The sequence below is a fragment of the Actinokineospora globicatena genome, from assembly GCF_024171945.1.
GTDB lineage: Bacteria > Actinomycetota > Actinomycetes > Mycobacteriales > Pseudonocardiaceae > Actinokineospora > Actinokineospora globicatena.
Genome location: NZ_JAMTCR010000005.1, coordinates 689075 through 746084 on the forward strand (window position 1 = coordinate 689075; position 57010 = coordinate 746084).

A 57010-nucleotide genomic window follows, 5' to 3' on the forward strand; every position below is an offset into this window, starting at 1 on the left:
CCGCACCGCCGCTGCTGTGGTCCGATCTCACCCGGGACCTCGCCGACACCGACGGCCGCGTCCGCCGCGGTGGACCCGCCGCTCTCGCCGTCGACGGCCCGGGGCTGCCCGTCGCGACCTTCCCCGGTGCCACCGTCACCCTGACCGCGGGCGGCGCCGGGTTCGTCGGCGACGGCAACCGGGTGGTCGCGGGCGTCGACCTGGCCGCCAACACCCGGATCACCGCGCCGGAGCCGGTCCGCCTCGCGTTCAGCACCGGCCGCGTCGACTTCCGCGTGATGGCCGTGCTCGCCGAGATCAGCGCCCAGACCCCGATCACCATCGCCGACGTGACCAACCCGGAGCCCGAGTACAGCTCCGAACTGCCGCTGCGCACCGTCGTGCTGTCCGCTGTGGACGGCCGCCCGGTGACCGACCCCGCCGTCGCCGCGGAACTCCGCGCCTGGTTCTCCGCCCAACTGCCGCCCTACGCCCCCGACGACTTCCGCAGCACCGACGAGGGGTTCGCCGTGTCCTGGCGCCTCTCCGGTGACCCCGTGCCGAACTGACCGAAGGACCCGTCATGCGCCCCACCCTGATCTTCCTCGTAGCGGCGATCCTGACCGCGCTCGGCGTGACGCCCGCGCACGCCGCTAGCGGTACCTACCTCCGGTTGGCCCACCTGTCGCCGGACACCCCATCGGTCGACGTCACGGTCACGAACTTCGCCAGACCGGACTGGTCGGTGAAGCTCGACGGTGTCGGCTACGGCGCTGTCTCGGGCTACCAGCGGGTGGAGCCGGGGACCTACACGATCGCGATGCGCGCTGCCGGTGCCGACCCCAAGTCCCCGCCGGTCATCTCCGCCACCCTGCAGGCCACCGAGGGCCGCGCGTACACCGTGGCCGGGCTGGGCAAGTTCACCTCGCTCGCGCTGAAAGTGCTCGACGACGACATCTCGCTCCCGCCGCGCGGCCAGGCCCGGATGCGGGTGGTCAACGCGGCCCCCAAGACCGGGGAACTCGACATCCGCCGCGCGGGCGTGCCCGTGATCGAGCGCGCTGTCTTCGGCCAGGCGACCACCTACAGCCTCATTCCCTCTGGCGCCAACGTCCTGCAGGTCGTTCCGAAGGACACGGCGCCTACGGACCTACCGGTGACTCTTGACCCGGGCGGCGTCTACACGGTCCTAGTGCTGGAGAAGAACGGCACGCTCACCACCGAGGTCACCGCTGACGCCAAGGGCGCCGAGGTAGTCCCAACTGGTGGCGTTGAGACCGGTGAGGGCGGCACGAGTCCCACGGTGCTGCTCACTCTTGGCTTCCTGGTCGTCGCCGGCGCTGCTGGGGCGTTGTTCACGATGTTGGTGCGGCGCCGCGGATGATCACCCGGGTCGCGGTCGGCGCGCTGGGGGCGATCGTCGTGCTGTTCTGCTTCGCCGTCACCGGCGCGGCGGAACACCCCCACGCGTTGCCTAGCCCTCCGGCCGCGCCCCCCGCGCCAGTCTGGTCGGTAGCGACAACGACCGCCGTTGCGGCTACCGACCCCAGACCAGTCCGACTGCGCATTCCGGCGATAGGCGTCGACACGCCTCTTATCGACATCGGCACCGACAACACGGGCGAACTCATCCCACCTGTCGCTGCTGACGTCGCCGGGTGGTTCACCGCCGGACCGGTACCGGGCGCCGTCGGCCCTGCCCTGCTCGCGGGGCACGTCGACTCCCACGCCGGACCCGGGGTGTTCTTCCGGCTGGTGGACCTGCGGCCCGGTGACCGGGTCGAGGTCGACCGCGCGGACGGAACCCGGGTCGCCTTCGCCGTCGCGGCCACCACGCGCGCGCCGAAGACCGCCTTCCCCACCGACCTCGCCTACGCCCCGGTTCCCGGCCCTGAGCTGCGCCTGGTCACCTGCGGCGGCGCCTTCGACCGCGCCGCGCGCAGCTACCGCGACAACATCATCGTCGAGGCCTACCAGACCCTCGGGTGAGCACCTCGTCACTCCACGTGCGACACACTCGGCAAGAAAGTCCGCCATCCGGGTGAACCATTGCGCAGTCCGCACCGAATACAGCGAAACGCGCGCCCGCTGTGCGCCGATCTCGCAAGTGGACTCTCCGCAGGGGGTGCCGGATGGACTGGCCGCAGGACCGCCGGATCGGACCCGGACGGCGCAGCACCGACCAGGTGCGCCCGTTCGGCGCGGACGACGACGTCCTGCACGACATCGGGCACGAACTGGCCACCCTCGCCCTGCTCGCCGAGTCGGTGCGCGGTGCCGCCGAGCTCGCGGAGCCGACCAGGACCCGGGTCGCGCTGATCGAGTCCCAGGTGGCCAGGCTCGTCGACCTGGTGCGCGGGACGCCGGTGGCCAGCTCGGTGGACGTGCGTGCGCTGCTCGAGCAAGTCGTCGCGGTCGCCGCAGCGGCGGGCGCGCCGGTCGAGCTGGAGCCGGGCGGGCCGGTCAGTGCCGAACTCGACGCGGCCGTGCTCTGGCGGGTGGTGTCCAACCTGGTCGCCAACGCCGTCCGCGCCGGTGGCGAGGTCCGGGTCGCGGTCGTCGGGACCGACCCGCTGGTGGTCGAGGTCGCCGACAGCGGCCCCGGGTTCGGCTCGGGTCCACCGGGGCGGGCCGGTCGCGGTCTGGGCATTGTGGACGCTCTGGTGCGCTCCGTCGGCGGAGTCGTCCGGATCACCCCGCGGCTACCGGTGGGTACGCGCATCCGGGTGGCCTTCGGCGTCGTTGAGCCACCCGAGGGCACCCCGGAGGCGACATGACGGACCTGCTGCTGTGCGACGACCACACGGTCTTCGCCGACGCGCTGAGCACAGTGCTCACCCAGCACGGCTTCACCGTGCGCGGGGTGGCCGCCACCGTCGCGGGCGCCGTCGCCGCTCTCCGCGGTCTCAAGCCCGACCTGTGCCTGCTCGACCGAACGCTCGCCGACGGTGACGGGGTCGCCGCGCTCGGTGAGCTCATCAAGGCCAGCCCGCACACCAAGATCCTTGTCCTCACCGCCGACGAGAACCCCGACACCGTCACCCGCGCGTTAGAGGCGGGCGCGGCCGGTTACCTGCACAAGACCGGCAGCGTCACCGCCCTCGCCCAGGCGCTGCGGCGCGCGCTCAACGGCGAGGTCGTAGTGGAGTTGCCCAACCGCGTCGGCAGGACGCAGTCATCGGAGGTCGGTGACGCCCACCGGCTCGCCGCGCACCTCACCCCGCGCGAGCGCCAGTGCCTCGCGCTGCTGGTCGAGGGCGCCAGCACGGTCGCCATGCAGCGCCGGATGGGGATCTCGTCGACCACCGTGCGCACCCACATCCAGGCCCTGCTCACCAAGCTCGGGGTGCACTCGCGGCTGGAGGCGGCCTCGTTCGCCGTCCGCAACCGGCTGCTGGTCGACCCGCCGCACCGGGCGACCGGCACCTGACCCCGGCAGGCTGGTCCGACTGTTCGAAACGCGCCGACGGGGTCACTATGGAGGCATGCGGACGACCCTCGACGGTGCCCTGATCGCTGGTCTCGTCGCCACCCTCGCCGAGACCGCGCCGGAGGCGTCCCCCGTGGACAGCCGCGCCGTCGCCAGGCAACCCGCGCACACCTGCCTGGTCCCGGTGCAAGACGCGACCGACGACCTCCCGACCCGCTGGGGTGCCTTGGCGGCCGCCGCGCTGGCCGAGCACGCCCCCGACCCGGCCGCGCTGGCCGGGATCGTCGGCCTGCCGCCCGCGTTGGCCACGACCGTGTACGAACGGGTGCGCGGCAAGCTGGCCAGCGACCCGGTCGAGGACGTCCGGATCGACCTGACCCGCCGCGAGCACGACACCGGCGACACCGACGTGGCCAGGGCGGCCGACCTGCTCGGCCGCTGGTGCCTGGCCGAGTCCGGCCTGCGGATCCGCTCGTTCGCCACCGCCGAGTCCTTCCGCCGCTCGGTCCGGTCACTCGACCTGGCGATCACCGCCCTGGGCAGGCCCGTCACGCTGACCCTGCCCGAGGTCACCTGGGCCGAGCAGGTCCGGGTGATGGTGGGCCTGCTGGAGGTCCTGGAGCGCAGGCTCGGCCTGCCCGACGGGGCGTTGCGGTTCGAGATCGGCATCGACACCGCGCGCGCCGTGATCGACCACGGTGGCCGCTGCGCCGTCCCCGAGCTGATCGCGGCGGGCCAGGGCCGGGTGTCCGGACTGGTGTTCGGCGCCGACACCTACGCCGCTACCTGCGGACTGACCGACGCCGAGCCCGACCACCCGGTCTGCGACCTCGCGCGGCACGCGATCCTCATCGGCGCGGCCGGTAGCGGTGTCCGGCTCTGCGACAGCCCGACGACCCTCTTGCCGGTAGGGGACGCCGTAGTCGAAGGCTGGCGACGGCACTACAAGCAGGTGCGGCGGTCCTTGGTCCTAGGGTTCCCGCAGGGCGTTGACGTCCACCCCGCGCAGCTCGTGTCCCGCTATGCCGCCGTCTTCGCTCACCGGCTGGAGACTCACAACGCGGAGAGCCTCGCCAACCTCTCCTCTGGCAGCTGACGGGGACAAGAGACGCACTTAGGCGCGTCGGCCGCTTCGTAGATCAAGCAACAAGAGCCGCGGCGGACGTAGTCGCGCCCGTTGACGTTGACGAATCGCGGCGTCGGTAGCTCCGGTATGTCCTCCGCGAGCGACAGCGCTACCTCCGTCGCACCCCCCGACCACAACACCCGGTTCGCCAACGAATCCGTCGCTATCGCCCACAGCGTGCGGACCTTCGCCCCGGTCGCCTCGGCCACCGCCTCGATCGCCGACTCGAACATCGCGCCCACGGCGACACCGGGGGAGGGGCACAGGGAGTCCGAGGTGGCCCCGAGGATCCGCCCGTCCTCGTGCAGGTGCAGGGTCACCGCCGCCGGGTCCAACGCCAGGCCGGTGACCACCAGCGACTCGATCGTCGGCGCGGGCAGCATCATGCTCGCCGAGTACCACCAGAGCACCCCCAGCGTGGGCAGGTCCCCGAACCGGTACATCCGCCCAGCCGCGCGGACCTGCTCGGCGACCCACCCGACATCCGCCGTTAGCGCCACCGGCGTCGGCTTAAGCCCAGAGGTGCTGGAACCCACGTGATAGGGCAACCGCGTGGCCACCGCGACGTAGACCTCTATTACCCCGCTCATCGCTGACCAGGTTACAACCGCGATTCCGTAGCGGTCCGTTCACTACTCGTGAGGGAAACCTGGCCGTAACACCGACGAGTACGTAGTTCACCCGCGCGAAACGCGCGGAGTCCTCCCGCGAAACAGCGGGCCCTGATGCTTCCCGGCAATCAACGGTTCACGGGAGGACGATGTGAACGCAGGAGACACAGCCTGGGTCCTGGTCAGCGCCGCGCTCGTCATGCTCATGACCCCCGGCCTCGCCTTCTTCTACGGCGGCATGGTGCGGGCCAAGAGCGTGCTCAACATGCTGATGATGAGCTTCATCGCGTTGGCGGTGGTGACGGTGCTGTGGGTCCTCTACGGCTACAGCCTCACCTTCGGCAACGACCTGGGAGGCGGCCTGCTCGGCGGGTTCGACTTCACCGGCCTCAAGGGTGTCGTCGGCACCCTGGTGGGCACCGCGCCCGCCGACGCGAACGCCCCCTGGGTCGACGGCCACCAGATCCCCCACCTGGTCTTCGTCGTCTTCCAGTTGATGTTCGCCATCATCACCGCGGCGCTGATCTCCGGCGCCATCGCCGACCGGGCCAGGTTCTGGGCCTGGACGCTGTTCGTCGCGGTGTGGGTGACCATCGTGTACTTCCCGGTCGCGCACTGGGTGTTCAACTTCAACGGCTTCACCGGCGTCGACTTCGTCGGCGGCTGGATCGCCACCAAGCTCGGCGCGCTCGACTTCGCGGGCGGCACGGCGGTCCACATCAACGCGGGCGCCGCGGGCCTGGCCCTGGCCATCGTGCTCGGCAAGCGCAAGGGCTGGCCGCGCGAACCCATGCGGCCGCACAACCTCCCGTTCGTCCTGCTCGGCGCGGGCCTGCTCTGGTTCGGCTGGTACGGCTTCAACGCCGGGTCCGCCCTCGGCGCCGGTGACCTGGCGGGCGTCGCGTTCATCACGACCACCGCCGCCACCGCCGCGGCCGTCCTCGGCTGGCTGGTGGTCGAGCAGTTCCGCGACGGCAAGCCGACCACCCTGGGCGCGGCCTCCGGCGCGGTGGCCGGGCTGGTCGCGATCACCCCGGCTTGCGGGTTCGTCACCCCGATCGGGGCGTTGGCGATCGGGCTCGTAGCCGGGGTCCTGTGTGCCCTCGCGGTCAGCCTCAAGTACCGGTTCGGGTTCGACGACTCCCTGGACGTGGTCGGGATTCACCTGGTCGGTGGGCTCGTCGGCACCCTGCTCATCGGTCTGTTCGCCACCACCGGGGTGAACCCGGCGGGCAAGGACGGTCTGTTCTACGGTGGCGGCCTCGACCTGCTCGGCAAGCAGGCCATCGCCGCGGTCGCGGTGCTCGGCTACTCCTTCGTGCTCACCCTGGCCATCGGGTTCCTGATCCAGAAGACCATCGGCTTCCGGGTCTCCACCGAGGCCGAGCGGGCGGGCATCGACGAGGCCGAGCACGCCGAGAGCGGCTACGAGTTCTCCAGCCTGCGCGGCGGCGGTTCCTCGCTGGGCAGGACGGCGGACGCGTTGGCGGGCAAGGTCGGCTCCAGCACGGTACCCACGAGCGCGGGCAAGGAAGGCGCAGGACGATGAAGCTGGTCACCGCGATCATCAAGCCGTTCACCCTGGACGAGGTGAAGGCGGCCCTCGAGCAGCTCGGCGTGCTCGGCATGACCGTCAGCGAGGTGCAGGGCTACGGCAGGCAGAAGGGGCACACCGAGGTCTACCGGGGCGCCGAGTACTCCGTGGACTTCGTGCCCAAGGTGCGCGTCGAGGTGCTCACCGACGACGCCACCAGCGACAAGGTCGTCGCGGCCGTCGTCGAGGCCGCCCGCACCGGCAAGATCGGCGACGGCAAGGTCTGGGTGACCCCGGTGGAGACCGTGGTCCGCGTGCGCACCGGCGAGCGCGGGACGGACGCGATCTAGCGGATGGCACTGGGCCTCCCACCCATCCCGACGGCGGCGGACCTGGTCCTCGCCCGCGACCGGCTCCTCGCCGCCGCGGCCCCCAGGTCCGCCGCCGGGCACCGGCTCACGCCTGCCGCGCTGCGCGAGGCGCTGGCCGACCTGCACGAGTTCTGGCTCGCCGGGCACGCCGGGCGGGCCGGGATCGGTGGCAGGGGCGGCGGCGTCGCCCTGTTCGCGGTCGGCGGTCTCGGCAGGCGCGAGCCGGTGCCCTACTCCGACCTCGACCTGGTCCTCGTCCACGATGGACGGAGCTCTGTGGACGCTCTGGCCGAGCGGCTGTGGTATCCGCTGTGGAACTCCGGCATCGGTCTCGACCACTCGGTCCGCACCGTGGGCCAGGCACTGGAAGTCGCCTCAGGGGACCTGCGGACCGCGCTCGGCCTGCTCGACGCCCGACACCTCGCGGGCGACGTGGAGATCACCGCGCGGTTGGCCTCATCCGCGCGCGACCGGTGGCGCGCGGGTGCGCGTAAGAGGCTCGGCGAGCTGGTTGAGTCTGTCCGGACGCGGTGGTCCCGGGCAGGCGAGGTAGCGCACTGGGTGGAACCGGACCTCAAGCACGGGCGCGGCGGTCTGCGTGACATCGACATCTTGCGTGCGCTCTCACTCGCGCAACTCGTCGACCGCCCCGACGCGGATGTCACCGCCGCGCACGCGTTGCTGTTGGACACTCGAACCGAGCTACGCCGTATCGCTAAGCGTCCCCGTGACGTCCTACGACCTCAAGACGGCGATGAGGTCGCCACTGCTCTTGGCCTAGCCGACCGGTTCGCGCTCGCTAGGGCACTGTCCGGCGCCGGTCGGGCGGTCGCCTACGCACTCGACGTCGCGCTCCGGTCTGTTGGCGCTGACTCGACCCCGCGCCGCGTCTTCGGCGTCTTGCTCCGCGCCCCGAACCGGACTCCGTTGGCCGAGGGAGTGGTTCTGCACGGCACCGAGGTCGCGCTCGCCAGGGACGCTGATCCCGGCCGCGACGCCGGTCTCCTGCTGCGGGTCGCCGCCGCGTCGGGCCGCACGGGGCATCCCATCGCCCCCGCCGCACTGGCGCGCCTCGGGGAGACGGCGCCGGAGCCGCGCGCGCCGTGGCCCGCCGACGTCCGCCAAGACCTGGTGGCGCTGCTCGGCGCGGGGGAGGGACTGACCGACGTCGTCGAGGCCCTGGACCGCGCGGGGCTGTGGGCGCGGCTGTTCCCCGAGTGGGGCGCGGTCCGCGACCTGCCGCCGCGCGATGCCGCGCACGTGTGGACCGTCGACCGGCACCTGGTGCGCACCACGGTCAACGCGGCCCGCCTGGTGACGTCGGTGTCGCGGCCGGACCTGCTGCTGCTCGGCGCGCTGCTGCACGACATCGGCAAGGGCCGCGACCAGGACCACTCGGTCGTCGGCGCCGCGCTGGCCGCGCAGGTGGCCACCCGCCTCGGCCTGCCCGGGCCGGACGTGCGGACCGTCGCCGCGGTGGTCCGCCACCACCTGCTGCTCCCGCACACCGCCACCCGCCGCGACATCGACGACGAGACCACGATCCGCCGGGTCGTCGACACCCTCGGCGGCGACCCGGTGCTGCTGGAGCTGCTGCACGCCCTCGCCGAGGCCGACTCCCTGGCCACCGGCCCCGGCGTGTGGACCGAGTGGAAGGCCCGGCTCGTCACCAACCTGGTCACCCACTGCCGCACCGCGATGGCGGGCGGCCCACTGCCCCAACCGGTTCCCCTGGACGACGCCCAGCGCGCCCTGGCCGAATCGGTCGCCGCCACCGGTGCGCCCGGTGTCCTTTTCGAACTCACCGGCCAGTCGACCGCGGAGTCCGCCACGGTCACCCTCGCCACCGCGGACCGCCCCGGCGTCCTGTCCCGGGCAGCGGGAGTCCTGGCGCTCAACTCCCTGCAGGTCCACGCCGCCACCGTCGCCACCCACGCGGGCATCGCCGTCGGCGTGTTCGCGGTGACCCCCAGGTTCGGCTCCCTGCCCAACCCCACCCTGCTGCGCGAGCAGTTCACCCGCGCCATCAGCGGCTCCCTCCCCCTCGCCGAACACCTCGCAGCCAAGGAACGCGACTACGGCGGCCGCGCCCCCGACGCCCCAGCCCCCCGAGTCCTCTGGTTCGACCACGAAGCAGGCGGCCCCGACCCCCGAGCGGTCGTCCTGGAACTGCGCGCCCCCGACCGCATCGGCCTCCTCCACAGCGTCGCCACCGCCCTCGAATCCCAAGGCGTCGACGTCCGCTGGACCAGAGCCACCACCCTGGGCACCGCCGCCGTAGACGCCTTCGGCTTCACCCCACCCCCCACCCCCGACTGGCGCCCCCAAATCGAATCCCAAGTCCTCACCGCCGCCCGCTAACCCCCGTTCCAGTCCTGTGCTCACCGAACGGGCTGGCCGCCGAACCGCGCATGGGATGCGGAGCTGAGTAGTCCTACCCAGTGGTGCTGCGTGCCCTCACGCTGTGCCGGGGCCTTCGAGTGCGGCGAGACTGCTCTTCGTCACGTCAGGACAGTGGGGTCGATGCCGGGGAGGGTGTCAACCCACCCCCACCTGGCGGGGCACTCCCCCGGGAGGGGCCCGTTCGAGGGGTCGGGCCCCATTCCCGGGGGTTTTCGCGTGTGAGGACACTGTCGGCGGTGCGCGGGTCAGGTGTGCTGGGGGTCCTCCGGAGGGCGCGGGGCGTTGGCTAAGTCTGGGGCGGGGGTTGGCTCGTCACCGACGGGCCGGTCCGTGACGGTTGGCGTGTGACTGCCGTTGGGTAAGGCCGGGACGGTCACCGGGGTGTCGAGCCGGTCCGGTGCCGTTCGGATGGCGATGAGGGCGAGGGCCCATGCCGCGACGGCCACCAGGACCGAGCCCCAGACCACCGTGTCCAGCAGGCTTGGTCCGCCGATCTCGATCGCGCTTCCCAGGGCCACCTGGGTCGCGGCTACCCCGGTCAGGGCTACCCCGGCGGTGACGGCGGCGCTTGGGCGGGGGACCGTGGTCAGTGCTGCCGACAGCGCTAGTGCCAGTAGGGCGAAGGCGCTCCACAGGACCCACGGTGAGGACTCGTCGATCGTGCCCGCCGCGCCCCAGGTGTCGGTCGGTGTCAACGGCGCCAACCCGCGCAGCGTCTCTCGCGACTCACTACGCCCGTAGGTACCCCCGAGCACCGACAGCAAGGTGAAACCGGCTGCGCCCAGCACCACCGCCAGCACGGCCTGCCCGTGCGCCAACGCACCCCGGAGGACCAGCACCAGCCCGACCACCCCCGCGACCACCAACGGCAGCCACACGACGAGGGCTGGAGCCGCGTCTCCCGCGTGTAAGTCCATTCCGTACCCCGAGGGCAGCTGCGTCCACCAGATCGTGAACGCCACCTGCCCCACCAACAGGTACGCGGCCGCAGCGACGACCCCTGGCCGACGGTGCGCGCGCACCAGCACCCACACGGCCGCGACAGCCACTCCGAGCCCCACGCAGGCCGCCATCCCCATCGACGACGTCCCGGACAGCGGGTTCATCAAGAAGATCTGGCTGGCCGGTTCGGTCAACGACAACCCGACCAGCACCACACCCGCCAGTACCGCGCCAGGGACTCCCGGCAGCCGCATGGCGAGCACCACGACGCAGGCGTACACGACGAGCGTGAAGCTGCCCCGCGCCCAGTACGGCCAAGCCACAAGGGGCAGCGCCTGCGTGGTGAACGCGACCGCCGCGGTACCCGCGACCGCCGCCAACGCGCCCCGAGTCGTGCCGCCGCCGGGGCGCAACCACCCCGCTGCTCGGCTCGCCGCCCGCAACACCGGTGGCAACAAGATCCCGGCCACCGCGACGACCACGACCACCACAGGCACCGAGGCCAACACGACATCGATCCCGTCGCTCACGGGCTGCGAGTACAGCACCAGCGGCGGTGCCGCGACCGCGCCGCCCACCACCAGACCACCGGCCGCGTCCCGCCGGAGGACCGCGATCACGCCGAACACCGTGGCCACCGCGAGGCCCGCGACGATCGCGGTCGCTTGCACCCCGACCGGCAACACCCGTGCCAGCCCGCTAGACCCGCTGACGAAGCCAAGGGGCATCAGCCCGGTGCCGACCGTCGCCGTCGCGGCAATGCCGCCCGCCGTGATCCCCACCGTGCTCCACGAGGAGTCCGGCGCCACCCGCACCACGACGACCAGCGCGACCAACGCCATCCCGAGCGTCGTCAGCACCAAGGCCGGCTGATCGACCCCGGACACGGCCAACACCGCCACGACCGCCGTGGGGACCACGATCCCGACCCCGACACCGGCCGCCCGCGTCCCCCGCGCCGCGAAGCCGAGCAAGAACACCAGCACTGGCAAGAACGTCATCACCACGACCGCCGTCGGGGACGGCGGAGCCGCCGAGCTGAACCGCCTCGGCGTCGTACTCGCGACCAAGAGCGGCCCGAGCAGGTACGCGCCGAGCAGGACCACCGACGCCCCGACCCCGCGCGCGACGTGCGCACCGGCGACGTCCGCGATCCGCTCCGAGCCGAACACGACGAGACCGATCACGATCACCACCGCGAGCTCCAGGTACCTGAGCCCGGTCGGCACCGCCGCGAACACGCTCACGCACGCGAGCCCGAGCAACACCCCCGCCGCGACCACCGCCCCTGCCGCGAACCGACTCCGTCCCCCCACGACGTCGAGCACACCGTCCCCCTACCTCTGGTTGATCTTCGTTCCCCTTGGTGGACGGCAAGCTAACACCGGGTCCGAGTGCTCCGCGCGGAGTTGTCCACAGGCCACCCGAAGGTCAGATCCAGGACGTCCGGGCGGCACCACCCCCGGGACGACTACCCTCGTCCTGTGGCCGTGCCGAGCACGGCCGACCGACCCGACGCGCAAGGCTGGAGTGCCGCACCCGTGTTCGACACCCTCTCCGACCGGCTCACCGCCGTCCTGCAGAACCTGCGGGGCAAGGGGCGGCTGAGCGAAACCGACATCGACACCACCGCGCGCGAGATCCGCATCGCGCTGCTGGAGGCCGATGTCGCGCTGCCCGTGGTGCGCTCCTTCATCGCCAAGGTCAAGGACCGCGCCAAGGGCGCGGAGGTCTCCGGGGCGCTGAATCCGGCCCAGCAGGTCATCAAGATCGTCAACGAGGAGCTCGTCGCCATCCTCGGCGGTGAGACCCGGCGGCTGAACCTGGCCAAGACCCCGCCCACGGTGATCATGCTCGCCGGTCTGCAGGGCGCCGGTAAGACGACGCTGGCGGGCAAGCTGGCGCGCTACCTCAAGAACCAGGGCCACGCGCCGCTGCTGGTGGCCTGCGACCTGCAGCGCCCCAACGCGGTCACCCAGCTGCAGGTCGTCGCCGAGCGCGCCGGGGTCGCGGTGTTCGCCCCCGAGCCGGGCAACGGCGTCGGCGACCCGGTCGACGTGGCCACCCGCGGTGTCGAGGAGGCCCGCCGCAGCCAGCACGACATCGTCGTGGTGGACACCGCCGGTCGCCTCGGCGTCGACGAGGAGCTGATGCGGCAGGCGGCCGACATCAAGGCCGCGGTCGCCGCCGACGAGGTCCTCTTCGTCGTCGACGCCATGATCGGCCAGGACGCGGTGTCCACCGCCGAGGCCTTCCGCGACGGCGTCGGGTTCACCGGTGTCGTGCTGACCAAGCTCGACGGCGACGCCCGCGGTGGTGCCGCGCTCTCGGTCCGCGAGGTCACCGGCGCCCCGATCATGTTCGCCTCCAACGGCGAGAAGCTCGAGGACTTCGACGCCTTCCACCCCGACCGGATGGCCTCGCGCATCCTGGGCATGGGCGACGTGCTCACCCTCATCGAGCAGGCCGAGCAGCACTTCGACCAGGAGCAGGCGGAGAAGGCCGCCGCCAAGATCGGCACCGGCGAGCTGACCCTGGAGGACTTCCTCGAGCAGATGCTGGCGGTCCGCAAGATGGGCCCGATCGCCAACCTGCTCGGCATGCTGCCCGGCGCGGGCCAGATGAAGGACGCGCTGGCCCAGGTCGACGAGAAGCACATCGACCGGCTGCAGGCGATCATCCGCGGCATGACCCCGGCCGAGCGCCAGGACCCCAAGATGATCAACGCCTCGCGCAGGCTGCGCATCGCCAACGGCTCCGGGGTGCAGGTCCGCGACGTCAACGACCTGGTCAACCGGTTCTTCGAGGCCAAGAAGGTCATGCAGCAGATGGCGGGCCGCTTCGGCATGCCGGGCGGGCGGGCCAACCAGCGCAAGCAGAAGGGCAAGAAGGGGAAGAAGGGCAAGGGCCCGACGCCGCCGCGCAACCGCGGTGGGCTGCCCGGTGGCTTCCCCGACGTGTCCGGGATGCCGCCCGGCCTCAACCAGCTCCCGCCCGGCCTCGGTGGCCTCGACGGGCTGCCCCCGGGCTTCGACCCCTCGCGGCTGAAGTTCCCCAAGAAGCCGTGACCGCGCTGCACCTGCGCGGGGTCGTCCTCCCCGGCCACGACGAGCGCGACCTGTGGGTGGTCAACGGGCGGATCCGGACCAACCCGGTACCGGGAGCGGAGACCGTCGTTGACGGGGGCTACCTGCTGCCCGGGCTCGTTGACGCTCACTGCCACATCGGCATCGGTCCCGAAGGGCCGGTGGATCTCGATACCGCTGCCGATCAGGCCTTGGTGGACCGCGACGCGGGTGCCCTGCTGCTGCGTGACTGCGGTGCGCCTATCGACACCAGTCCGCTGCAAACGCGGTTGGACCTACCGAGGATCGTGCGCGCCGGTAGGCATATCTCCCGCCCTAAGCGCTACATCCCGCATCTTGGTGCCGACGTCGGTGACCCTGAGCAGTTGCCCGCCGCGGTAGCCGAACAGGCCGCTAACGGCGACGGCTGGGTCAAGCTCGTGGGTGACTGGATCGACCGCGACCGCGGCGACCTCGCCCCGCTGTGGTCCGACGACATCCTCGTCGAGGCCATCGCCGTCGCCCACGCGGCAGGCGCCAGGGTCACCGCGCACGTCTTCGGCGAAGAGGCGCTGCCGGGCCTGGTCAACGCCGGGATCGACTGCATCGAGCACGGCACCGGGCTCACCGAGGACGTCATCGCCGAGATGGCCAGGCGGGGCACCGCGCTGGTGCCCACGCTGATCAACATCGAGAACTTCCCCGGCATCGCGGCGAAGGCGACCAAGTACCCCGCCTACGCCAGCCACATGGTCGACCTGCACGCCCGCGCGGGCGCCATGGTCGCCGCCGCGGTCGAGGCCGGAGTGCCCGTCTACGCGGGCACGGACGCGGGTGGCGGTATCGCCCACGGACGGGTCGTCGACGAGATCGTCGCGCTGCACCGGGCCGGGATGTCCGCCGAGGACGCCATCGCGGCGGGCTCGTGGGGCGCGCGCGCCTGGCTGGGCTGGTCTGCTCTGGACGAGGGGTCCGCGGCCGATCTGCTCGCCTTCGACGCGGACCCGCGCAAGGATCTGGATGTGCTCCGAAGCCCGAAGAGGATCATCCTGAGAGGCAGGGTCGTCGGGTGATCCGGCCAGGCGGGCCGGACCACCCCGACTAGTCTCTGCGAACCGCAGGAATCGGACGTACTGACGGGGGACCGCGATGGCACCACCTCCGCCCGGTGACCCAACCGCCGCACCCGCGGCGGAGTCGCCACCTGTACCCGCCGCCGAACCGGCCCGCGACCACAAGTGGGGCTTCGGCGCGTTCTTGTTCGTCTTCGCCGTGTTCGTGATGTCAGCCGTCACCATCAACGCGGTGATCGGCCTGGCCGGACCGGACTCGACCGACTCGGTCGCGGTGATCCTGATCGGCACGATGGTGCCGACGGCGCTGGCGACCGTGGCCACCCTGCTCGTCACCTGGATCCGCGGCAACGGGCCCAAGATCGACCTGCGGCTGTCCTACAACCGCGACGACCTGCGCGTCGGCCTGAAGTTCGGCCTCATCGGCCTGGTGTGCACCACCGTCGCCGCGGCGATCTGGACCCGCGTGGTCGGCGAGGAGAACGCCACCTCGTCGCTGGGCACGCTGGTGGACAACCAGACCATGCCGGTCGTGGCCGCCGTGGCGCTGTTCCTCTACGTGTGGCTGGTCGGCCCGTTCATGGAGGAGATCATCTACCGCGGTCTGCTGTGGGGCGCGCTCGAACGCCTGCAGTGGGGCCGATGGGCGGTGTTCGGGCTGACCACGGTCATCTTCGCGGTCAGCCACCTCGAACCGCTGCGCACTTCGCTGCTGCTGGTCATCGGGGTGCCGATCGGCCTCGCCCGGCTCTTCAGCGGCCGCCTCGGCGCCAGCGTGGTCGCCCACCAGGTCAACAACTTCACCCCCGCGCTCGCCGTGCTCCTCATCAGCCTCGGCGTGATGCACTCGTGACGGCGCTCGACCTCAACAGCGACCTGGGCGAGGGCTTCGGCGTCTGGCGTCTCGGCGACGACGACGCGCTGCTCGACGTGGTCACCTCCGCCAACGTCGCCTGCGGGTTCCACGCCGGTGACGCGCCCACCATGCGCGCGGTCTGCACCGCCGCGGCGGCCAGGGGAGTGGCGGTCGGCGCCCAGGTGTCCTACCGCGACCTGGCCGGGTTCGGCCGCCGGTTCATCGACGTCGAACCGGAGCGTCTCGCAGACGAGGTGCTGTACCAGATCGGGGCCCTGGAGGCGTTCGCCAGAGCGGCTGGCACCCGCGTCTCTTACGTCAAACCGCACGGCGCCCTCTACAACGCCACCGTGCACCACGACGCTCAAGCCAAAGCCGTGGTGGACGGCGTTCGCGCATTCGGTGACCTGCCCGTGCTAGGTCTACCTGGATCGCGCCTTCTCGCTGCCGCGGGCTCCGCAGGCGTTGAGGAGGCCTTCGCTGACCGGGGCTACACCCCCGAAGGGACCCTCGTCCCCCGCGGGACCCCAGAGGCGTTGCTCACTGACACCGCCGCCGTTGTCGATCGTGCTCTCCGGCTAGCGCAAGCGGGGGAGATCGTGGCCATCGACGGCACGGTGTTGGCCCTACCTGCGCGCTCGTTGTGCCTGCACGGCGACACCCCCGGCGCAGTCGACCACGCGCGCGCGGTCCGCCAAGCCCTAGTCGGAGCCGGGGTCGAACTCACCCCGTTCGCGCTCTAGACCCCCGCGAGTTCTCGTTCCGATACCACGTCTGGCAGAATTGGCGGCTGTCCGTCGTGGCCGGACCCTCTCACCGTGCCGTGACACCCGAAACCTTCGGGCGCGTTCCCGCCCCCACACGGGACCGCCGCGCCCGGCACCGCATTACGAGAGCTTTGAGGAGCACCCCTACCCGTGGCCGTCAAGATCAAGCTGCAGCGCCTCGGAAAGATCCGCGCGCCGTACTACCGCATCATCGTCTCCGACGCCCGCACCCGCCGTGACGGCAAGGCGATCGAGACGATCGGCCGGTACAGCCCCAAGGAGGAGCCGAGCCTCATCGAGGTCGACTCCGAGCGGGCCCAGTACTGGCTGGGTGTCGGCGCCACGCCGACCGACCCGGTGAAGCACCTGCTGCAGGTCACCGGTGACTGGCAGAAGTTCAAGGGCCTGCCGGGCGCCGAGGGCACCCTGCGGGTCAAGGAGCCCAAGACCAGCAAGCAGGAGCTGTTCGAGGCCGCGCTGAAGGCCGCTGGCGAGGAGCCCAGCACCGACGCGACGACCCCGAGGAAGAAGTCCGCGCCGCGCAAGGTCGAGGACACCCCCGCCGAGGCGGAGGCCGCGGCCGAGTGAGTGCCCTCGCGGACGCCCTCGAGCACCTGGTGCGCGGCATCGTCGACAACCCGGACGACGTCCAGGTCGAGCTGGTCACCACCCGGCGCGGCCGCACCCTCGAGGTGCACGTCAACCCCGAGGACCTTGGCAAGGTGATCGGCCGGGGCGGCCGCACCGCGACCGCCCTGCGGACCGTGATGGCCGGTGTGGGCGGTCGCGGGATCCGGGTGGACGTGGTGGACACCGACCACTGACGGTGTCGACCATGGGACAACCCGACCTGGTCGTCGTCGGCCGGGTGGCCAAGGCGCACGGCATCCTCGGCGAGCTTGCCGTGGACGTGCGCACGGACACCCCGCAGGTCCGGTTCGCCCTCGGGGCGACCCTGACCGCGCGGCCGCGCGACGGCGCCCAGCACACGCTGACGGTGTCAGCCGCCCGGCACCACGCCGGGCGGCTGCTCGTCCGCTTCACCGAGGTCCCCGACCGCGACGCCGCCGAGGCGCTGCGGGGGGCGCTGCTGCTGGCCAGCCTGGCCGACCTGCCGCCCATCGAGGACCCGGACGAGTTCTACGACCACCAGCTCGAGGGCCTGCGCGCCGAGCTCATGGACGGCACCCTGGTGGGCACCGTCCGCGAGATCGCCCACGGCGCGGGCGGCGAGACGCTGGTCATCGACCGCGACGGCACCGAGGTGCTGGTCCCGTTCGTGCGCCAGATCGTGCCGACCGTCGACGTGGCGGGCGGCCGGGTCGTGCTCGACCCGCCGGAAGGCCTGATCGAGTAGTGCGCGTCGACGTCGTCACGATCTTCCCTGAGTACCTGGAGCCGCTGCGCGCGGCGCTGCTCGGGCGCGCCATCGAGCGCGGGCTGTTCAGCCTGGCCGTCCACGACCTGCGCAAGTGGACCCACGACGTGCACAAGGCGGTCGACGACAGCCCGTACGGCGGCGGTCCCGGCATGGTCATGAAGCCCCAGGTCTGGGGCGAGGCGCTCGACGAGGTCTGCGCGGGGTCCACCCCGCGGCTGGTCGTCCCGACACCGGCGGGACGGCCGTTCACCCAGGCCATGGCGCACGAGTACGCCGCCGAGGAGCACCTGGTGTTCGCCTGCGGCCGCTACGAGGGCATCGACCAGCGGGTCGTCGACGAGGCAGGCACCAGGATGCGCGTCGACGAGGTGTCCATCGGCGACTACGTGCTCGTCGGCGGCGAGGTCGCGGTCATGGTCGTGGTCGAGGCGGTGGCCAGGCTGCTGCCCGGGGTGCTGGGCAACCCGGTCTCCGCCCAGCAGGACTCCTTCTCCGACGGCCTGCTCGAGGGCCCCAGCTACACCCGGCCCGAGGTGTGGCGCGACCGCGCCGTGCCGGACGTGCTGCGCTCGGGCAACCACGCCGCGATCGCCAGGTGGCGGCGCGACCGGTCGCTGGAGCGCACCGTCGAGCGCAGGCCGGACCTGCTGGCCGCGCTCCCCCCGGCGAACCTGGACAAACACGATCGGGCGCTGCTCGACACCCTGCGTGCGGGGGCCGATTTCGGGTCCGGCGACCCGGTCTGACATACTTTCCGGGTTGACGCGCCCCCGGCGCGGCTCACAAGCCCACCCGAGCCAGGCAGTTCGGCACGACGCCGCCCTGGCCGGGACGTACGAGCATCGTGACGAAGACGAGGACGGACTACCGATGAACACCCTGGATGCCCTGGACGCCAAGTCGCTGCGTTCCGACATCCCGGACTTCCGCCCGGGTGACACGCTCAAGGTCCACGTTCGCGTCATCGAGGGCACTCGCTCGCGCGTCCAGGTCTTCCAGGGCGTGGTCATCCGGCGCCACGGCGGCGGGATCCGGGAGACCTTCACCGTCCGCAAGGTCTCCTTCGGTGTCGGGGTCGAGCGCACCTTCCCGGTGCACACCCCCAACATCGCCGAGATCGAGGTGGCCCGCCGCGGTGACGTCCGCCGCGCGAAGCTGTACTACCTGCGTGAGCTGCGCGGCAAGGCCGCGAAGATCAAGGAGAAGCGGGAGCCGCAGACCGCTTCCTGACGCGGTCAGCACACCCGCTCACGTACGCTCGTCTGCGTGGTCGACCGCCCTCCTCACCGTGTGCCACCGGACGCCGTGGCAGAGTCGGAGCACTCCCGTCGGGAGGCGGTCGACCGTACCCGTGAGCCTGAGCGCGCCCCTGGCGCTGACCAGGGCATCCAGCACACGGAGCCGATCAGCAAGCGCGGCGCGAACGGGCACCGGGTCAACGGCGCGCCGGTGGCCAAGCCACCGGTGAACGGCACCCCGGTCAACGGGGCCAAGGTCAACGGCAAGCCGGTGCCCGCGCGGGAGAACCGCACGGAGCCGATCCGCCGCAAGCCGCCGGTGCCCGAGGTCCCCGACCTGCCCGAGGTGGCCCCCGCCGACCCGGAGTTCTGGTTCGGCTCGCCGCTGCCCGACGAGGCTCCGGCGCGTCCCCCGTTGCCCCCCGTGGTCGAACACCGGGGTCCTCAGTCGTCCGGGTACACCCGTCCGGGGGGTAGTCCGCCGCCACCCCGCGTTGGTCCGGTGCCGCCGGGCCCGGGCGAGCATCATGCGGGGATGGTGCCGACCGACGACACCGACGAGACGATCCCGGTTTCGCGGAACACCCACTCCCCGACGCGGACCGATCCGCCCCCGACCCGCCTTCCCGGTGGCTCTAGGTCCGATCTGCCCGTTGTCGGCCCCCAACGCCGTCCCGACTCGCCGTCGCGGACAGACCTACCTGTCGCTGGTCACAACTCGCGGCAGGACCTTCCCGCTGCCGGGCCCCAGCGGTCGTCGCGATCTGACCTCCCTGTCGTGCCCGATGTCGTCTCGGTGCCTCCTCCGCGTACCGACGCCCCTGCCGGACCGTCCGTGCAGCTCTCGGAACTGGTAGAGCCACCGGACTGGGAAGTGCAAGAGGCCGAGGAGTCTGCCAAGGCCAAGCCTGCGGCAGATGTACCTGACGTCGACCTGACCGCGCTCATCCCGCGCGTTCGTGCTCGTGCGCAAGAGATCCCGGTCAAGGGCTCTAGGCGCAGGAGGGTGAAGACAGAGGAACGCCCCAAGGGTGGACGGCACCGCCGTCCCCCGCGTAGGCAGCCGTTGTGGCGCGAGATCCTCACCCTGGTCGCGGTCGCGTTGCTGCTGACGTTCCTCATCCAGCACTTCATCGGCCGCGTCTACTCGATCCCCTCGGGGTCCATGGAGCAGACGCTGCACGGGTGCCCCGGGTGCAGCGGCGACCGCGTGTTCGTGGACAAGGTCGTCTACGTGTTCCGCGATCCGACGCCCGGTGACGTCGTCGTGTTCAAGGGCCCCAACACGTGGACCGAGCACGACGCCGACATGGAGGACAGCGGCAACGCCGTCACCCGCGCCCTGCGCTACGCCGGGTCGTTCATCGGCATCGCCCCACCGGACGAACGCGACTTCGTCAAACGGGTCATCGCCGTCGGCGGGCAGACCGTCGAGTGCTGCGACGAGCAGAACCGCGTGCTGGTGGACGGCAAGCCGCTCGACGAGCCCTACATCTACTGGGAGAACGGCAACCCCAACTCGCAGAAGGACTTCGCGAGGGTTACCGTGCCCGAGGGCACGCTGTGGGTGATGGGCGACAACCGCAACAACTCCAGCGACTCGCGCTTCCAGGGGGGCGGCGGCGTGCGCGGGGTGGTCCCGTTGGGCAAGGTCATCGGCAAGGCCCGCTACATCGTGCTGCCGCCCTCGCGCTGGCGCGGGATCGGCGACCACAACCCGCAGGCGGGCCCGGAACTGTCCGCCGCCGGGTGGCACCAGGGGGTTCCGCTCGGGGTCGGCCTCGCCGCGGCCTGGCCGCTGCTGTGGCTGGGTCGCCGCGTGAAGGACGCACTCACACCAAGGAAGGCTGAGTAGCTTGTCGGACGCACACGGTGTCGTGCCAGGGGACGGACGCGGCACCGAGGACCTCGACGTCGTGGAACCGGACGCCAGGTCCGAATCCGCCACACCACGGGCGACACCGGACAGCCAGACACCCGACAGCCAGACACCTGACAGCGGGGCACCGGGGCACGAGACCGGGGCGGTGGCGACCGACACCGAGCGGCCACCGAAGAAGAAGCGCCCGTTCTGGGTGGAGCTGCCGATCCTGATCGGTGTGGCGCTGGTGTTGACGATCGTCATCCAGTCGTTCATCGCGCGGGTGTTTGTGATCCCGTCGGAGTCGATGGAGCAGACCCTGCACGGCTGCAACGGCTGCGAGGGCGACCGGATCCTGGTCGACCGCGTCGTCTACTACTTCCGGGACCCCGAACCGGGTGACGTGGTGGTGTTCAAGCGGCCCGACACCTGGGACGCGGACGGGCCGGTCACCCGGTCGGGGAACGCGTTCGTGGCGTGGATGCAGGACTTCGGGTCCCAGTTCGGGCTCGCCGAGCCGAGCAACGAGGACGTGGTGAAGCGGGTCATCGCCGTCGGCGGCCAGACCGTGGAGTGCTGCGACGCCCAGCAGCACGTGCTGGTGGACGGCAGGCCGCTCGACGAGCCGTACATCAACCGCAGCTACGGCGACGAGGACCAGCGCAAGTTCGACAAGATCACCATCCCGGCCGGGATGCTGTGGGTCATGGGGGACAACCGCAACGCGTCGGCCGACTCGCGCATCCAGGGCGGCGGTGGCTCCAACGGGTTCGTGCCGGTGGACAACGTCATTGGCAAAGCGCGCTACATCATCTTGCCGCCGTCGCGGTGGCGCGGCGTTGGCGACCACAACCCCCAAGCGCTGTCCGCCCCGGCGTGGCAGTCAGGACTACCTGCGGGGATTGGGATCGCGGCGGCGTGGCCCACGCTGTGGCTCGGTAGGCGTCTGCGTTCGGTGCTGGTGCGCGGAACCGACAAGAGCGCCGGATAGGCTGCCACGGTGTCCGACGGACCCACGACGCCGAACGGCGACCAGAGCCCCGACGAGGTCCCCGAGGACGAGCGTCCGAGCGGAAAGCCCCAGCGGGAACGGAAGAAACGCCCGTTCTGGATCGAACTGCCGATCCTGATCGGCGTGGCGCTGGTGTTGACGATCATCATCCAGTCGTTCATCGCGCGGGTGTTCGTGATCCCGTCGGAGTCGATGGAACAGACGCTGCACGGCTGCCCGGGCTGTTACGGCGACCGCGTCGTTGTCGACAAACTCGTCTATACCTTCGGCGAGCCCGAGCCAGGTGAGGTCGTCGTCTTCGGCAGGCCTGACACGTGGAACCGGTCGGAGTTCGTGACCGCCCGCTCCGACAACGGTTTCGTGCGGTGGCTGCAAGGCGTGGGAGCGAAGTTCGGCTTCGCGGCGCCGGACGAGGACGACGTGGTGAAGCGCGTTATCGCTGTCGGCGGCCAGACCGTCGAGTGCTGCGATGACGCTAACCACGTCCTCGTGGACGGTAAGCCTCTCGACGAGCCTTACATCTACTGGGATCCCGAGCGGAACCAGCAACAGGACGAGTTCAAGCCGGTGACGGTGCCCGCGGGCAAGCTGTTCGTCATGGGGGACAACCGCGGCAACTCCGCCGACTCGCGCGTTCAGGGTGGTGGCGGTCAGAACGGGCTGGTGCCCGTGGACAATGTCATCGGCAAGGTGCGCGCGATCATCCTGCCGCCGTCGCGGTGGCAGGGCGTTGGTGACCACAACCCCCAAGCGCTGTCCGCTCCGGCGTGGCAGGCAGGACTACCCGCGGGAGTGGGTGTCGCCGCCGCTTGGCCGACGTTGTGGCTGATCAGGCGATCGCGGGCGCTCTTACCGCAACGGAAGGGGAAAGGGTGACGGGGGTGCTGGACGGTGCGCTGCGGCCACCGCGCGCGGTGCTGCGCCGTGACACCGGCACCTGGGGGTTGCAGACCGCGCTGCACCGGCGCGGGCTCGGCCCGGTCGCCGGCGTCGACGAGGCCGGTCGGGGCGCTTGCGCCGGACCGCTGGTCATCGCCTCCTGCGTCCTGCGCCCTGGTGACGCTGCCCGGCTCGACGGGCTCACCGACTCCAAGCTGATGACCGCCGCGGCTCGCGACCGGATGTTCGACCTGGTCCGCGCCCGCGCCGTCGACTACGCCATCGTGGTCGTGCCCACCGCCGAGGTCGACCAGACCGGCGTGCACTTCGCCAACATCGAGGGCATGCGCCGCGCGGTGGCCCAGCTCGCCACCCACCCGGGCTACGTCCTCGTCGACGGGTTCCGGGTGCCCGGGCTCACCGCGCCGAGCATGCCGGTGCTCAAGGGCGACCAGGCCGCGGCGTGCGTCGCGGCCGCGTCCGTGCTGGCCAAGGTCACCAGGGACCGGATCATGGCCGAGCTGCACGAGGAGCTGCCGCGCTACGCGTTCGACGTGCACAAGGGGTACTGCACGGGCCTGCACACGCGCGCGTTGCGCGAGCACGGGCCGAGCCACGAGCACCGCTGGTCCTACGCGAACGTCGCCGCGGCGGGGGTCGCGCACGGCTTGCGCGCGCCACACCGGGTGGCGCTGAGTGTGGCCGCGACCGCCGTGGTCCAGAATGGTGGACCCCCGCAGTAGCGGGCGGTACAGGTCACGACCAGGAGGGGCGCGCGGCAGATGAGCGCGGAGGATCTCGAGAAGTACGAGACCGAGATGGAGCTGCAGCTCTACCGGGAGTACCGCGACATCGTGGGGCAGTTCGCCTACGTGGTCGAGACCGAACGGCGGTTCTACCTGGCCAACGGCGTCGATGTGCAGGTCCGCGACGCCGACGGCGAGGTCTACTTCGAGGTGCGCATGTCCGACGCCTGGGTGTGGGACATGTACCGGCCAGCCCGGTTCGTCAAGAACGTCCGGGTGATCACCTTCAAGGACGTCAACGTCGAGGAACTGGACAAGCCGGACCTGCGCCTGCCCGAGGACGGCCCGTTCGGCAGCTGAGCCCACCCCGGTGACCAGGACCTGGTCACCGGGGTGAGTTGTCCACAACCCCCCGAGTTGTCCACCGCCGCGAACCACCCCTGGCCGCGCCGGGCCCGCGGGCCGCACCGTCGTGGTGGGCACGGCGACCGCCGTGCCGCACCCCCGCGACGGGAGCGGTCATGGCACGACACCTGCGACTCGGCAGCCGCGGCGAGGACATCGCCGCCCACCACCTCCAGCGCCAGGGCCTGCGCGTCCTGGCCCGCAACTGGCGCTGCGACCTCGGCGAACTCGACCTCATCTGCGCCACCCCGACCCACCTGGTCGTCTGCGAGGTCAAGACCCGCACCAGCACCCGCCACGGCACCCCCACCGAGGCGGTGACCGCCACCAAGGCCCACCGCATCCGCACCCTCACCCACCGCTGGCGCCTGGACACCGGCCACCCCCCGACCCCCACCCGCTACGACGTCATCGCCGTCCTCATCCCGCCCCACGGCACCCCCACCCTCCACCACCACCGCGGGATCCTCTGATGGTGCTCGCCCGTGTGTGGTCGGTGGCGCTGTCCGGTGTCGACGGGATCCCGGTGGAGATCGAGGCGGACATCGGTGGTGGGCGCCCTCGGACCCAGATCGTCGGGTTGCCCGATGCCGCGTTGAACGAGGCCAAGGACCGGGTTCGGGCGGCCGTTCGCAACAGCGGACTGGAGTGGCCCGATCAGTTGGTGACCTTCGCTCTGTCTCCGGCTGACCTCCCCAAAGGTGGCTCCGGCTATGACCTGGCACTCGCGCTCGCCATGCTCGTCGCGGACAACAAGCTGCCTGGCGAGGCCATCGCCAGCACGGTCCTGCTTGGCGAACTCGCACTGGATGGGCGACTACGTCCTGTCCGAGGCGTTCTGCCCTGTCTGCTGGCCGCCCGCCGCGCGGGACTGAGCCGGGTCGTCGTCCCCGTTCCTGTCCTCGCTGAGGCCTCCTTGGTCACCGGGCTGGAGGTCCTGGGTGCCAACACCCTCGCGGAAGTGGTGGCGTGGACTCGGGGCGACCAGGTCACGCTCCAGTCTCCAAGCCCGCTCGTCGCGCCGCCAACCAACGATCAGCCTGATCTGGCCGATGTCGTCGGCCAGCCGGAGGGGCGATGGGCGCTGGAGGTCGCGGCCGCCGGTGGTCACCACGTGCTGCTCGCGGGTCCACCGGGCACCGGCAAGACCATGCTGGCCCGCCGCTTGCCTGGCTTGCTGCCTGAGTTGACGCCGGATCAAGCTCTTGAGGTAACCGCGATCCATTCGGTGGCGGGTTCGCTTGCAGCCGATTCCCCACTAGTCGCAGCACCCCCGTTCTTCGCGCCGCACCACACCGCGTCTATTGCGGCACTCGTTGGTGGCGGCTCAGGACTTGCGAAACCGGGCGGAATTAGCAAGGCGCATTTCGGTGTGCTCCTTCTTGACGAGGCTGCCGAGTTCGCGGCTGATCGGCTTGAGGCGTTGCGGACGGCGCTTGAGGAGGGGGAGATCCGGCTCGCCCGGCGGGACGGGATTGTCGCTTATCCGGCGAGGTTCCAGCTCGTGTTGGCGACGAACCTGTGCCCGTGCGCCCCGCCGCGGGATCTGGATTGCGTCTGCCCGCCGCAGGTGCGCAGGCGCTACATCGCGAAGTTGTCGGGGCCGCTGCTCGACCGCGTGGACATCCGGGTTCGGATGCGGCCGATCACGGCGATGTCGTTGAGTCTCGACTCGGCGCCGGAGGACACCGCCACTGTGCGGGCCAGGGTGGTCGAGGCGCGGTGCAGAGCCGCCCAGCGGTGGTCCGAGCACGGTTGGCGGACCAACGCGGAAGTACCCGGACCGACGCTGCGCCGCGAGTTCGCGTTACCGAGGGAAGTCACCGCGCTCCTGGACCGCTCGCTGTCCACGGGCGCGATCACCGCGCGCGGCGCGGACCGGTGCCTCCGGGTCTCCTGGACGCTCGCTGATCTCGCGGGTGAGCCTGCACCGACCCGTGACCACGTCGTCGCGGCGTTGAACTTCCGCGAACGCAAAGTCGCCTGATTCCACCATTCCCTGATTTCGATCAACCACTTGTATGAGGAGTACTCCCATGAGTTGTGTCTTGTCGCCATCGTTCCCCGTTGTCGGCGAATGGCGTGTGGTGTCGACGCGGTCCGGCGCCATCCGGCTTGCCCTGGTGCTTCCGCGGCGCCGAGCGGTGCGGGGGAGGGGCCGTGGATGACATCCGGTTGGCCCGCGCGTACCTGTCCCGCGTCGCGGAGCCGCCAGCCGTCGCCTTGGCCGCGTTCGTCGACGAGGTCGGACCGGTTCGGGCCGCCGAGTTGGTGCGCGCGGGCGACGTGCCGGACGCCGTTCGGGACGAGACGTCGGCGCGGGCGGGCCAGGACCTCGTCGCCGAAGACCTCGCCACGGCGGAGCGAGTCGGCATGCGGCTGGTGATCCCCGAGGACGAGGAATGGCCGGCTTGGCCGTTGCTGTCGTTGGCCAACGCCCACGGGCGCGGGTTGCGGTGGGCCGCGCCACCGTTGGCGCTGTGGGTCCGAGGGGCGGCGAAGCTCGACGAGGCGATGCAACGGTCGGTCGCGATCGTCGGCGCGCGGGCAGCAACACCGTACGGCGAGCAGACGGCGGCCGAGTTCGCCTACGACCTCGCTGGGCAGTCGGTCACCGTGGTCTCCGGGGCCGCCTTCGGCATCGACGGCGCCGCCCACCGCGGTGCGCTCGCCACCGACGGCAAGACGGTCGCCGTGCTCGCGTGCGGCGCCGACGTCAGCTATCCGGCCGCCCACACGACGCTGCTCGGCCGGATAGCCAGGGACGGCGCCATCGTCAGCGAGTACCCACCGGGCACCACACCGGCCAAGTACCGGTTCCTGGTCCGCAACCGGCTCATCGCGGCCCTGGCCGTCGGCACGGTCGTCGTCGAGGCGGGGCGCCGCAGCGGTGCCCGCAACACCGCCAGCTCTGCCGCCGCCCTGGGCAAGCCGGTCCTGGCGATCCCCGGACCGGTCAGCTCGCCGATGTCGCAGGGCTGCCACGACCTGATCCGGGCAGGCACAGCCACCGTCGCTACCTCCGTGGCCGACATCCTCGAGGCCATCGGCGCGATCGGCGACCTCGCCGAATCGGACGCCTCGCCATCCCGGCCCACCGACGGCCTCGGACCGCAGGCGATCCAGCTCCACGACGCCCTCCACCGCCGGACGCCGCACTCACCGGAGCACCTGTCCCACCAGTCCGGCGTGCCGCTCGACCGCGTCCGCGCGCTCCTGCCTGAGCTGGAACTCACCGGCTTGGCGGCCGAGACCGAGGAGGGGTGGGTGAGCGCCACTGCATAACGCACCCGTCGGCCCACCTGGCTCGACGTCTCGCCGGACGTGCTGCCAGTCGTGGGGGGCCGGATCCGCTCAACGCCCACGACGGCCGCAGGGTCCACGGCAGCCGGGTTCCGCACCTGCTCGGGCAGCGGTAGTTGATGTTCGTGGCCCACCGGGGTGTGGCGATGCTTGACCCGGTCGGGTCCGTGCCTCAGCGTGGCGGGGGTGTCGCGCGCTCCTCGTCGAAGTACTCGGGTGGACCTGCTCGCGATCCGGGACCGGCTGCCCGAGCCGGTGCGGGTCGCGCTGGTGGCGTACGAGCGGCACCTGACCCACGAGCGGGGGCATTCCCCCCACACGGTCCGCGCCTATCTGGGGGACGCCGTCTCCCTGTTGGGCTACCTGGCCGGAATCAGCCCCGCCGACGCCTCACGATCGGGTGAATTCAATCCACCGTCGGGCGATGACCGCGCGGTCGGGGGGTCGGCGGAACCTGAGGTCAGCGGGGGTGGTGGAGACGCGACCACAGCAAGTCGCATTCTGCAACTCGCGCCCGAGGTGGGAAACGACGACTCCGTTCCGTACGACCATGGTCACCGTGGCGACACAAACCCGACCGCTGACCCCCCCACCGGGGAATCAGACCGCGACCTCCACGCGTTGGACCACGACGTGGCCGTGACGCGGACGACCGCCCCTCCCAGCCCCGACGGCACCCACCCCGGTGTCGCGGGTTTGGATGACGTCGAGGTGGGGTTGCCTGGGTTGCGGGCTTGGTTGGCCGCTCAGCGCGAGGCGGGGGTTGGGCGGACGACGTTGGCTCGGCGGGCGGCGGGGGCTCGGGGGTTCACCGCTTGGGCGCATCGGGAGGGGTATCTGGCGGCGGACGCGGGGGCTCGGTTGGTGGCGCCGCGGCGGCAGCGGAAGTTGCCCTCGGTGTTGCGGCAGGACCAGGCGGACGAGGTGATGTCGGCCTCAGCGGCGGGGGCGCGGGAGCTTGATCCCGTCGCGTTGCGTGACCACGCGGTGGTCGAGTTGCTCTACGCGACCGGGGTGCGGGTGTCCGAGCTCTGCGGACTGGACGTGACCGACCTTGACCTGGGTGGCCGGGTGGCCCGGGTGTTCGGCAAGGGGGGCCGCGAACGGGTGGTCCCGTTCGGGGTACCCGCCGCCGCGGCGGTGGCGACCTGGCTCGACCAGGGCCGTCCGTCCCTTGTCCGAGCGGATTCCCCCCGGGCACTGTTGCTGGGAACTCGTGGCGGACGCCTCCACCCGAGTGCCGTACGGCGTATCGTGCAGGGTGTGACGACCGCCGTTCCGGGTGCCGATGGCCTCAGTCCGCACGGCCTTCGTCACTCAGCGGCGACACACCTGCTCGAAGGAGGTGCTGACCTTCGTAGCGTCCAGGAGTTACTCGGTCACGCTACGCTCTCAACGACGCAGCTCTACACCCACGTGACCGTCGAACGGCTGAAGGCGATCCATGACCGTACCCACCCCCGTTCCCGATGACCGCGGGAATGGCGCCCGGGCATCGGCGCGGCCATCGCGGGCAGGCGGGTCCGCTGGACCGGCGGACCAGGTGAGCGCCCCCGCCGCCCCGTACGGAGCGGGCCAGCCCACCGGGGTGCTGCCCGGCGACCACCGCACCGCCGACGACGTCGAGGCGGGCATCGTCGCGCTCTGGCGCCGCTTCGGCGTGGCCCGCGAGCAACTCCTGCGCGACCGGCTGGTGCTGCACTACGCCCCGCTGGTCAAGTACGTCGCCGGTCGGGTCGGCACCGGCCTGCCCGCGCACGTCGACGTCTCCGACCTCATCCAGTCCGGCATCTTCGGCTTGGTCGACGCGATCGAGAAGTTCGAGCCCGAGCGCGGCCTCAAGTTCGAGACCTACGCCATGCAGCGCATCCGCGGCGCCATCCTCGACGACCTGCGCGCCCAGGACTGGGTGCCCAGGACCGTGCGCGGCCGGGCCCGCGAGGTCGAGCGCGGCATCGAGCGGCTCGGCGCCAAGCTGCAGCGCACCCCGAACGACTCCGAGCTCGCCGACGAGCTCGGCCTCAGCGTCGGCGAGCTGCGCGACGTCTACGCGCAGCTCCAGCTGACCAGCGTCGTCGCGCTCGACGAACTGGCCGCCGCTGGGCGCGGCATCAACTCCCTCGCCGACGTGCTGGAGGACGAGGCCGCCGAGGACCCGGTCGCGCTGCTCGTCGACCAGGACAACCGCCGCCAGCTCGCCGAGGCCATCGGCCTGCTCGTCGAACGCGACCGGGTGGTGGTGACCCTCTACTACTTCGAGAACCTCACCCTGGCTGAGATCGGCCGCGTCCTCGGCGTCACCGAGTCCCGGGTCTGCCAGCTGCACACCAGGGCCGTGCTCCGGCTCCGCGCCAAGCTCATGGAAACCGCCGACGCCTGACCCGTCGATCGCCTCCCGATGTCTGACCTCCTCTCGCATCGATACCGATGAAGCTCATCAACCGACTGTGCTCCAGCCGTCCGGGACGGGGAGCAGCCGGACCCGGGGCCGGTGCAGGGCGACCAGCGGGTCCAGGTACTCCTTGCCCCGCCGCAAGCCCCAGTGCAGGCAGGCGGCCGCCGCGCACCCGGGGTTGCCCGCCGCGAGCCGCCCGATCGGCTCGCCCCGGCGCACCCACGCCCCGGTCACCACCTCGGGCGTCACCGGCTCGTAGGTCGTCCGCAGCCCGCCGCGGTGCTGGACCGACACCACCTCCCGGCCGACGACCACCCCCGCGAACGCCACCACGCCGTCGGCCGCCGCGAGCACCGGCTCACCGACGGCGCCGGGTAAGTCGACACCCCGGTGACCAGGCCCGTACGGGTGCGCGGGTGCCGTGAACGGCCGCGACACCGCGCGCGGCGGCATGAGCGGCGACGAGAACACCGCGGGCGGGTGCACGGCAGGCGCCGCGACGACCTCGCCGGTCCACACACACGACAGCAGCAGCCAGCAGACCGCCAGGAGCCCGAGTTTTCGCAGGTAGGAGCGCATGTGACCACCCTGCCCGGGGGTGGCGCGGACCTGCCAGGCCCGGTTCTGGCCTGTGGACAACTCGGGCCCTTGTGGATGGGAACGATCCGAGTCGGACCCCCGCGGACAGCGGGCGTACACTTTCCCCGCGTCCTGTGGTCACCACTGGGCGACTTCGCGTGCCAGTGCGCGTCCGCGTTCCCCCCCGGGTAACGCGGTCACCGACGCCCGGCGGTCTCGATGGTGGTGCTCTCTCCATCGGGTCCGGGCGTCCGCACGGCACCAGGGCAGTGGACCCACCGGGTCCACGGCGACAACCGCGACCGCGTGCTCGGCCCAACCAGCCGGGCGCGCCCGAACGAAGAGGTGCGTAACCGGCCATGGCCGTCGTCACCATGAAGCAGTTGCTGGATTCCGGCGTGCACTTCGGGCACCAGACCCGCCGCTGGAACCCGAAGATGAAGCGCTACATCCTGACCGACCGCAACGGTATCTACATCATCGACCTGCGGCAGACGCTGACCTACATCGACCGCGCGTACGAGTTCGTCAAGGAGACCGTCGCGCACGGTGGCTCGATCCTGTTCGTCGGCACGAAGAAGCAGGCGCAGGAGGCCATCGCCAACGAGGCCAAGCGCGTCGGGATGCCGTTCGTGAACCAGCGCTGGCTGGGCGGCATGCTCACCAACTTCTCCACCGTCCACAAGCGCCTGCAGCGCCTCAAGGAGCTCGAGGCGATGGAGCAGACGGGCGGTTTCCAGGGTCTCACCAAGAAGGAGATCCTGATGCTCACCCGTGAGAAGGACAAGCTCGACCGCACCCTCGGCGGTATCCGCGACATGGCGAAGGTCCCCTCCGCCATCTGGATCGTGGACACCAAGAAGGAGCACATCGCGGTCGGCGAGGCGCGCAAGCTGCACATCCCGATCGTGGCGATCCTGGACACCAACTGCGACCCGGACGAGGTCGACTACCCGATCCCGGGCAACGACGACGCGATCCGCTCGGCCGCGCTGCTGACCAAGGTCGTCGCCGAGGCCGTCGCCGCCGGTCTGATCGCCCGCTCCGGCGCGCGCAACGGCTCCGACAAGCCCGAGGCCGCCGCCGAGCCGCTCGCCGAGTGGGAGCAGGAGCTGCTCGCGGGCGCCGAGACCGCCGCCGCTGACGGCGAGCAGGCCACCGCCGCGGTCGCCGAGGCGACCACCGAGGCCCCGGCCGAGTCCTGATCAGCACGCCCCGGCGGGTGAGTCACCCGCCGGGGTCCCACGCGCGTACCCGAAGAAGGACGGAAAACGCACGATGTCGAACTTCACCGCGGCCGACGTCAAGAGGCTCCGGGACCTGACCGGCGCCGGGATGATGGACTGCAAGAAGGCGCTCACCGAGACCGACGGCGACTTCGATAAGGCCATCGAGATCCTGCGCATCAAGGGCGCCAAGGACGTCGGCAAGCGCGCCGAGCGCGCCACCGCGCAGGGCCTGGTCGCCGCCGACAGCGGCGTGCTGGTCGAGCTGAACTGCGAGACCGACTTCGTGGCCAAGAACGAGGAGTTCCAGGAGCTGGCGGACAAGGTCGTCGCCGCGGCGAAGTCCTCCGGCGCCACCGACGTCGACGCCCTCAAGTCGGCCCCGCTCGGCGGTGGCACCGTCGACGAGGCCGTGCAGGCCCTCTCGGCCAAGATCGGCGAGAAGCTGGAGCTGCGCCGGGCGGTCAACTTCACCGGCACCGTCAGCACCTACCTGCACCGCCGCTCCTCCGACCTGCCCCCGGCGGTCGGCGTGCTGGTCGAGTACACCGGTGACGGCGGCGACGAGGTCGCCAAGCAGACCGCGCAGCAGATCGCGGCCATGAAGCCGAGCTACGTCACCCGCGACGAGGTCCCCGCGGACGTCGTCGCCAACGAGAAGCGCATCGCCGAGGAGACCGCCCGCGAGGAGGGCAAGCCGGAAGGCGCCCTGCCCCGCATCGTGGAGGGCCGGGTCAACGGCTTCTACAAGGACGTCGTGCTCCTGGAGCAGTCCTCGGTGTTCGACTCGAAGAAGACCGTGAAGGCGCTGCTGGACGAGGCGGGCGTGACCGTGACCCGGTTCGCCCGGTTCGAGGTCGGCCAGTCCTGACCCGCCCGCGGCACCTGGAGTGATTAGGGTTGTGCCCCGCCCTCGGATCCCCGAGGGCGGGGCATAGTCACGAGGAGGGGTCTACGTGACTCAGAACGGCAGTTTCCGCCGCGTGCTGCTCAAGCTCGGCGGCGAGATGTTCGGCGGCGGGAAGATCGGCGTCGACCCCGACGTGGTGCTGACCGTGGCCAGGCAGGTCGCCGACGTGGTGCGGGGCGGTGTGCAGACCTCGATCGTGATCGGCGGCGGCAACTTCTTCCGCGGCGCCGAGCTCAGCCAGCGCGGCATGGACCGCGACCGCGCCGACTACATGGCCATGCTCGGCACCGTGATGAACTGCCTCGCGCTCCAGGACTTCCTGGAGAAGGAGGGCATCGACACCAGGGTGCAGACCGCGATCACCATGGGCCAGGTGGCCGAGCCCTACATCCCGCGCCGCGCCGAGCGGCACCTGGAGAAGGGCCGCGTGGTCATCTTCGGCTGCGGGGTCGGCATGCCCTACTTCTCCACCGACACCGCCGCCGCCCAGCGCGCGCTGGAGATCGGCTGCGACGTGGTGCTGATGGCCAAGGCGGTCGACGGGGTCTACGACGCGGACCCGAAGACCACCCCGGACGCCAAGATGTTCACCGACATCACCCACCGCGAGGTGCTCGAGCGCGACCTGAAGGTGGCCGACGCGACCGCGTTCAGCCTGTGCATGGACAACAACATGCCGATCATCGTGTTCAACCTCCTGACGGAGGGGAACATCGCCCGCGCGGTGCGTGGTGAGAGGATCGGCACGCTGGTCAGTACGCCGACCGCGTGACCCCGCCGCGACCGGTTCGCCGCGAGATGGACAAGGAGCCCCCTTGATCGACGAGACACTCCTCGACGCCGAGGAAAAGATGGAAAAAGCGGTGTCGGTGGCCAAGGACGACCTGGGCGCGGTGCGCACCGGCCGGGCCTCGCCCTCGATGTTCTCCCGGATCACCGCCGAGTACTACGGCTCGTACACCCCCCTCAACCAGCTGGCCAGCGTCGCCATCCCCGAGCCCCGGCTCGCGGTGATCAAGCCCTACGACGTGAGCTCGCTCAACACCATCGAGAAGGCCATCCGCGACTCGGACCTGGGCGTCAACCCCAGCAACGACGGCACGGTGATCCGGGTGGTCATCCCGCAGCTCTCGGAGGAGCGCCGCCGGGAGATGGTCAAGGTCGCCAAGACCAAGGGCGAGGACGCCAAGATCTCCATCCGCAGCGTGCGCCGCAAGGCCAAGGAGGAGCTCGACCGCCTGGTCAAGGACGGCGAGTCCGGCGAGGACGACGTGGCGCGCGCCGAGAAGGAGCTGCAGAACCTGACCGACAAGTACGTCCACCAGGTCGACGAGTTGGTCAAGCACAAGGAAGCCGAGCTGCTGGAGGTCTGACCTCCGCGCACGGACGAGGGAACGCGATGGTGGCCGGACCCGTTGGGGAGCTGGAGCATGACTCGGTCGGGGACCGGCTGGTGAGCGCCGAGGGCGCGGGCGGCCCGGCACCGGCGCGCACCCCGCGCGCCGGGCGGGACCTGCCCGCCGCGATCGGGGTCGGGGTGGCGCTCGGCGCGATCATCCTGACCTCGCTGTTGACGGTGCGGCACACCTTCGTCGGCGTGGTGGCCCTCGCGGTCGCGGTGGCGACCTGGGAGCTGGTCGGTGCGCTGCGCCGCGGCGCGGGTGTCGAGGTCGCGGTCTGGCCGGTGCTGCTCGGCGGGCAGGCCATGGTGTGGCTGTCCTGGCCGTTCGGCCGCGACGGGGTGCTCGCCGCGTTCGTCGTGACGATCCTGGCGTGCTTGCTGTGGCGGCTGCGCGGAGGCGTGACCGGGTACTTGCGCGACGCGTCGGCTTCGGTGTTCACCGCCGCGTACGTGCCGCTGTTCGCGTCGTTCGCGGCGATGCTCGTGCTCCCCGCTGACGGCACCTACCGGGTGCTGTGCTTCCTGATCCTGGTGGTCAGCTCGGACACCGGCGGCTACATCGCCGGTGTGCTGTTCGGCAAGCACCCGATGGCACCGACGATCAGCCCGAAGAAGTCCTGGGAGGGCTTCGCCGGGTCGCTGGTCGCCGGTGTCGTCGCGGGGGCGCTCACGGTGACCCTGATGCTCGGCGGCCAGTGGTGGCAGGGCGTGGTGTTCGGCGCGGCCCTGGTGGCCACCGCGACGCTGGGCGACCTGGTCGAGTCGGTGATCAAGCGGGACCTGGGCGTCAAGGACATGGGCACGCTGCTGCCCGGTCACGGCGGGCTGATGGACCGGATGGACTCGCTGCTGCCCTCGGCCGTCGTGTCCTGGCTGCTGCTGCGCCTGTTCGTGCCCAGCTAATCGTCGTAAGGGTCGTCGACCTCGGCGCCGATCTCGTCCTCCGGCACGACGCTGAGCGCCAGCGAGCGGTCGAGCACGGTGAACTCGGCGCCGGTGACGTCCCGCAGGACCGCGGCGCGACCGTAGGGCGAGTCGAACGGCGGCACGGTGATCCGCCCGCCCAACCGGGCCGCGAGCGCGGCGGTGGCGTCGGTGCCGACCTCCGGGTCGACCTCGAAGAACACCATCCAGTACGGGCGCTGTCCGGCGGGGAACTCCGGGCCCATGCGCAGCCTGCCGAGCAGCTCGTCGCCGCTGAGGCGCCAGGTCGTGTAGTCGAAGGTGTCGCCGTCGCCGATCTGCGTCTGCTCGAAGCCGAACAGGGCGCGGAAGAACTCGTCGGCGGCGGGGCCGTCCCAGGTGTTGAGCTCGGCCCAGGTGAAGGCGCCCGGGAAACCGGTGCCCAGCTCCCAGCCGTGGTCTTGGCGCCAGAAGCCGATCGGGCCGCCGCTGGGGTCGGCCGCGATGAGCAGCCCGCCTTGGCCTTCGATCTCCCTCGGCGCGGTGAGGATCTGTCCGCCTAGGTGGAGAACGCGCTCGGCAGTGTTACCCGTGTCGTGGATCGTTAGGTACAACGTCCAGAGGCTGGGTTGTCCGCCTTGTGGTGTGTAGAGGCCCGCGACGGAGACGTCGTCCATGTAGGCCATGACGTAGCCGTCGTCGCCAACGCGGTAGGTCCACCCGAACAAGCCTCGGTAGAACTCGCTGCTGGCCGTGGGATCCGGGGTGGCGACCTCGACCCAGCAGGGTCTGCCCGGCGTACCGTCGGGTAATTCCTCCAGGGCGCTGATCGCGTCGGTTGGCATCATGGCGACCTCCTCCCGCGTCCCCTGACACTAACCCGATCGGGTGGCTCCGTCAGCCGCTGCCGGGTGGTGATCTTCCCAGCGTTTCAGCAGGCGACGCGCGGGGCACGAGATGTGCTTTCCTTGCCGCATGAGCCTTGCGGGCAGGGGGTTGGTGGCACGGGCGCGGGAGCGGCTGACCACCTCGCTGCGCGCGGTCCAGGTGCTGCCCAGCCCGAACATCTGGCACTGGCCGCAGGTCTACGAGGCGGAGAACCGCGCCCAGGACGTCGACGGCGCGGTGTGGACGGTGCTGGACGGGCTCACTGACTGGACCGGCGACGTCTTGGACGTGGGGTGCGGCGACGGCTTCCACCTGCCGCGCTTCGCCGAGCGGGCCGCGACGGTGCTCGGCGTCGAACCGCACCCCCCGCTGGTCGAGCGCGCGAAGGCACGGGTCGAGGGCCTGACCGGGGTGTCGGTGGCGCTCGGGTCCGCGCAGGACATCCCGGCGGCGGACGCCAGCGTCGACGTCGTGCACGCCAGGACGGCCTACTTCTTCGGCCCCGGCTGCGAACCCGGCCTGCGGGAGGCGGACCGGGTGCTGCGCCCGGGTGGGGCGTTGGTCGTCGTCGACCTCGACGCGGCCCACCCGCCCTACGGCCGGTGGATGCGCGCCGACCTGCCGAGCTACGACACCACCGAGGTCGACCGCTTCTTCGAGATCTCTGGCTTCGAGCGCCACCGGGTCGCGACCCGGTGGCGGTTCGCCGACCGAGAGACGCTGGAATCGGTGTTGCGCATCGAGTTCTCCGCCCCGGTCGCGGCCCGCGCGATCGCGGACACGCCCGGGCTCGAGTTCGCCGTGGGCTACCGGGTCCTGCTGCGGCGCAAGCCCCGCGGGCTCATCGTCGGCTGACTGGGAAAAGATCAGGGCCCGGATCTTTCCCCACAGGATTGTTCACACCACCGGCGTCCGACATCGTCTCCTTGCACGTCGCGGCGCCCTGTCCGCGACGTGCCCAACAGGTTGGAGAGCTGATGCGTTCCCTGCCCCGTTGTCTCCTTCTCTTATGCCTTGTCGCGCTACCGCTGAGCGGCGCCGTTGTGGCGCAAGCAGCCCAGGCACCTGTGGTCGCTGCGGCTAGGCCGATTCCAGGTTCTTACATCGTTGTGCTGGCGCCATCGGCAGCCCAACCCGAGCGCACGGCCACAACGCTGACCCGGCGCTACGGAGGCGTGCCCCAGTCGTACTACCGCAGCACCCACTATGGCTACGCGACCCGCGGCCTCAGTGCGGCCCAAGCAACCAGGCTGGCCGCGGACCCTCTGGTGCGCACGGTCTATCAAGACGGCACCACTCGCGCGGCCCAGTCGGCTGTCCCTTGGGGCTTGGACAGGCTCGACCAGCGGCAGTTGCCGTTGGACAACCGCCCGTTCAGCTCTCGTGGCGGTGCGGGGGCGACCGCGTACCTGATCGACTCGGGGATCACGCTCAACCAGAACGAGTTCGGTACCCGCGCGCGCGTTGGTGCTGACTTCCTCGGTGGCTCCGGGATCGACTGCAACGGCCACGGCACACACGTCGCGGGCACGGTCGGCGGTAAGACCCATGGTGCGGCCAAGGAGACTTCCCTTGTCGCACTGCGGGTCCTCGGGTGCGACGGCCTCGGCCGCGACTCGCACGTGCTCGACGCGGTCGAGTGGGTCACCCGCAACGGCACCCGCCCCGGCGTGGTGGCCATGAGCGTGACCATGGACCAAGCCGGGTTGGGTGACGAGGCGGTGCGGCGCTCGATCGACGCCGAGTTCACCTATGTGGTCGCCGCGGGCAACGACGGCGCGGACGCCTGCGGGTTCGGCCCCGGTCAGACGGCCGAGGCGATCACGGTCGCGGCGACCGACCGGACGGACACGCGGCTGCCGTCGTCGAACTACGGCAGGTGTGTCGACTTCTTCGCGCCCGGCGGCGATATCCCCTCACTCGGGCGCAATGGCCAAGAGGTGAGGTTGTCCGGCACCTCTATGGCTGCCGCGCACGTGACCGGGATCGTCGCCGGTTACCTCGCTCGCAACCAGTTCGCGATGCCGTCGGATGTGCGCAACGCCCTCAGCAGGGCAGCGGTACCGGGCGCCGTTCAGGCTCCTGGCGAAGGCAGCCCTAACCAGTTGGCCAACGTGGCCTACCCGATGGACCCCGAGGTGCCCACCTGCCGCGGTGGCGCTAACACCACCGATGTGGCGATCCCCGACAACGGCACGGCGGTGACCTCGACGATCCTGGTGAGCGGCTGCCCGCCCACCGGCGCCCCTGGCCGCGTCCGCGTCTACCTCGACCACCCGGACGTCAGCGACCTGCGGATCGATCTCGTCGACCCGCTCGGCCGGGTGTTCGAACTGGAGCAGATCGGGGGTGACGACGGTTCGGGCGCCGTGCGCCGGATCTACTCCGTGTCGCCGCCCGGTGGTGACCGCAACGGCTCGTGGACGTTGCGCGTGACCGACCTGGCCCGCGGTGACGCCGGACGGCTCGACCAGTGGGTGTTGTCGTTCGGCTAAGAGCTACTCGGCGTCTTCCTCGGTGGGGGTCTCCTCACCGAGGAGGGCGTAGAGCTCCCGCCGCGCGGTGTTGAGGATGTGGGTCGCCCGGGCCTTCTGGTCCGAGCTCGCCGCCTGCGACACCGTCATCGCGGCCGCGGCGAGCTGCCCGAGGGCCTCCCGCAACGTGACCTCGGCGCGGTCGACGCCCGCGGCGGCCTGCTCCCACGGCGGGGTGTCGAGCCGCGCGGCGACGGCGGTCCCCTCCTCGGTGAGCTGGAACATCCGCTTGCCGCCGTCACCCTCGACCGCGGCGATCAGGCCCTCGTCGGCCAGCAGCTGCAGGGTCGGGTACACCGAGCCGGGGCTGGGCTTCCAGAACCCCCCGCTGCGCTCGGCGATCTCCTGGATCATCTCGTAGCCGTGCATCGGGCGGTCGGTGAGCAGCGCGAGCAGCGCGGCGCGCACGTCGCCCCGCCTGCCCCGGCCGCGTCCGTGGCCCCTGCCGTGCCCGCGCCCGAAGCCGAACGGCGGGCCGGGCGGGAACGGGGGCAGCGGGAAGGGCGGGGTCATCTCATCCTCCGGTCCGAAGTCCGCGCCCAGGTCGGGACGGCCGCGGAGGGGGTGGCGGCGCCAAGGTCCGCGCCGGTGCTGGTGTTGGTGGTCGTGTGAGACACGCATTCTTCTCTCCCCTGGAGTGGTGGTCGCGAACCGGTCGCTCGCGATAGCTCAACGATATATCGGAACATGTCGCGATGCAACGACCAATTTCTGTGCCATGATCGGGGGGTGCGGCTGCTGCTCGTCGGATGCCTGATCGCCCTGTCGGCCTGCGCGACGCCGGTCGCCGGGACCCCGGTCGCCGCCGACGTCACGCCGGTCGCCGAGGACAGCGCGGAGGCCAGGTGGATGAACCGGTTCTGCGGCCTGGGCAAGCTGCTGGTCACCGCGGGGGAGACCGCGCAGCAGCCGATCACCTCCAGTGACCCGGTCGAGCTCAAGCGGCAGTTCCTGGACGTCACCGGTCGCCTGGTCGGCGTGCTCGACGCGGCGCTGGCTGACCTGCGCGCACTGCGGCCGTCGCCCGCACCTGAGGTCGACCCGCTGATCCGCCAGCTCACCGAGGCCTTCGCCGAGTCCCGCGCCTCCATCGCCACCGCCCGCGACGACGTGCGCGCGGTCGAGACGCTCACCGTGGAGGTCTTCTCGGCCGCCGCCCAACGCCTCACCACCGCCCTCGGCGGGCTCGAGCGCGCGGTCAAGCTCCTCAAGGCCGCTCAACTGCCACCTGCGCTGGTGGCGGCCACCGACGCCGCGCCCAACTGCCGCTGACCGGCGTGGGACACTGGGGTGGCCATGACCTCACTCCCGCTCGTCTTCGACGCCCCCAAGCGCGGCCTGCCGCCCCGGCACCTGGCCGACCTCACCGCTGAGCAGCGCCGCGAGGCGGTGACCGAGCTGGGCGAGAAGCCGTTCCGGGCCAGCCAGCTCTCCACGCACTACTTCGCCAGGCTGACCGCCGACCGCGCGGCGATGACCGACATCCCCGCCGCCGCCCGCGACCGCCTCGCCGACTCCCTGCTCCCGCCGCTGTTCACCGAACTCCGCGCGGTGACCTGCGACGACGGCAACACCCGCAAGGCGCTGCTCAAGGCGCACGACGGCACGCTCATCGAGAGCGTCCTCATGCGCTACCCCGACCGCGCCACGCTGTGCATCTCCAGCCAGGCCGGGTGCGGCATGGCCTGCCCGTTCTGCGCCACCGGCCAAGGCGGCCTGCAGCGCAACCTGTCCACCGCCGAGATCGTGGAACAGGTCCGCCTCGGCGCCGCCGCCATGCGCGACGGCGACCTGACTGGCGGACCCGGTCGACTGTCCAACATCGTTTTCATGGGCATGGGTGAACCACTGGCGAACTATCGCCGGGTGGTCGACGCGGTGCACCGGATCTGCGACCCCGCCCCGAACGGCTTCGGCATCTCCCAGCGCTCGGTGACGGTCTCGACGGTGGGCCTGGTGCCCGCGATCCGCAAGCTGACCGAGGAGAACCTCCAGGTCCGGCTCGCGGTCTCACTGCACACGCCGGACGACGAACTGCGCGACACCTTGGTGCCGGTGAACAACCGGTGGAAGGTCGCTGAGGTCCTGGAAGCCGCCCGCGGCTACGCCGACAAGACGGGCCGCCGCGTGTCGATCGAGTACGCCCTCATCCGCGACATCAACGACCACCCGTGGCGCGCGGACATGCTCGGCAAACTCCTGCGCAAGCACCTCGGCCAACTGGTCCACGTGAACGTCATCCCCCTCAACCCCACCCCCGGCTCCCAGTGGGACGCCTCCCCGAAGCCCGCCGAACGCGAATTCGTCCGCCGAGTCAAAGCCCAAGGCGTCGAATGCACCGTCCGCGACACCCGAGGCCAGGAGATCGCCGCCGCCTGCGGCCAACTAGCCGCCGAGGGCTGAGCTGGCCTTCATGGAGGGCTGGTGCGAGGACGACGTCCTTGTCCAGTGGGTCGTGGCGATTCGTGACGCGTGAACCGAGGTCGCCTGCGGGATCGCTTCCGTGCGCGCTGCTTCGTGTTCCGGTCATGACCGACCGGTAGGAGCTGGCGAAGCCAAGCCGGGGACGCGACGGGGTGGTCGCGTCCCTCGGCGGGACTACTTGACCTCGTGCAGCTTCCCCGTGGCGACGTCGAAGACGAAGCCTCGGACGGAGTCGGTGCGGGGGATGAAGGGGCTGGACTTGATGCGGGCGATGGACTGGCGGACGTCGGTGTCGAGGTCGGGGAAGGCCTCGGCGGACCAGGCGGGGCGGATGCCGGTCTCGGCGTGGATGCTGTCGCGGAAGTCCTGGTCGGTGAAGGTGAGCATGCCGCAGTCGGTGTGGTGGATGAGGATGATCTCCTGGGTGCCGAGCAGGCGCTGGCTGATGGCCAGGGAGCGGATCTCGTCCTCGGTGACGACGCCACCGGCGTTGCGGATGACGTGGGCCTCGCCCTCGGCGAGGCCGAGCACGCCGTAGACGTTGATCCTGGCGTCCATGCAGGCCACGACGGCGACGTGCTTGGCGGGCGGGAGCGGCAGCGGGCCGGTGAAGGTCTCGGCGTAGCGGGCGTTGTTGGCGAGCAGGTCGTCCGTGACGGACATGGCGGTCTCTCCGGGGGTGCGTCGGATGTGGACCATCCCGGGGTGGCCGTCCGGGATGGTGTGGACGGCGCGGCCACGCGGGTCAGTGCTCCCGCGCGGCCCCCGGACATGCCTCGTCGTAGTGCCGCGGCCGCCGTGATGGCCAGAACGGCTCCAGGTGGTTGGGGCGCATGGCCCACAGCCAACTGCTCTTATGCGCACACCTGCAACGGATGACCACTGGCTGGGCGGCGGCGTAACCACCAATCCGCCCGCTCGTTTGCGCCGAACGCTACCGCCGCCAGGACGTCCGGTTCTTGTGGATCTTCCACGCGACGCCGCCGAGCAGGACCAGGCCGATGCCGCCTAGCCACAGGTCCTCGGTGCGGCCGGTGTGGTTGCCGATCAGCATGAAGAACATCGCCAGCCCGGTGAACACACCCGCGATCAGCGTCCCCTTGGGGAACGACCCGTGCCAGCCCCACTCCGCCGACGGCTCCTCGGCGGGGGTCACGGTGCCCGCCGCGGTGGTCTTCCGCTTCTCCAGCTCCGTGTTCGCCACTGTTCCTCCTGGCCCGTAGTGCGCTGACGCCCCGAATCCTCCCACACCCCGAACAGCCCGAGGGCGCCGTGGTGACCACGGCGCCCTCGGGTGTGACAGGTCTCGCTCGACTACGTCCGTGCCCGGCCGCGACCGGTGACCGCGCGGTAGATCGCGAGGAGGATGATCGCGCCGAGAATCGACAGCAGCCAGGTGCGCAGGTCGAAGAAATTGCCGAGCCCGCCACCGAAGATCGCGTTTCCGATGAACCCGCCCAGAATGGCGCCGACGATCCCGATGAGGATCGTGATGATGATCCCGCCCGGGTCCTTACCAGGCATGATGGCCTTGGCGATGAGTCCGGCGACCAAACCGAGGACGATCCAGCCGAGAATGCCCATCGAAGCTCCTTCCACATGATCGCCGGCATTTCCCGACGATCTTTCCGTGCTGCCGGTGAAGTGCCCGGCGCGAGCGAAGTTCACTCCTTCGGAGCGGAACTTTTTTCGGATTGCGCCGTTCGGCCCAACCTGGACCCGGCTGGGTGTGTCCACGATCGGCGGACATCACCCCGTGCTGGTTGCCGTCCGTGTCCAGTCATCGGGAACAATGGGCGGTGATGACTGCATCCTTCGCGTCCGGTGGTCCCCGGCGCTCACTGCTCGTGCTCGGGTCGACCGGCTCGGTCGGCACCCAGGCGCTCGACCTCGTCGCGGCCAACCCCGACCGGTTCACCGTCGCGGGGATCGCCGCAGGCGGGTCCGACCCGGCCCTGCTGGCCGCCCAGGCCCTGCGGCACGGGGTCCGCGCGGTGGCCGTGACCAGGGCGACCGCCGCCTCCGACGTGCAGCTCGCGCTCTACGCCGCGGCGCAGGAGGCGGGCTACGAGCGCGGCGGCTTCACCCTGCCCAAGATCTTCGCCGGGCCGGACGCGGTCACCGAGCTGATCGAGGCGGTCCCCGCCGACATCGTGCTCAACGCGATCACCGGCTCCCAGGGCCTCGCGCCGACCCTCAAGGCGCTGGCCTCGGGCGCGACGCTGGCCCTGGCCAACAAGGAGTCCCTGGTCGCGGGCGGTGACCTGGTGCTGGCGGCGGCCAAGCCCGGGCAGATCGTCCCCGTCGACTCCGAGCACTCCGCGATGGCCCAGGCGCTGCGCGGCGGTCGCGCCGAGGAGGTCGACCGGCTGGTGCTCACCGCCTCCGGTGGGCCGTTCCGCGGCCGCACCCGCGCCGAGCTCGCCACCGTCACCGCCGAGCAGGCCATGGCGCACCCCACCTGGTCGATGGGGCCGGTCATCACCGTGAACTCCGCGACCCTGGTGAACAAGGCGCTGGAGCTGATCGAGGCGCACCTGCTCTTCGGCATCCCCTACGACCGCGTCGACGTCGTGGTCCACCCGCAGTCGATCGTGCACTCCATGGTCACCTTCACCGACGGGTCCACCCTCGCCCAGGCCAGCCCGCCGGACATGCGCCTGCCGATCGGGCTGGCCCTGGCGTGGCCGGACCGGCTGCCCGGTGCCGCCAAGGCCTGCGACTGGTCGAGCGCGTCCCAGTGGACGTTCGAGCCGCTCGACCACGACACGTTCCCCGCCGTGCGGCTGGCCCGCGCCGCGGGGGAGACCGGTGGCTGCCTGCCCGCCGTGTACAACGCCGCCAACGAGGAGGCCGTGGCCGCGTTCCTCGGAAAAGACACCACCTTCACAGCCATCGTGGACACTGTGAGCCGGGTACTCGACGACGCCGCCGCCTGGCACGGCGCGCCGCGCGAGGTCGAGGAGGTGCTCGCCGCCGAGCACTGGGCCCGCGCCCGTGCGCGAGAGCTGCTCGCGGTGACTGCTGCCCCGCGCGCCGCCGCGGGGCCGGGAAGGGACTGACACGTGTTGGTTTGGCTGCTGGGGCTCGTGCTGTTCGCGCTGGGGATCTGCCTGTCGGTCGCGCTGCACGAGGCCGGGCACATGCTCACCGCCAAGGCGTTCGGCATGCGGGTCCGCCGCTACTTCATCGGCTTCGGCCCGACGCTGTTCTCCTTCCGCAGGGGGGAGACCGAGTACGGGCTCAAGGCGATCCCGGCGGGCGGGTTCTGCGAGATCGCGGGCATGACCGCGCTCGACCCGGTGACCCCGGAGGAGGCGCCGCGCGCGATGTGGCGCTTCGCCACCTGGAAGCGCGTGGTCGTGCTGGCCGCGGGGTCCATCACGCACTTCATCGTCGGCTTCATCATCCTGTACCTGATGGCCGTCACCATGGGCCTGCCCAACACCTCCGACCGCGCGCTGGTCGGCACCACCTCGTGCGCCGCCCCCACCCAGGACCCGGTGACCCTCAAGTACGCCGAGTGCGCCCCGGGCGCGGTGTCGCCAGCCGCCGCGGCGGGTATCCAGGCCGGTGACGAGATCGTCAGCCTCAACGGCCAACCGGTGGGCTCCTGGAAGGAGCTCATCGGCAAGATCCGCGGCCTGAGCGGGCAGAACACCTTCGTCGTCGAGCGCGACGGCGAGCAGCGCACGCTCACCGTCGACATCGCGACCGTCCAGCGCGTCGGGCTCGACTCCAAGCCGGGCAGCACGGACAACAAGCTCACCGAGGTCGGCGCGATCGGCGTCTCGCAGGGCAGGTACTTCGAGTACGGGGTGGCCTCCGGGTTCTCCGGCGCGGTCGTGTTCACCGGCGAGATGTTCGCCGCCACCTGGGAGGGCCTGATGCGCTTCCCGGAGAAGATCCCGGCGGTGATCAGGGCCATCGGCGGCGAGGACGACCCGGAGCGGCCGGTCAGCGTGGTCGGCGCCAGCATCATCGGCGCGGACGCCGCCGAGCAGGGCATCTGGGAGATCTTCGTCCTGATGCTGGCGATGCTGAACTTCTTCGTCGGCGTGTTCAACCTGCTGCCGCTGCTGCCGCTCGACGGCGGCCACATCGCCATCTCGCTCTACGAGCGGGTCCGCGACGCGCTGCGCAAGCTGCGCGGCAAGGCCCCCGCGGGTCCCGTCGACTACAACAAGCTGGCCGGGGTCACGATGGTCCTGGTCATCATCGGCGGCGCGATCGTGCTGCTCACCGTCACCGCCGACATCGTCAACCCCATCCGGCTGCAATGACACACCAGTGAAGACAGCAGAGAGGTCCACATGCCCGACGTGATGCTCGGCATGCCCGCCACCCCGCCACCGGTGCTCGCGGAGCGCCGCAAGACCCGTCAACTGCAGGTGGGGCCGGTCGGGGTGGGCAGTGAACACCCGATCTCGGTGCAGTCGATGACCACCACGGTCACCGCCGACGTCAACGCGACCCTGCAGCAGATCGCGGAGCTGACGGCGGCGGGCTGCGACATCGTCCGGGTCGCCTGCCCGTCGCAGGACGACGCCGAGGCGCTGGCCGCGATCGCGGCCAAGTCGCAGATCCCGGTGATCGCCGACATCCACTTCCAGCCCAAGTACGTCTTCGCCGCCATCGAGGCGGGCTGCGCGGCGGTGCGGGTCAACCCGGGCAACATCCGCAAGTTCGACGACCAGGTCAAGGAGATCGCCCAGGCCGCCAAGGACCGGGGCACGCCCATCCGGATCGGCGTCAACGCGGGCTCGCTCGACCCGAGGCTGATGGCCAAGTACGGCAAGGCGACCCCGGAGGCGCTGGCCGAGTCGGCGCTGTGGGAGGCGTCGCTGTTCGCCGAGCACGACTTCCACGACATCAAGATCTCGGTCAAGCACAACGACCCGGTCGTGATGGTGCGCGCCTACGAGCTGCTCGCCGAGCAGTGCGACTACCCGCTGCACCTCGGGGTCACCGAGGCCGGTCCGGCGTTCCAGGGCACCATCAAGTCCGCGGTGGCCTTCGGCGCGCTGCTGCGCCAGGGCATCGGCGACACGATCCGGGTGTCGCTCTCGGCGCCGCCGGTCGAGGAGGTCAAGGTCGGCGCGCAGATCCTGCAGTCGCTGAACCTGCGCCCGCGCAAGCTGGAGATCGTGTCCTGCCCGTCGTGCGGTCGGGCCCAGGTGGACGTCTACAAGCTCGCCGAGGAGGTCACCGCGGGCCTCGAGGGCATGTCCGTGCCGCTGCGGGTCGCGGTGATGGGCTGCGTGGTGAACGGACCTGGGGAGGCCCGCGAGGCCGACCTGGGAGTGGCCTCCGGCAACGGCAAGGGGCAGATCTTCGTCCGCGGCCAGGTGATCAAGACCGTGCCCGAGGCGCAGATCGTGGAGACGCTGATCGAGGAGGCCATGCGGTTGGCCGAGGAGATGGGCGAGCCGCTCGACGGCGAGACCGGGGCACCGACCGTCGTCGCGGTCGGCTGACCGGGTGCGTGCGTTTTCCCGCCCGCGCGGTTTCTGGCACGCTTGAGTGGTGTTGCGGCTAGCGGGAGCGCGACTGCTCGATGAGCGGGACGGCCAGGCGGTGCGCGCGGTGCTCACCGCCGACCCGGTCGCGTCCTGCATGGTCGCCGCACGGGTGGAGACGGCCGGGCTGGACCCGTGGCGCCTCGGTGGTGAGCTGTGGGGCTGCGACGCGCGCGGCCTGCGCGGTGCGAGCAGGCTCGAGGCGGTGTGCTTCGCGGGCCCGAACCTGATCCCGTTGCGCGGCAACCGGTCGGCGTTGCGCTCGTTCGCCGACCGGGCGCTGCGGCGCAGGCGGATGTGCTCGTCGATGGTCGGTCCCGCCGAGCAGGTGCTCGGGTTGTGGGCCGAGGTGGAGGCCGAGTGGGGACCGGCCCGCGAGGTGCGGGCCGACCAGCCGCTGATGTCGATCTCCACGACCCCGCTGGTGGCGCCGGACCCCCAGGTGCGCCAGGTGCGGCCGGACGAGCTGGACCGCTACCTGCCCGCCGCGGTGCGCATGTTCATCGAGGAGGTCGGCATCGACCCCCGGGTCGGTGACGGCGGCGCCGGGTACCGGGCCAGGGTGGCCGAGTTGATCGCCGCGGGCCGCGCGTTCGCCCGGTTCGACGGCGGCGAGGTGGTGTTCAAGGCCGAGATCGGCGCGGTGTCCAGCGCGGTCGGGCAGATCCAGGGCGTCTGGGTGCACCCGGACCGCCGTGGTCACGGCCTCGGCGCGACCGGCACGGCCGCGGTCGTCCGGCGGTTGGTCAGTGGCATGGGTCGCACCGCGAGCCTCTACGTCAACGGCTACAACGCGCCCGCCCGCGCGGTGTACGACCGGATCGGGTTCACGCAGGTCGGGCAGTACGCCACCGTGCTGTTCTGAGCGGGCCTGTGGATGGTTCCCGCCGCGGCGCCCGCCGGATTGGGCATACTGCGGCCGTGCGTGCCTCACTCCGTCGCCCCGCCGCGTTGCTCGTGGCGCTGGTGACCGTGCTCCCGCTCTCGGCCTGCGGCCTGTTCGGGTCCGACGCGGATCCGCAGGACGCGGCGAACCAGTTCGTCGCCGCGTTCGCGGGCGGCGACACCGCGACCGCCTCCGGCCAGACCGACGCGCCTGACTCCGCGCGGGCGCTGATGGACAAGGTGCGCGGCGCGCTCAAGCCGTCGACGGTGATGGCGCAGGTGACCAGGGTGGACGCGTCGGAGAACAACACGAAGGCCACCTACAAGCTCACCTGGGACCTGGGCCGGGGCCGGTTGTGGACCTACGACTCGGCGTTCGAGCTGCGCAGGCAGGACGACGTGTGGAAGGTGCACTGGGAGCCGACGGTGCTGCACCCGAAGCTGGCCGTCCAGCAGACCATCGCCGTGCAGGACGCCGAGGCGCAGCTGGCGCCGGTGCTCGACCGCGATGGCGAGCCGGTGCTGCAGCCGGAGCGGGTGGTCTCGGTGCTGTTCGAGCCGGAGAAGGCGGGCGACGCCAACGCGATCGCCGGTGAGCTGGCCAAGGCGCTGTCGGGGATCGACGCGTCGATCACCACGCAGAGCATCCTCGACGGCGCGGCCAAGGCACCGGGGCAGCCCTACCAGGTGGTGGCGCTGCGCGACGGCGACTACCAGAAGGTGCGGTCGCTGATCTACGAGCTCCAGGGCGTCCGGTTCACCGCCTCGTCGCGGCTGCTCGCGGTCGACCGCAAGCTCGCCCCGGCGCTGCTGCCGAACCTGCGCAAGGTCGTCGAGGAGCAGGTGCAGGGCAAGGCGGGGTGGCGGGTGTACACCGTCGACAGCGCGGGCGCGGAGGGGGAGGAGCTCTACGCCAAGGCCGCGGAACCGGCCAAGGCGGTGCAGTTAGCGCTGAGCAAGAAGGCGCAGAACGCGGCCCAGGCGGCGATCGCGGGGGAGGCGACGCCGTCGATGGTCGTGGCCATCCAGCCCTCAACCGGTGAGGTGTTGGCCGTGGCGCAGAACGAGGCCGCGGACAAGGAGGGCGCGCTGGCGCTCACCGGCCGCTACCCACCCGGGTCGACTTTCAAGATCGTCACCGCTGCCGAGGCGGTCGCGTCCGGCAAGGCCACCGCGGACACGCCGCTGGGCTGCCCCGGCACGACCGTGATCGATGGGCGGGAGATCCCCAACAGCGGCAAGTTCGACAAGGGCGTCATCCCGCTGCGCAACGCGTTCGCGTTCTCCTGCAACACCACCTTCGCCGAGCTCGCGCTGGCGATGGGGCCCGACGACCTCACCGACATGGCCAAGAAGCTGGGCCTCGGCGTGGACTTCGTGGTGCCGGGTGTCACCACCATCACCGGGTCGGTGCCGCCCGCCAGCGGCAAGACCGAGCGCGCCGAGGACGGGTTCGGCCAGGGCAAGGTGGTGGCCAGCCCGTTCGGCATGGCGGTGGTCGCCGCGTCGGTCGCCTCGGGCTCGGTGCCCAAGCCGGTGCTGGTGCGCGGGGTCGAGACGAAGTCCGACGCCGCGGGCGACCCGGTTCCCAGCGCCGCCTTGGAGTCGGTGCGCGGCATGATGGCCGAGGTGGTGGCGAGCGGGACGGCCACCGCGCTCAAGCCCTACGGGGACGTGCGCGGCAAGACCGGCACCGCCCAGTTCGGCGACGGGACGCACTCACACGGGTGGTTCGTCGGGTACCGGGGCGATGTGGCGTTCGCGGTGCTGCTGACCGATGTGGGGCAATCGGGTACCGCCGTGCAGGCGGCGGGCCGGTTCCTGGCCGCCCTGGGCTGATCGGGGGGTCGTAGGGTGGGGGCCATGTCCGTTCGCGCCCCGTTGACGCCCGGCGTGCAGACGCCCCGCCGCGTCGTGCCGTCCACCATCGTCCGGCCCGAGTACGTCGACCGGCCCGCGCCCGCGCGCAACACCGACCCGTGGGTGCAGCCGCCGGAGATCATCGAGGCGATGCGGGTGGCGGGCCGCGTCGCCGCCCAGGCGCTGCAGGAGGGCGGCAAGGCCGTCAAGCCGGGCGCCACGACCGACGACGTCGACGCCGTGGTGCACGAGTTCCTGCTCGACCACCGCGCCTACCCCTCGACCCTGGGCTACCGCGGTTTCCCGAAGTCGTGCTGCGTCTCGCTCAACGAGGTCATCTGCCACGGCATCCCGGACTCGACGGTGATCGAGGACGGCGACATCGTCAACATCGACGTGACGGCCTACCTCGGCGGCGTGCACGGCGACACCAACGCGACCTTCCTCGCCGGTGACGTGCGCGAGGAGGCGCGGCTGCTGGTGGAGCGCACGCACGAGGCGACCATGCGCGCCATCGCCGCGGTGCGCCCCGGCCGCGAGTTCAACGTGATCGGCCGGGTCATCGAGAAGTACGCCAAGCGCTTCGACTACGGCGTGGTGCGCGCGTTCACCGGGCACGGCATCGCCCGGTCGTTCCACAGTGGACTCGTGGTGCTGCACTACGAGGACCTCGGCGACCGGACGGTGATCGAGCCGGGGATGACCTTCACCATCGAGCCGATGATCACCCTCGGCGGCATCGACTACGACATGTGGGCCGACGACTGGACCGCGACGACCAAGGACAAGTCGTGGACCGCCCAGTTCGAGCACACCCTCGTGGTCACCGACACCGGCGCGGAGATCCTCACCCTCCCGTAGGCCCGAGCAGCGCCGCCAGCACCAGCCGCGCGACCGGCTCCGGGTCGGTCGCGACGGCCAGGTGGTGCAGGTCGGCCTGGGTCACCGGCCAGCCCAGTGCCCGCGCGGCGTCGGCGTCGGCCCGGTGGTCGGCCGAGAGCCGGGCGTAGGCGCTCGGCCCGGTCCACTCGACGGTGGGCCGGGGCTCCTTGAGGAACACCAGCGGGACCTCGGGCGCCTCGTCGGTGATCTCGGCGCGCAGGGCGTCGTCGGCGATCCCGGCGAGCGGGTCGGTGCCCGACCACCTGGTCCAGCGCGGCAGCAGGCCGTCGCGGACGTGCCCGCGCAGGGCGGCGTACTCGTCGGGCCGTTCGTCGCGCCAGGCGCGGCCCGGGGTGGGCAGGTCGGCGTCGAGGTAGAGCAGGCACCGCACGTCGTCCTCCAGCGCCTCGGCGAACGCGGGCAGCAGCGGACCGGCCGCGCCGTGCCCGACGAGCGCCACCGGCCCGCTGAGGGCCTCGTCGGACAGCGCGTCGGCGAACGCGCCGATCAGCCGCTGGTGCACCGGCGCGGCGGCCACACTGGGTTGCAGGTCGAGCAGGACGGTCGGGTGGCCGAGGGCGGCGAGGCCGTCGGCGAGCGGGCGGAGGCTGGCGGGCCCCAGGTACGGGCTGTGCACCAGGACTGCGGTGACCGCTTCGACGGGCATAAACGAAGATGATGGCAGTCGCGCGGACGTGGCGGGGAGGGGACGCGCACATGGTGGGAGCTCTGCTGGTCGCTGGTACGACCTCGGACGCCGGTAAGAGCGTCCTGGTCGCGGGTCTGTGCCGGTGGTTGGCCAGACAGGGCGTGCGCGTCGCCCCGTTCAAGGCCCAGAACATGTCCAACAACTCGATGGTGACGTTCGACGGTGGAGAGATCGGGCGTGCGCAGGCCGTGCAGGCCGCCGCGTGCGGTCTAGAGCCCAGCGTCAGGTTCAACCCGGTGCTGCTCAAGCCTGGCTCGGATCGCACCTCCCAGGTTGTCGTGCTCGGTAGGCCTACCGGCTTCGCGTCGGCAATGTCCTACCGGGAAAGAAAAGCCGACCTCATGCAGACAGTCCTGACGACCCTTGAAGGGCTCCGCGCGGAGTTCGAGGTCGTCGTGTGTGAGGGCGCGGGTTCCCCTACCGAGATCAACCTGCGTGCCAACGACATCGCCAACATGGGACTAGCGCGTGCGGCAGACCTGCCCGTGCTCGTGGTGGGGGACATCGACCGCGGTGGCGTCTTCGCGCACCTCTTCGGCACCCTCGCGCTGCTCGACGCCGCCGACCAGGCCTTGATCGCGGGCTTCGTGATCAACAAGTTCCGGGGTGATCCCGCTCTCCTGGCGCCCGGGTTGGACCAGCTGCACGACCTGACCGGGCGTCGCGTGCTCGGGGTGCTGCCGTGGCGCGAGGAGTTGTGGTTGGACGCGGAGGACTCGTTGTCCTACGCGGCCGATGGCGTGGTGGGACGGCCCGCGCCGCCGGTGGGGTCGCAGTGGCTGCGGGTCGCCGTGGTGCGGTTGCCGCGCATCTCCAACGCGACCGATGTGGAGGCGCTGGCCTGTGAACCAGGGGTCTCGGTTCGGTTCGTGACAGAGCCGTCGCGTTTGGCCGACGCGGACCTGGTGGTGCTACCGGGCTCGAAGTCGACGGTGGACGACCTGGCGTGGTTGCGGCGCACCGGGTTGGCGGACGCCATCGTGTCTCACGCTGACCGTGGCCTGCCGGTGCTCGGTGTGTGTGGTGGCTTCCAGATGCTCGCTCGGCGGATCGTGGACCACGTCGAATCGGGAGCGGGCGAGGTCGACGGGCTGGGTCTGGTGGACATCGATGTGGAGTTCGAGCCGGAGAAGACCCTGGACCGGCCGACCGGTGTGGTGTTCGGCGAGCCCGCGACGGGGTATGAGATCCACCACGGTCGGGTCGTCCGGCGTGGCGACGTGCCGGGTTTGGTGACCGTGGACGGCGAAACGACTGAGGGAGCCGTCGCGGGCGCGGTGCTGGGCACGCACTGGCACGGGCTGCTCGAGAACGACGCCGCGCGCCGCGCGTTCCTCAGGTGGGCGGCCGAACGGGCAGGTCGGGACGGGTTCCGCCCGGCCGCCGACGTCGACTTCGCCGCGGCCAGGCAGGCGCAGCTCGACCTCCTCGGTGACCTGGTCGCCGAGCACCTGGACACCGCGGCCGTCCACCGGCTCATCAGCGACGGCGCGCCACAGGGGCTGCGTGCGCTGCCGCCGGGTGCCTAGCCGCCGTCCACATCCCGGTTGTCCACACGGAGTTGTCCACAACAGCGGAAACTGTCCACAGGGCGAACCGGGGACTGGCACGCCCGCTCCCGCTCCACGACGCTGGACCGTGTCGGCAGTGCTGTACGAGCAGTTCGGGAAGTTCTGGGGAAGGGGAGTCGGGGGAGATGCGTGGGGAACAGGGGCGCCGGTCAGTCGGTGTCGAGGTCGGCGATCAGCTCGTCCAGGAAGCCCGCGGCCTCGGCGGCGGCGCGGTCGGTGTCCTGGTCGCGGATGGCCGAGAGCAGCCGCTGGTGGTCGACCGTGGCCAGGCTGGGGCGGGTGCTCACCGTGCTGGCGACCGAGGCGCGGACGACCTCGGTGAGGCCCTGGTAGAGCTCGGCCAGCAGCGGGTTGTGCGAGCACCGGACGACGGCGAGGTGGAAGGCGGCGTCCTGGTCGATGCCGACTTCGTAGTCCTTGGCCGACATCGAGTGGTCGCGGGCGTCGAGCAGCTCGGTGAGCTCGTCGAGCTCGTCCTCGGTCCGGTTGCCCGCGGCGAGCCGGGCGCCCTCGACCTCCAGGGTGCGCCGCACCTGCAGCACGTCGCGCAGCTCGGTGCCCGCGAGCCTGCGCACCGCGCCGGAGAACTCGCTGGTGGCGCGGACGAAGGTGCCGTCACCCTGGCGCACCTCCAGCAGGCCCGCGTGCGAGAGCGCGCGGACCGCCTCGCGGACGGTGTTGCGCCCGACGCCGAGGGCGGTGACCAGCTCAGGCTCGGTCGGGATGCGCTCGCCGACCTTCCACTCCGCGCTGGTGATCGCCGCGCGCATCTGCTCGATCACCTGGTCGACGAGGCCGGAACGCCGGGTAGTGGCCAACGGCACAGCGCCATCCTTTCAGCAAGACTTCCTCGGTTCGGGGTACTTGTCCCATGACGCCGCACCGCGGGCGTGGCGCCAGGGACGTCCAGATTGCCACGTCGACCCCGCCCCGTGGGGGCCGGTCGGCCCACCAGGCCGGAAACACTGCCCTCGCGTCCAGCCGGGCGACGGCCCTGATCGGTACCACGCTGCTCGTCATCGGGGTCGCCCTCGCCGCGGCGAACCTGCGACCCGCGGTGACCAGTCTCGCATCCGTGCTGGAGCAGGTGCGCGGGTCCGTCGGCGCCAGCCACGCCTGGGCCAGCGCGCTGACCGCGCTCCCGGCGCTGTGCTTCGGCGCCGCCGGTGTGCTCGCGCCCCGGCTGAACAGGCACTTCGGCCTGGCCAGGGCGGTCGGCGGCGCGCTCGTGCTGCTGACCACCGGGCTGGCGCTGCGGGTGGTCGACGGGGCGGTGGTCGTGCTCAGCGGCACACTGCTCGCCTGCGCGGGCATCGCCTTGGGCAACGTGCTGATCCCGGTCGTGATCAAGCAGTCCTACCCGGACCGGCTGGGTGTCGTCACCGGCGTGTACATGGGCGCGCTGGCCGGTGGTGGCGCGCTCGGCGCGGCTCTGACCCCGTCGATGGCGGACGCGACGGGCAGTTGGCGGCTCGCGCTGGGCGCGTGGGCGCTGCTCGCGGCCGCGGCGGTCGTGCTGTGGGTGGCGGGCGCCCGCCACGCCGACGTGGTCGCCGCGCAGCCACCGCCACCGCGCCGGTCGCTGCTGCGCAACAGGCTGGCGTGGACCGTGACGGTGTTCTTCGGCCTCCAGGCCCTGGTCGCGTACGTGATCATGGGCTGGCTGCCGGAGGTGCTCATCGAGTCCGGCGTCGACCGCACCACGGCAGGGCTCTACCTGGCGATCTGCACCCTGTTCGGGGTGCCGACCGGGCTGTTCCTGCCGCCGTTGGCGGTGCGGATGCGGTCCCAGTCACTGCTGATCGCGGTGCTGACCCTCATCGGGGGCCTTGGCATCGTCGGCCTGCTGATCGCCCCCGGCGCGGCCCCACTCGCCTGGACCGTCCTCGCGGGGTTCGGCATGGGCGTCTTCCCCCTGGTCATCACCGTCATCGCCCTGCGCACCGACCACCCAGCCGACACCGCGTCCCTCTCCGCGATGGCCCAATCCCTCGGCTACCTCTTGGCCGCCTGCGGCCCGTTCCTCTTCGGCCTACTCCGCGGCATCACCGGTGGCTGGACAGCCTCCCTGGTCCTCGTCCTGGCGGTGACAGTCATCCAGGCAGCCGTCGGCTACGCCGCAGGCCGCCCCCGCACGGTCTAGCGCCCGTCCCCCGCGGCGACTCCGTCGACGAAGGATGGTGAGTCAGGCTGGCAGCGGGCGCTGTGCGCGGTCGCAGTGGCTGTGGCAGACGCGGTCGGGTGGCTGACAGACAGGGTCCGCGACGGTCGGCTGCATGGTCCTCGTTTGTGGGCCGTGGCTTCGCTGACCGTGTGTGGGGTCAGTGGGTGGCGCGGGGTGCGATGCCGTCGAGGAGGAAGTTGAGGCCCGCGAGGAAGGTTTCGTCGGCGTTCAGGTGGGGGCCGTCGTGGACAACGGTGGCTAGGGCGGGGAATTGGCCGTTGGCGAGGGTTCGCTGCAGGTAGGGGCCGTGGGTGACTTGCCACTGGCGCTTGTCCATGCCGGAGGCGCGTTCCGCGCGTCGCTCGGCGATCTCCCGGCGGATCGCGCCGATCACGTAGGCGTTCACCGCGGAGACGGCGGGTACGACCGTGCCCAGGTCGACCCCGTCCATCGCGGACAGCACGGACTCGCTGGTGGCCAGGGTGTTCGGGCCGAGTTGGGGGCGGCCGCCGAGGAGGTCGGCGAGCCACTCGTGCCGGTGGGCGGCCGCTCGGGTGGTGCTGGCGAGGGAGTGCAACACCTCCCGCCAGCCGTCGCCGGTGGGGCGGATCTCGGCGTGGACGGCGTCGACCATGAGGTCGAGCAGGTCCTCCTTGGTGGCGATGTAGCCGTAGAGCCGCATCGGCCCGACGCCGAGTGCCGCGGCGACCTTGCGCAGGGACACGGCGTCCAAGCCGTCCGCGTCGGCCAGGTCGATCGCGGCTCGGACGATCCGGTCCCGGCTCAGCGGCGCGGGCGCCGGTCGGTCCGGAGGCTCCGGCTGCTCCCACACCACCATGCCGCTGACAATACAGTGCACGGGTCGATACGCTGTATCGGGAGAGACGGTGTATCGGAGGAGGGCCATGACCATCGCGATCATCGGCGCCGGTATGGGCGGCTTGGCGCTCGCCCGGGTGCTGCACGTCCACGGCATCGACGCTGTCGTGTACGAGCGGGAGCCCGCGCGCGGCACCCGTGACCAGGGCGGCATGCTCGACATCCACTCCGGTCAGGAGGCTCTGCGCGAGGCCGGTCTGACCGACCAGTTCCTCGCGATCGCTCGCGGCGCAGGCCAGGACATGCGACTGCTCGAACCGGACGGCACCCTCCTGCTCCAAGAGGACACTCCCGACGACGCCCCGCTCTCACGGCCCGAGGTGGACCGCGCCGATCTGCGCGCCATGCTGCTGGACTCCCTGCCCGAGCACGCGGTGCGCTGGGGCCACCAATTCGACTCCGCCGACAACGGTGTGCTGCGCTTCGTCGGCGGCGGGAGCACGACCTACGACCTGCTCGTCGGCGCCGACGGTGCGAACTCCCGGGTCCGCGCCCTGGTCACCGACGCCCGACCCGCGCACATCGGTCAGCACATCGTCGAGCTGGGGATCCCCGATATCGACCGCACCCGCCCCGACCTCGCGGCGATGGTCGGTCGAGGCAACTACTGGGTGCTCGGCGACGGGATGTCCCTGGCGGCGCAGCGCAACGGCGACGGTCGGGTCCGCGTCGGCCTCAGCTTCTACAACACCGCCGAGGACTGGTTCGCCACCAGCGCGATCCCGTTCGACGACCCGCCCGCCGCCCGCGCGCGGCTGATCGACCTGTTCAGCGGCTGGGACGCGCGGTTCACCGAGTTGATCGCGGCCTGCGACGACACGGTCGTGCCACGGTCGATCTCCACGCTCCCGGTCGGCCTGACCTGGCCGTCGGCGCCGGACGTCACGCTGGTCGGCGACGCCGCGCACCTCATGCCGCCGGTGGGCGAGGGCGCCAACATGGCCCTGCTCGACGGTGCCCGGCTCGGTCTCGCCCTGGCCGCGCGCCCGCACGACATCCCCGCCGCCGTCGAGGAGTACGAACGCGAGATGTTCGAGCGCACCGGCGCCGCGGCCCGGATGTCCGCGCGCATCCAGGAAATGCTGACCTCGCCGGGCGCGGCCCGCAGGATGCTCGCGTTCTTCCAGCCCGGCTGAGGGCGGCCTACTCCGGGAAGGGGAGGTTGAGCAGGGCGTTCTCCACGACCTCCGGCATGCCGGGGTGGATCCAGTACTGGCCGCGGGCCATGGTCTTGGCGTCGAGGCCGAAGGTCATCGCCTGGATGATCGGCTGGATCAGGGTGGGGGCCTGGGGGCCGATGATGTGCGCGCCGAGGATCTGGGCGGTGTCGGGGTCGGCGAGGACCTTGGCGAAACCGGTCTCGTCCTCCATGGCCCAGCCGTAGGCGATGCCGCCGAAGGTGTGCGTCGAGGCGATCCACCGGATGCCGCGGCGTTCGGCCTCCTGCTCGGTGAGGCCGACCGAGGCGATCTGCGGGGACGTGAACACCGCGTGCGGCACGAACCGGTGGTCGGCGGCCACCGGGTCCTCCGGGTGCAGCAGGTTGTGCTGCACGACCTTGGCCTCGTGGTTGGCCACGTGCTTGAGCTCGTACGGCGAGCTGATGTCGCCGAGCGCCCAGACCCCGTCGGCGGTGGTCCGCTGGTACTCGTCGACGACCACGTGGCCGCTGGGCGCGGTGTCGATCCCGCCCGCCGCCACGTCGAGCTGGTCGCCGTTGGGGGTGCGGCCGGTGGCCACCAGCAGCAGGTCCGCGTCCACGGTCTCCGCGCCGTTGGGGCCTTCCAGGTGCAGCCGGACACCGCCGTCGTGGTTCTGCGCGCGCAGGGTCTTGCGGTCGAGCCGGACGTCCCAGCGCTGCTGGGCGAGTTCGGTGAACCGGGTGCTGACGTCGCGGTCCTCGGCGCGCAGCAGGGCGCCGGAGCGGGCGACGACGGTCACCTCGACGCCGAAGGACGAGAACACGTGCGCGAACTCGGCCGCGATGAAGCCGCCGCCGAGCACCACCAGCCGTCGGGGCAGGGCCGGGACGCGCATGATGGTGTCGCTGGTGTGGAACGGGACGTCGCGGATGCCCTCGATGTCCGGGACGGTCACGCGGCCACCGGCGGCGAGCACGACGCGGTCGGCCGTGATGGTCTCGGCGGCCGAGCCGTCGTTCGGGGTGATCTCCAGCGTGCGGTCGCCGGTGAACCGGGCGTTGCCCGCGTACACGGTCACGTTGGCGTTGTCCGGGTGTTGCGTCCGGTAGGTCTGCCCGCCCGCGGCGATCGGGTCGATCCGGCCGAAGATCCGGTC

Annotated in this window: 58 protein-coding genes (2 of these 58 cut by a window edge); 46 read left to right on the plus strand and 12 right to left on the minus strand. The window is 71.4% G+C overall.

The genetic code is table 11. The features are described from left to right. The 6 genes from LV79_RS26870 to LV79_RS26895 form a co-directional block, all read left to right on the plus strand. A protein-coding gene (locus LV79_RS26870) for a glycosyltransferase family 2 protein (protein WP_253841005.1) crosses the window boundary here: on the plus strand, positions 1-548 show its final stretch. The gene continues 1705 nt to the left of window position 1, outside the view; 548 of the gene's 2253 nt are visible here — the last part of the coding sequence; the start codon falls outside the window, past its left edge; its stop codon occupies positions 546-548. 14 nt (positions 549-562) lie between these two features. Continuing rightward, the gene (locus LV79_RS26875) at positions 563-1363 is read left to right on the plus strand and encodes a DUF4397 domain-containing protein (protein WP_253841006.1); all 801 of its coding nucleotides are present in this window, start codon (positions 563-565) and stop codon (positions 1361-1363) included. Then, positions 1360-1968: a class F sortase gene (locus LV79_RS26880; RefSeq protein WP_253841007.1), complete on the plus strand. Its 609-nt coding sequence runs from the start codon at positions 1360-1362 to the stop codon at positions 1966-1968. Before LV79_RS26875 ends, LV79_RS26880 begins: the two co-directional genes overlap by 4 nt. Before the next feature lie 143 nt (positions 1969-2111). Beyond that, complete coding sequence (locus tag LV79_RS26885) at positions 2112-2756, plus strand: ATP-binding protein (protein ID WP_253841008.1); 645 nt, start codon at positions 2112-2114, stop codon at positions 2754-2756. Next, positions 2753-3409 (plus strand): response regulator, encoded by a 657-nt coding sequence (locus LV79_RS26890; RefSeq protein ID WP_253841009.1) that lies wholly within the window; start codon positions 2753-2755, stop codon positions 3407-3409. Before LV79_RS26885 ends, LV79_RS26890 begins: the two co-directional genes overlap by 4 nt. A gap of 55 nt (positions 3410-3464) precedes the next feature. Continuing rightward, positions 3465-4505 carry a DUF6986 family protein gene (locus LV79_RS26895; RefSeq protein WP_253841010.1) on the plus strand — a complete coding sequence of 347 codons (1041 nt, stop codon included), beginning with the start codon at positions 3465-3467 and terminating at the stop codon, positions 4503-4505. On the opposite strand, the gene LV79_RS26900 is transcribed toward LV79_RS26895, so the two are convergent. Continuing rightward, on the minus strand, positions 4463-5125 hold the full coding sequence (locus LV79_RS26900; RefSeq protein WP_253841011.1) for a (2Fe-2S)-binding protein: 663 nt from the start codon (positions 5123-5125) through the stop codon (positions 4463-4465). The two genes, LV79_RS26895 and LV79_RS26900, sit on opposite strands and share 43 nt — an antisense overlap. A 172-nt stretch (positions 5126-5297) precedes the next feature. Between LV79_RS26900 and LV79_RS26905 the strand changes: the two genes are divergently transcribed. The 3 genes from LV79_RS26905 to LV79_RS26915 are packed head-to-tail and all read left to right on the plus strand — an operon-like array spanning position 5298 to position 9412. Next, positions 5298-6695 carry an ammonium transporter gene (locus tag LV79_RS26905; protein ID WP_285470659.1) on the plus strand — a complete coding sequence of 466 codons (1398 nt, stop codon included), beginning with the start codon at positions 5298-5300 and terminating at the stop codon, positions 6693-6695. Continuing rightward, positions 6692-7030: a P-II family nitrogen regulator gene (locus LV79_RS26910; protein ID WP_253841012.1), complete on the plus strand. Its 339-nt coding sequence runs from the start codon at positions 6692-6694 to the stop codon at positions 7028-7030. Before LV79_RS26905 ends, LV79_RS26910 begins: the two co-directional genes overlap by 4 nt. 3 nt (positions 7031-7033) lie before the next feature. Beyond that, positions 7034-9412 (plus strand): [protein-PII] uridylyltransferase, encoded by a 2379-nt coding sequence (locus LV79_RS26915; RefSeq protein WP_253841013.1) that lies wholly within the window; start codon positions 7034-7036, stop codon positions 9410-9412. A gap of 287 nt (positions 9413-9699) precedes the next feature. On the opposite strand, the gene LV79_RS26920 is transcribed toward LV79_RS26915, so the two are convergent. Further along, complete coding sequence (locus LV79_RS26920) at positions 9700-11724, minus strand: hypothetical protein (protein ID WP_253841014.1); 2025 nt, start codon at positions 11722-11724, stop codon at positions 9700-9702. Between the two features lie 213 nt (positions 11725-11937). Between LV79_RS26920 and ffh the strand changes: the two genes are divergently transcribed. From ffh to LV79_RS27020, 19 genes are all read left to right on the plus strand, one after another. Next, entirely contained in the window at positions 11938-13464 is a 1527-nt protein-coding gene (gene ffh, locus LV79_RS26925) for a signal recognition particle protein (RefSeq protein WP_253841217.1), read from the plus strand. Continuing rightward, positions 13461-14534 carry an amidohydrolase family protein gene (locus tag LV79_RS26930; RefSeq protein WP_253841015.1) on the plus strand — a complete coding sequence of 358 codons (1074 nt, stop codon included), beginning with the start codon at positions 13461-13463 and terminating at the stop codon, positions 14532-14534. Before ffh ends, LV79_RS26930 begins: the two co-directional genes overlap by 4 nt. Positions 14535-14610: 76 nt before the next feature. Continuing rightward, positions 14611-15387, plus strand: a complete 777-nt coding sequence (locus tag LV79_RS26935; RefSeq protein WP_253841017.1) for a CPBP family intramembrane glutamic endopeptidase — start codon at positions 14611-14613, stop codon at positions 15385-15387. Further along, entirely contained in the window at positions 15384-16133 is a 750-nt protein-coding gene (locus tag LV79_RS26940; RefSeq protein ID WP_253841019.1) for a LamB/YcsF family protein, read from the plus strand. Before LV79_RS26935 ends, LV79_RS26940 begins: the two co-directional genes overlap by 4 nt. A 174-nt stretch (positions 16134-16307) precedes the next feature. Beyond that, on the plus strand, positions 16308-16745 hold the full coding sequence (rpsP, locus tag LV79_RS26945; RefSeq protein WP_253841021.1) for a 30S ribosomal protein S16: 438 nt from the start codon (positions 16308-16310) through the stop codon (positions 16743-16745). Then, entirely contained in the window at positions 16742-16981 is a 240-nt protein-coding gene (locus tag LV79_RS26950; protein WP_092776549.1) for an RNA-binding protein, read from the plus strand. The genes rpsP and LV79_RS26950 overlap by 4 nt, the downstream gene beginning before the upstream one ends. A gap of 11 nt (positions 16982-16992) precedes the next feature. Continuing rightward, the gene (gene rimM, locus LV79_RS26955) at positions 16993-17514 is read left to right on the plus strand and encodes a ribosome maturation factor RimM (protein WP_253841023.1); all 522 of its coding nucleotides are present in this window, start codon (positions 16993-16995) and stop codon (positions 17512-17514) included. Next, the gene (trmD, locus tag LV79_RS26960) at positions 17514-18284 is read left to right on the plus strand and encodes a tRNA (guanosine(37)-N1)-methyltransferase TrmD (protein WP_253841026.1); all 771 of its coding nucleotides are present in this window, start codon (positions 17514-17516) and stop codon (positions 18282-18284) included. The genes rimM and trmD overlap by 1 nt, the downstream gene beginning before the upstream one ends. A gap of 124 nt (positions 18285-18408) precedes the next feature. Then, complete coding sequence (gene rplS, locus LV79_RS26965; protein ID WP_253841028.1) at positions 18409-18768, plus strand: 50S ribosomal protein L19; 360 nt, start codon at positions 18409-18411, stop codon at positions 18766-18768. A 1014-nt stretch (positions 18769-19782) separates the two neighbouring features. Further along, positions 19783-20631, plus strand: coding sequence for a signal peptidase I (gene lepB, locus LV79_RS26970; protein WP_253841218.1), 849 nt, complete (start codon positions 19783-19785; stop codon positions 20629-20631). A 22-nt stretch (positions 20632-20653) separates the two neighbouring features. Further along, the gene (gene lepB / locus LV79_RS26975) at positions 20654-21628 is read left to right on the plus strand and encodes a signal peptidase I (protein WP_372495468.1); all 975 of its coding nucleotides are present in this window, start codon (positions 20654-20656) and stop codon (positions 21626-21628) included. Positions 21629-21637: 9 nt separating this feature from the next. Next, the gene (gene lepB / locus LV79_RS26980; protein WP_253841029.1) at positions 21638-22525 is read left to right on the plus strand and encodes a signal peptidase I; all 888 of its coding nucleotides are present in this window, start codon (positions 21638-21640) and stop codon (positions 22523-22525) included. Continuing rightward, positions 22522-23271 (plus strand): ribonuclease HII, encoded by a 750-nt coding sequence (locus LV79_RS26985; protein ID WP_372495470.1) that lies wholly within the window; start codon positions 22522-22524, stop codon positions 23269-23271. Before lepB (LV79_RS26980) ends, LV79_RS26985 begins: the two co-directional genes overlap by 4 nt. A gap of 39 nt (positions 23272-23310) precedes the next feature. After that, the gene (locus LV79_RS26990; protein WP_104482061.1) at positions 23311-23634 is read left to right on the plus strand and encodes a DUF2469 domain-containing protein; all 324 of its coding nucleotides are present in this window, start codon (positions 23311-23313) and stop codon (positions 23632-23634) included. A 161-nt stretch (positions 23635-23795) separates the two neighbouring features. Beyond that, the gene (locus LV79_RS26995; RefSeq protein ID WP_253841030.1) at positions 23796-24152 is read left to right on the plus strand and encodes a YraN family protein; all 357 of its coding nucleotides are present in this window, start codon (positions 23796-23798) and stop codon (positions 24150-24152) included. Further along, the gene (locus LV79_RS27000; RefSeq protein WP_253841031.1) at positions 24152-25666 is read left to right on the plus strand and encodes a YifB family Mg chelatase-like AAA ATPase; all 1515 of its coding nucleotides are present in this window, start codon (positions 24152-24154) and stop codon (positions 25664-25666) included. The genes LV79_RS26995 and LV79_RS27000 overlap by 1 nt, the downstream gene beginning before the upstream one ends. Before the next feature lie 173 nt (positions 25667-25839). Continuing rightward, complete coding sequence (dprA, locus tag LV79_RS27005) at positions 25840-26964, plus strand: DNA-processing protein DprA (RefSeq protein WP_253841032.1); 1125 nt, start codon at positions 25840-25842, stop codon at positions 26962-26964. Positions 26965-27615: 651 nt separating this feature from the next. Continuing rightward, the gene (locus LV79_RS27015) at positions 27616-28455 is read left to right on the plus strand and encodes a tyrosine recombinase XerC (RefSeq protein WP_372495487.1); all 840 of its coding nucleotides are present in this window, start codon (positions 27616-27618) and stop codon (positions 28453-28455) included. A gap of 70 nt (positions 28456-28525) precedes the next feature. Beyond that, positions 28526-29362, plus strand: coding sequence for a FliA/WhiG family RNA polymerase sigma factor (locus tag LV79_RS27020; protein ID WP_253841033.1), 837 nt, complete (start codon positions 28526-28528; stop codon positions 29360-29362). A 57-nt stretch (positions 29363-29419) separates the two neighbouring features. Here LV79_RS27020 and LV79_RS27025 read toward each other — a convergent pair whose 3' ends face one another. Continuing rightward, positions 29420-29956: a M23 family metallopeptidase gene (locus LV79_RS27025; RefSeq protein WP_253841034.1), complete on the minus strand. Its 537-nt coding sequence runs from the start codon at positions 29954-29956 to the stop codon at positions 29420-29422. 359 nt (positions 29957-30315) lie between these two features. Here LV79_RS27025 and rpsB point away from each other — a divergent pair, with 359 nt between their 5' ends. The 5 genes from rpsB to LV79_RS27050 all read left to right on the plus strand — a co-directional run bounded on the left by rpsB (position 30316) and on the right by LV79_RS27050 (position 34397). Further along, positions 30316-31161: a 30S ribosomal protein S2 gene (rpsB, locus tag LV79_RS27030; protein ID WP_253841035.1), complete on the plus strand. Its 846-nt coding sequence runs from the start codon at positions 30316-30318 to the stop codon at positions 31159-31161. Positions 31162-31234: 73 nt separating this feature from the next. Further along, entirely contained in the window at positions 31235-32053 is an 819-nt protein-coding gene (tsf, locus tag LV79_RS27035; protein WP_253841036.1) for a translation elongation factor Ts, read from the plus strand. 85 nt (positions 32054-32138) lie between these two features. Then, positions 32139-32864: a UMP kinase gene (gene pyrH, locus LV79_RS27040; protein ID WP_285470667.1), complete on the plus strand. Its 726-nt coding sequence runs from the start codon at positions 32139-32141 to the stop codon at positions 32862-32864. A gap of 43 nt (positions 32865-32907) precedes the next feature. Next, positions 32908-33465, plus strand: a complete 558-nt coding sequence (frr, locus tag LV79_RS27045; RefSeq protein WP_253841037.1) for a ribosome recycling factor — start codon at positions 32908-32910, stop codon at positions 33463-33465. 80 nt (positions 33466-33545) lie between these two features. Further along, positions 33546-34397 carry a phosphatidate cytidylyltransferase gene (locus LV79_RS27050; RefSeq protein WP_253841222.1) on the plus strand — a complete coding sequence of 284 codons (852 nt, stop codon included), beginning with the start codon at positions 33546-33548 and terminating at the stop codon, positions 34395-34397. Here the strand turns inward: LV79_RS27050 and LV79_RS27055 are convergent. After that, on the minus strand, positions 34394-35245 hold the full coding sequence (locus LV79_RS27055) for a VOC family protein (RefSeq protein WP_253841038.1): 852 nt from the start codon (positions 35243-35245) through the stop codon (positions 34394-34396). The genes LV79_RS27050 and LV79_RS27055 overlap by 4 nt on opposite strands. Before the next feature lie 127 nt (positions 35246-35372). Between LV79_RS27055 and LV79_RS27060 the strand changes: the two genes are divergently transcribed. Then, a complete protein-coding gene (locus LV79_RS27060; protein WP_253841039.1) occupies positions 35373-36140 on the plus strand; it encodes a class I SAM-dependent methyltransferase in 768 nt (255 codons plus the stop codon). Positions 36141-36613: 473 nt separating this feature from the next. After that, on the plus strand, positions 36614-37780 hold the full coding sequence (locus LV79_RS27065) for a S8 family serine peptidase (protein WP_253841040.1): 1167 nt from the start codon (positions 36614-36616) through the stop codon (positions 37778-37780). Positions 37781-37783: 3 nt separating this feature from the next. Here the strand turns inward: LV79_RS27065 and LV79_RS27070 are convergent, their stop codons facing one another. Then, positions 37784-38332: a PadR family transcriptional regulator gene (locus LV79_RS27070; protein WP_253841041.1), complete on the minus strand. Its 549-nt coding sequence runs from the start codon at positions 38330-38332 to the stop codon at positions 37784-37786. A 216-nt stretch (positions 38333-38548) separates the two neighbouring features. Here LV79_RS27070 and LV79_RS27075 point away from each other — a divergent pair, with 216 nt between their 5' ends. Next, positions 38549-39091, plus strand: coding sequence for a hypothetical protein (locus LV79_RS27075; RefSeq protein WP_253841042.1), 543 nt, complete (start codon positions 38549-38551; stop codon positions 39089-39091). A gap of 24 nt (positions 39092-39115) precedes the next feature. After that, positions 39116-40222 (plus strand): dual-specificity RNA methyltransferase RlmN, encoded by a 1107-nt coding sequence (gene rlmN, locus LV79_RS27080; RefSeq protein WP_253841043.1) that lies wholly within the window; start codon positions 39116-39118, stop codon positions 40220-40222. Between the two features lie 195 nt (positions 40223-40417). Here the strand turns inward: rlmN and LV79_RS27085 are convergent, their stop codons facing one another. The 3 genes from LV79_RS27085 to LV79_RS27095 form a co-directional block, all read right to left on the minus strand. After that, positions 40418-40906 (minus strand): beta-class carbonic anhydrase, encoded by a 489-nt coding sequence (locus tag LV79_RS27085; RefSeq protein ID WP_253841044.1) that lies wholly within the window; start codon positions 40904-40906, stop codon positions 40418-40420. A gap of 271 nt (positions 40907-41177) precedes the next feature. After that, complete coding sequence (locus tag LV79_RS27090; protein ID WP_253841045.1) at positions 41178-41447, minus strand: DUF2631 domain-containing protein; 270 nt, start codon at positions 41445-41447, stop codon at positions 41178-41180. Positions 41448-41557: 110 nt separating this feature from the next. Further along, the gene (locus LV79_RS27095) at positions 41558-41827 is read right to left on the minus strand and encodes a GlsB/YeaQ/YmgE family stress response membrane protein (RefSeq protein ID WP_253841046.1); all 270 of its coding nucleotides are present in this window, start codon (positions 41825-41827) and stop codon (positions 41558-41560) included. Positions 41828-42045: 218 nt separating this feature from the next. On the opposite strand from LV79_RS27095, the gene dxr reads away from it, so the two are divergent. The 6 genes from dxr to map are packed head-to-tail and all read left to right on the plus strand — an operon-like array spanning position 42046 to position 49368. Then, positions 42046-43305, plus strand: coding sequence for a 1-deoxy-D-xylulose-5-phosphate reductoisomerase (dxr, locus tag LV79_RS27100; protein WP_253841047.1), 1260 nt, complete (start codon positions 42046-42048; stop codon positions 43303-43305). 3 nt (positions 43306-43308) lie between these two features. Continuing rightward, positions 43309-44526 (plus strand): M50 family metallopeptidase, encoded by a 1218-nt coding sequence (locus LV79_RS27105; RefSeq protein WP_253841048.1) that lies wholly within the window; start codon positions 43309-43311, stop codon positions 44524-44526. Between the two features lie 30 nt (positions 44527-44556). Beyond that, positions 44557-45720: a flavodoxin-dependent (E)-4-hydroxy-3-methylbut-2-enyl-diphosphate synthase gene (gene ispG / locus LV79_RS27110; protein WP_253841049.1), complete on the plus strand. Its 1164-nt coding sequence runs from the start codon at positions 44557-44559 to the stop codon at positions 45718-45720. A gap of 49 nt (positions 45721-45769) precedes the next feature. After that, a complete protein-coding gene (locus LV79_RS27115) occupies positions 45770-46627 on the plus strand; it encodes a GNAT family N-acetyltransferase (RefSeq protein ID WP_253841050.1) in 858 nt (285 codons plus the stop codon). Positions 46628-46683: 56 nt separating this feature from the next. Continuing rightward, positions 46684-48486: a penicillin-binding transpeptidase domain-containing protein gene (locus LV79_RS27120; protein ID WP_253841051.1), complete on the plus strand. Its 1803-nt coding sequence runs from the start codon at positions 46684-46686 to the stop codon at positions 48484-48486. Positions 48487-48510: 24 nt separating this feature from the next. Beyond that, on the plus strand, positions 48511-49368 hold the full coding sequence (gene map, locus LV79_RS27125; protein ID WP_253841052.1) for a type I methionyl aminopeptidase: 858 nt from the start codon (positions 48511-48513) through the stop codon (positions 49366-49368). On the opposite strand, the gene LV79_RS27130 is transcribed toward map, so the two are convergent. Next, positions 49355-50056 (minus strand): hypothetical protein, encoded by a 702-nt coding sequence (locus tag LV79_RS27130; RefSeq protein WP_253841053.1) that lies wholly within the window; start codon positions 50054-50056, stop codon positions 49355-49357. The two genes, map and LV79_RS27130, sit on opposite strands and share 14 nt — an antisense overlap. Positions 50057-50109: 53 nt before the next feature. Here LV79_RS27130 and LV79_RS27135 point away from each other — a divergent pair, with 53 nt between their 5' ends. Continuing rightward, a complete protein-coding gene (locus LV79_RS27135; protein ID WP_253841223.1) occupies positions 50110-51627 on the plus strand; it encodes a cobyric acid synthase in 1518 nt (505 codons plus the stop codon). A 191-nt stretch (positions 51628-51818) separates the two neighbouring features. On the opposite strand, the gene LV79_RS27140 is transcribed toward LV79_RS27135, so the two are convergent. Further along, complete coding sequence (locus LV79_RS27140; RefSeq protein ID WP_253841054.1) at positions 51819-52493, minus strand: FadR/GntR family transcriptional regulator; 675 nt, start codon at positions 52491-52493, stop codon at positions 51819-51821. A 47-nt stretch (positions 52494-52540) separates the two neighbouring features. Here LV79_RS27140 and LV79_RS27145 point away from each other — a divergent pair, with 47 nt between their 5' ends. Continuing rightward, entirely contained in the window at positions 52541-53812 is a 1272-nt protein-coding gene (locus tag LV79_RS27145; protein WP_253841055.1) for an MFS transporter, read from the plus strand. 178 nt (positions 53813-53990) lie between these two features. Here the strand turns inward: LV79_RS27145 and LV79_RS27150 are convergent, their stop codons facing one another. Continuing rightward, positions 53991-54671 carry a TetR/AcrR family transcriptional regulator gene (locus LV79_RS27150; protein WP_253841056.1) on the minus strand — a complete coding sequence of 227 codons (681 nt, stop codon included), beginning with the start codon at positions 54669-54671 and terminating at the stop codon, positions 53991-53993. A gap of 67 nt (positions 54672-54738) precedes the next feature. Between LV79_RS27150 and LV79_RS27155 the strand changes: the two genes are divergently transcribed. Further along, on the plus strand, positions 54739-55848 hold the full coding sequence (locus tag LV79_RS27155; RefSeq protein ID WP_253841057.1) for an FAD-dependent oxidoreductase: 1110 nt from the start codon (positions 54739-54741) through the stop codon (positions 55846-55848). Between the two features lie 7 nt (positions 55849-55855). Here LV79_RS27155 and LV79_RS27160 read toward each other — a convergent pair whose 3' ends face one another. Beyond that, positions 55856-57010, minus strand: partial view of a mycothione reductase gene (locus LV79_RS27160; RefSeq protein WP_253841224.1) — the 3' portion only. Its footprint extends 243 nt past the window's final position; only the last 1155 of its 1398 coding nucleotides appear in the window; its start codon lies off the right edge, out of view — the gene reads right to left on this strand; the stop codon is at positions 55856-55858.

Bases quoted from the DNA above. Each gene is read 5' to 3' on its own strand.
- rimM (WP_253841023.1), top strand. From the start codon at position 16,993: ATGGGACAACCCGACCTGGTCGTCGTCGGCCGGGTGGCCAAGGCGCAC.
- LV79_RS26880 (WP_253841007.1), top strand. From the start codon at position 1,360: ATGATCACCCGGGTCGCGGTCGGCGCGCTGGGGGCGATCGTCGTGCTG.
- LV79_RS27025 (WP_253841034.1), bottom strand. From the start codon at position 29,956: ATGCGCTCCTACCTGCGAAAACTCGGGCTCCTGGCGGTCTGCTGGCTG.
- LV79_RS26990 (WP_104482061.1), top strand. From the start codon at position 23,311: ATGAGCGCGGAGGATCTCGAGAAGTACGAGACCGAGATGGAGCTGCAG.
- LV79_RS27150 (WP_253841056.1), bottom strand. From the start codon at position 54,671: ATGGTGGTGTGGGAGCAGCCGGAGCCTCCGGACCGACCGGCGCCCGCG.
- LV79_RS26915 (WP_253841013.1), top strand. From the start codon at position 7,034: ATGGCACTGGGCCTCCCACCCATCCCGACGGCGGCGGACCTGGTCCTC.
- LV79_RS27095 (WP_253841046.1), bottom strand. From the start codon at position 41,827: ATGGGCATTCTCGGCTGGATCGTCCTCGGTTTGGTCGCCGGACTCATC.
- rplS (WP_253841028.1), top strand. From the start codon at position 18,409: ATGAACACCCTGGATGCCCTGGACGCCAAGTCGCTGCGTTCCGACATC.
- dxr (WP_253841047.1), top strand. From the start codon at position 42,046: ATGACTGCATCCTTCGCGTCCGGTGGTCCCCGGCGCTCACTGCTCGTG.
- LV79_RS26995 (WP_253841030.1), top strand. From the start codon at position 23,796: ATGGCACGACACCTGCGACTCGGCAGCCGCGGCGAGGACATCGCCGCC.
- LV79_RS26890 (WP_253841009.1), top strand. From the start codon at position 2,753: ATGACGGACCTGCTGCTGTGCGACGACCACACGGTCTTCGCCGACGCG.
- LV79_RS26875 (WP_253841006.1), top strand. From the start codon at position 563: ATGCGCCCCACCCTGATCTTCCTCGTAGCGGCGATCCTGACCGCGCTC.
- LV79_RS27060 (WP_253841039.1), top strand. From the start codon at position 35,373: ATGAGCCTTGCGGGCAGGGGGTTGGTGGCACGGGCGCGGGAGCGGCTG.
- LV79_RS26885 (WP_253841008.1), top strand. From the start codon at position 2,112: ATGGACTGGCCGCAGGACCGCCGGATCGGACCCGGACGGCGCAGCACC.
- tsf (WP_253841036.1), top strand. From the start codon at position 31,235: ATGTCGAACTTCACCGCGGCCGACGTCAAGAGGCTCCGGGACCTGACC.
- LV79_RS26910 (WP_253841012.1), top strand. From the start codon at position 6,692: ATGAAGCTGGTCACCGCGATCATCAAGCCGTTCACCCTGGACGAGGTG.
- LV79_RS27055 (WP_253841038.1), bottom strand. From the start codon at position 35,245: ATGATGCCAACCGACGCGATCAGCGCCCTGGAGGAATTACCCGACGGT.
- LV79_RS27000 (WP_253841031.1), top strand. From the start codon at position 24,152: ATGGTGCTCGCCCGTGTGTGGTCGGTGGCGCTGTCCGGTGTCGACGGG.
- LV79_RS26900 (WP_253841011.1), bottom strand. From the start codon at position 5,125: ATGAGCGGGGTAATAGAGGTCTACGTCGCGGTGGCCACGCGGTTGCCC.
- LV79_RS26935 (WP_253841017.1), top strand. From the start codon at position 14,611: ATGGCACCACCTCCGCCCGGTGACCCAACCGCCGCACCCGCGGCGGAG.
- rpsB (WP_253841035.1), top strand. From the start codon at position 30,316: ATGGCCGTCGTCACCATGAAGCAGTTGCTGGATTCCGGCGTGCACTTC.
- rlmN (WP_253841043.1), top strand. From the start codon at position 39,116: ATGACCTCACTCCCGCTCGTCTTCGACGCCCCCAAGCGCGGCCTGCCG.
- LV79_RS27130 (WP_253841053.1), bottom strand. From the start codon at position 50,056: ATGCCCGTCGAAGCGGTCACCGCAGTCCTGGTGCACAGCCCGTACCTG.
- LV79_RS27085 (WP_253841044.1), bottom strand. From the start codon at position 40,906: ATGTCCGTCACGGACGACCTGCTCGCCAACAACGCCCGCTACGCCGAG.
- LV79_RS26895 (WP_253841010.1), top strand. From the start codon at position 3,465: ATGCGGACGACCCTCGACGGTGCCCTGATCGCTGGTCTCGTCGCCACC.
- LV79_RS27070 (WP_253841041.1), bottom strand. From the start codon at position 38,332: ATGACCCCGCCCTTCCCGCTGCCCCCGTTCCCGCCCGGCCCGCCGTTC.
- LV79_RS27155 (WP_253841057.1), top strand. From the start codon at position 54,739: ATGACCATCGCGATCATCGGCGCCGGTATGGGCGGCTTGGCGCTCGCC.
- map (WP_253841052.1), top strand. From the start codon at position 48,511: ATGTCCGTTCGCGCCCCGTTGACGCCCGGCGTGCAGACGCCCCGCCGC.
- ispG (WP_253841049.1), top strand. From the start codon at position 44,557: ATGCCCGACGTGATGCTCGGCATGCCCGCCACCCCGCCACCGGTGCTC.
- LV79_RS27145 (WP_253841055.1), top strand. From the start codon at position 52,541: ATGACGCCGCACCGCGGGCGTGGCGCCAGGGACGTCCAGATTGCCACG.